The organism is Pseudomonas mendocina (assembly GCF_003008615.1).
GTDB classification, from domain to species: Bacteria; Pseudomonadota; Gammaproteobacteria; order Pseudomonadales; family Pseudomonadaceae; genus Aquipseudomonas; species Aquipseudomonas mendocina_C.
Genome location: NZ_CP027657.1, coordinates 5546910 through 5587500, shown reverse-complemented (window position 1 = coordinate 5587500; position 40591 = coordinate 5546910). Strand labels below are relative to the sequence as shown.

Here is a 40591-nt window from a genome sequence, read left to right as displayed (position 1 = left end):
GACTGGGGTGAAGTCGTAACAAGGTAGCCGTAGGGGAACCTGCGGCTGGATCACCTCCTTAATCGAAGACTTCAGCTTTCTCATAAGCTCCCACACGAATTGCTTGATTCATTGTAGAAGACGATGCTGTAACGCGACCCTGTTATAGGTCTGTAGCTCAGTTGGTTAGAGCGCACCCCTGATAAGGGTGAGGTCGGCAGTTCAAATCTGCCCAGACCTACCAATTCAGGTGCAGATGCTTACGGGGCCATAGCTCAGCTGGGAGAGCGCCTGCCTTGCACGCAGGAGGTCAGCGGTTCGATCCCGCTTGGCTCCACCACTTACAGTTTGATCGTAGCGTAAGAGTTCAGAAATGAGCATTCCTGCAGAAGCAGAAGAGTGTTGATTTCTGGTCTTTTGATCAGTCGAAACATCGTTCTTTAAAAATTTGGGTATGTGATAGAAGTGACTGATTAATTGCTTTCACTGGCAATTGATCTGGTCAAGGTAAAATTTGTAGTTCTCAAGACGCAAATTTTCGGCGAATGTCGTCTTCACGATTGAGACAGTAACCAGATTGCTTGGGGTTATATGGTCAAGTGAAGAAGCGCATACGGTGGATGCCTTGGCAGTCAGAGGCGATGAAAGACGTGGTAGCCTGCGATAAGCTCCGGTTAGGTGGCAAACAACCGTTATGACCCGGAGATCTCTGAATGGGGGAACCCAGCCAGCATAAGCTGGTTATCTTGTACTGAATCCATAGGTGCAAGAGGCGAACCAGGGGAACTGAAACATCTAAGTACCCTGAGGAATAGAAATCAACCGAGATTCCCTAAGTAGTGGCGAGCGAACGGGGACTAGCCCTTAAGTTGATTTGAGATTAGTGGAAGGTTCTGGAAAGTTCCGCCGTAGTGGGTGATAGCCCCGTACACGAAAATCTCTTATCAATGAAATCGAGTAGGACGGAGCACGAGAAACTTTGTCTGAACATGGGGGGACCATCCTCCAAGGCTAAATACTACTGACTGACCGATAGTGAACCAGTACCGTGAGGGAAAGGCGAAAAGAACCCCGGAGAGGGGAGTGAAATAGAACCTGAAACCGTATGCGTACAAGCAGTGGGAGCCTACTTTGTTGGGTGACTGCGTACCTTTTGTATAATGGGTCAGCGACTTATATTCAGTGGCGAGCTTAACCGAATAGGGGAGGCGTAGCGAAAGCGAGTCTTAATAGGGCGCTTTAGTCGCTGGGTATAGACCCGAAACCGGGCGATCTATCCATGGGCAGGTTGAAGGTTAGGTAACACTGACTGGAGGACCGAACCGACTACCGTTGAAAAGTTAGCGGATGACCTGTGGATCGGAGTGAAAGGCTAATCAAGCTCGGAGATAGCTGGTTCTCCTCGAAAGCTATTTAGGTAGCGCCTCGTGTATCACTGCTGGGGGTAGAGCACTGTTTCGGCTAGGGGGTCATCCCGACTTACCAAACCGATGCAAACTCCGAATACCAGCAAGTGTCAGCACGGGAGACACACGGCGGGTGCTAACGTCCGTCGTGAAAAGGGAAACAACCCAGACCGTCAGCTAAGGTCCCAAAGTTATGGTTAAGTGGGAAACGATGTGGGAAGGCTTAGACAGCTAGGAGGTTGGCTTAGAAGCAGCCACCCTTTAAAGAAAGCGTAATAGCTCACTAGTCGAGTCGGCCTGCGCGGAAGATGTAACGGGGCTCAAACCATACACCGAAGCTACGGGTTCATCCTTTGGATGAGCGGTAGAGGAGCGTTCTGTAAGCCTGTGAAGGTGAGTTGAGAAGCTTGCTGGAGGTATCAGAAGTGCGAATGCTGACATGAGTAACGACAATGCGAGTGAAAAACTCGCACGCCGAAAGACCAAGGTTTCCTGCGCAACGTTAATCGACGCAGGGTTAGTCGGCCCCTAAGGCGAGGCAGAAATGCGTAGTCGATGGGAAACGGGTTAATATTCCCGTACTTCTAGTTACTGCGATGGAGGGACGGAGAAGGCTAGGCCAGCACGGCGTTGGTTGTCCGTGTTTAAGGTGGTAGGCTGAGATCTTAGGTAAATCCGGGATCTTAAGGCCGAGAGCTGATGACGAGCGTTCTTTTAGAATGCGAAGTGGTTGATGCCATGCTTCCAGGAAAAGCTTCTAAGCTTCAGGTAACTAGGAACCGTACCCCAAACCGACACAGGTGGTTAGGTAGAGAATACCAAGGCGCTTGAGAGAACTCGGGTGAAGGAACTAGGCAAAATGGCACCGTAACTTCGGGAGAAGGTGCGCCGGTGAGGGTGAAGTATTTACTACGTAAGCCCATGCCGGTCGAAGATACCAGGCCGCTGCGACTGTTTATTAAAAACACAGCACTCTGCAAACACGAAAGTGGACGTATAGGGTGTGACGCCTGCCCGGTGCCGGAAGGTTAATTGATGGGGTTAGCGCAAGCGAAGCTCTTGATCGAAGCCCCGGTAAACGGCGGCCGTAACTATAACGGTCCTAAGGTAGCGAAATTCCTTGTCGGGTAAGTTCCGACCTGCACGAATGGCGTAACGATGGCGGCGCTGTCTCCACCCGAGACTCAGTGAAATTGAAATCGCTGTGAAGATGCAGTGTATCCGCGGCTAGACGGAAAGACCCCGTGAACCTTTACTATAGCTTTGCACTGGACTTTGAGCTTGCTTGTGTAGGATAGGTGGGAGGCTTTGAAGTGGGGACGCCAGTTCTCATGGAGCCATCCTTGAAATACCACCCTGGCAACCTTGAGGTTCTAACTCTGGTCCGTTATCCGGATCGAGGACAGTGTATGGTGGGTAGTTTGACTGGGGCGGTCTCCTCCCAAAGAGTAACGGAGGAGTACGAAGGTGCGCTCAGACCGGTCGGAAATCGGTCGTAGAGTATAAAGGCAAAAGCGCGCTTGACTGCGAGACAGACACGTCGAGCAGGTACGAAAGTAGGTCTTAGTGATCCGGTGGTTCTGTATGGAAGGGCCATCGCTCAACGGATAAAAGGTACTCCGGGGATAACAGGCTGATACCGCCCAAGAGTTCATATCGACGGCGGTGTTTGGCACCTCGATGTCGGCTCATCACATCCTGGGGCTGAAGCCGGTCCCAAGGGTATGGCTGTTCGCCATTTAAAGTGGTACGCGAGCTGGGTTTAGAACGTCGTGAGACAGTTCGGTCCCTATCTGCCGTGGACGTTTGAGATTTGAGAGGGGCTGACCTTAGTACGAGAGGACCGGGTTGGACGAACCTCTGGTGTTCCGGTTGTCACGCCAGTGGCATTGCCGGGTAGCTATGTTCGGAAAAGATAACCGCTGAAAGCATCTAAGCGGGAAACTTGCCTCAAGATGAGATCTCACTGGAGCCTTGAGCTCCCTAAAGGGCCGTCGAAGACTACGACGTTGATAGGTTGGGTGTGTAAGCGCTGTGAGGCGTTGAGCTAACCAATACTAATTGCCCGTGAGGCTTGACCATATAACACCCAAACAATCTGCCCTCAAAGCAGAGGGTGTCGATGGTGAAGTCGACAGAAAGCCGAAAGTTTGCAAGAACTACAAATTACGAATCACATACCCAATTCGCTGTAACGGTTAAACCCGAGACAGCAACAAATTGCTTGACGACCATAGAGCGTTGGAACCACCTGATCCCATCCCGAACTCAGTAGTGAAACGACGCATCGCCGATGGTAGTGTGGTGCTTCACCATGTGAGAGTAGGTCATCGTCAAGCTCCTATACGAAACCCCAGATCGCCTAGCGGTCTGGGGTTTCTTCTTTGTGGCACGGAAAATAGCGCTTCGCGTGGGGGGCGCTGCGCGCACCGCCAATCACGCCGACAGGCCGCTGCGCGCGGCGCACCCTACGGGGATCGTGCCGCAACGAAAAGGCCACCTGATGGTGGCCTTTGGGGTTTCTGGGGTGGGATCAATCGCCGCGGTATTCGCAACCGCTGGTGCAGGTTTCGTGGATGCGCACACGCGACAGTTCAGGCAGCAGTGGTTTGACCTGCTGCCAGATCCACTTGGCGAGCACTTCGCTGGTGGGGTTTTCCAGGCCGGGGATATCGTTCAGGTAGTTGTGGTCGAGTTGCTCGTAGATCGGTTTGAAGATCGCCTTGATCTCGGAGAAGTCACGAATCCAGCCGGTATAGGGATCGACTTCACCTTCGATGTAGATGGCGACTCGGAAGGAGTGGCCATGTAGGCGGCCGCACTTGTGGCCTTCCGGTACGTGGGGCAGGCGATGGGCCGCCTCGAAGATGAACTCTTTGAACAATTCCACTAAACAGCGCTCGCGTAATGATTCTGCCTGGATGGCGTAGAGCGGCGTAGTTTATCAGGTCTGTTCGCTGACCTGCGCATTCAGCAGTCGGCGTATCTCTTGCGTCAGATAGCGGTGAAACCCTCGATCCTGCCAGTAGGCCATATGGCTCAGAGGCGTATGGCGCTTGTACCAAGGGCCGACCGGCATGGCACGATCTTCGTGAACCACCTCTTCATAGCCTTTGATGGGGCGCAATGGGTAGCCCAACGGGTCGGCGGGGGCGTATAGATTCAGCCAGCGCGCCTGTTCACGTACTGACTCGGCCAGGCAGTGCCCTGGAAAGCGGATGGGTTGCACCGGGTCGTAGGCAAACGTAAACAAAGGGATATTGCAGCCAAAGGTGACGATGCCCGCGAGCGTTTCCAGTGCCAGGAAGGGGTCATGCGGGCAGCTGGGTGTGGCATTGAGCTTCTGTTGATCCCAGGCGAAGTTGGAGAAGATATGGCCGCCCAGCGAGTGAGTCAGCACCAATAGTGGTGTTTGTGGCCCGACCTGAGCGCGCAGCGCAGTGAGTCCATTGCGCAGGCACTGGTGCACTTCCTGATAGGTAGTGTCGTAGGCTTCGCTGACTTTACGGTAACCGGCCGCATCTCCGAGAAACAGCGTGACGATGCGACGTAGCCATCGCCAGGTAACGGGCTCATGGGCGAGTTTGGCAAGATAGGCCTCTTCGCGCTTGTCCAGCACGCTGGCCCAGTAAAGGCTCTGAAACGCGACTTCTCGCGAGTCTTCGCCCAGTTGCAGGCGCAAGCCCTGAATAAGGCTTTGCGCGAACTGGTGCTGGCCTTCGTGATCGCGGCTGTCGAGCTGATTGCCAATACCGTGGATGATTGCAACTGCAAGCTTCATCGATCCTCCCTGATCTAGGCAGATTACTGGGCGGCACTGGCCGCAATCATCAAAGCGGCTGCAGGCGTTCGGCCAAGCGGCCACTCTCGACCAATTCGAGAAATTCGTCGCCTAGCCGCACGCTTTCGGCCATGGCCTGACGCCAGTAACGCTCGCGTCCTTCGTCATTGCCCAGGTAGCGTTTGAAGTCGGTGCGATCCGGCAGCTTGCCGTGTGGCAGGCGCGCCAGGTATTCACGCGAAGGTGCGAGCAGCAGGGCATTCTGCAGGCGTGTGCGGTCACCACGACGCCAGGGCATGCTCTTGTCGAACCAGCCGGGGATCACGCGATCGGTGAAGTGTGGATAGAGCACGATGTCTTCGCCGTCATAGGGCAGGTCGAGGTGATAATCAAGCAGGCCGCCATCGCGATAGGCGCCGGGTTCCAGGCCAGGAATCTCGCGAATCGCCTCCATCACCATGGGAATCGAACCCGAAGCCAGTAGCGCGTGACGCAGGTTCTCCGCTGTCAGGGCATGAAAGTGCGAGCGAAAATCGCTGAGCTGCGCCAGCGGTGGGGCTTGCCGGGCATCGTGCAGGATCACTCGGTCGAAGTGGCGTCCTAGGCGCTGCCTGGCCAGCAGGTTATTGCCGATGACGGAGGAGAGGCCCAGGCTCAGTTTGCCGCGATGATCGTGCTGCAGCAGGCCGTGGCTCTTCACCACGACGATATGCAGGCGATAGTGCGGGTTGGTGATGATGGCGGCATCCTGATCGGCGAGTAGCTCATCGAGCATCTGTCGGCAACTGCCTGACACGTCGGCCATGCTCACGCCTTTGGCGAAGCGCTGAGAGGTGTAGAGTTCGCCAAGCCGACGGATGCCGGCGGCCGGATCTGGCAGGCAGGCACTGGCGAAACGCCAGGAACCGATGGAAGCGCCGATCAGAGCGCGTTCGCGTGGGGCGCGCAGTAGCCAGTCGCCGAACAGTGCCAAGTCCAGGCCCTGGATGCCAATGCCCTTTGGTCCGCCTGCAGCGCCAGGCAGGATGCCGACATCGGCAGGACTCAAACCGTTCTGACGAATTCGCGCCAATGCCCGAGGGCCAGCCTTGATGGTCAGGGCAGGGGACTTGATATGGATCGCGCTCATCAATGCCTCCGTTATGCAAGCTGGCGATTATAGAGGCGTGGACGAGCAGGCCAAGCAACTTCATGAGGTGAATGATGCGGCCGAATTCAGTTTGGATTAAGTGCCAGGGCCTAGAGTGACAGGCACGGATTCACTGCTGGAGAAACCCATGAAACGATTGATCAGCCTCGCGACGCTTGCCACCCTCGTCAGTGCCGCTACCATTGCCCAGGCGCGTGACCTGGGGCCGGATGAAGCCCTGCGCCTGCGTGATGCTGGAACCATCAAATCCTTCGAGCAGCTCAACGAAGCCGCCCTGGCTCAACATCCAGGGGCCCGCATCGAGGAAACTGAGCTCGAAGACGAGTACGGCCGCTACATCTACCAGATCGAACTGCGTGACGCTCAAGGCGTGCAGTGGGATCTGGAGCTGGATGCCAGCACCGGTGAAATTCTGAAGAACCACCAGGACGATTGATGAACTTGCGTAGTGCCGCTCTGCTGCTGTTGAGCCTGAGTTGCGGTTTTGCCGCCGCACCGGGCTTCGCCCGTGATCTCGATCAGGACGAGGCGCTGCGCCTGCGGCGCGAGGGTATCATCATGCCCTTCGAGCAATTGATGCAGCACATTGGCAAGGCTTACCCCGGTTCCACGCTGTTGGAAGCCGAGCTGGAGGAAGAGGATGGTGTGCTGGTCTACGAGGTGGAAATCCTGACCACCTCAGGTGTGGTGCGTGAGCTCGAGCTGGATGCCCGCGACGGCAAGATTCTGAAGGACGAGGAAGACGACTGATGCGCCTGTTGCTGGTGGAAGATCATGTACCCCTGGCCGATGAGCTGACGGCCAGTCTGAGTCGCCAAGGTTATGCCGTGGACTGGCTGGCAGATGGCCGTGACGCTGCCTATCAGGGGGCCAGCGAGCCTTATGACCTGATCATTCTCGACCTCGGCCTGCCGGGCAAACCAGGCCTGGAGGTGTTGCAGGAATGGCGCGCTGGTGGCCTGGCTACCCCGGTTCTGGTGCTGACCGCGCGTGGCTCCTGGGCCGAACGCATCGAAGGGCTCAAGGCCGGCGCTGATGATTACCTGACCAAACCCTTCCACCCGGAGGAGTTGGCTTTACGCATTCAGGCGCTGCTGCGCCGTGCGCATGGCTTGGCCAATCAGCCACAACTGGAAGCCGCTGGCCTGCAGCTGGATGAGAGCCGCCAATGCGTAACGGCGGGCGGCGAGGCCATCGACCTGACCGCCGCCGAATTTCGCTTGCTGCGTTATTTCATGCTGCACCCGGGGCAGATCCTGTCCAAGAGCCACCTGGCCGATCACCTCTACGACGGTGAGACCGAGCGTGATTCCAACGTCATCGAAGTGCACGTCAATCGCCTGCGTGGCAAGCTCGGGCGCAATGTGATCGAGACCCGCCGTGGGCAGGGCTACCGCTTTACCGGAGAGCAGGGTTGAGGTCCATTCAGCGCCGGCTCGGCCTTGGCCTTGCCGGCACGCTGCTGCTGGTTGGACTGGTTCTCGCGCAAGCCAGTCTGTGGGTTTTTGATCGTGGCCTGCGTGCCTACCTGGAAGAAGACTTGCGCGACGAAGCGCAGGGCTTGCTGGCGGCTCTGGTGCGTGGGCCGGCCGGCCTGCAGCTGGATGAACGGCGTCTCGATCCATCATTCCAACGGCAGTTTTCCGGTCATTACTTCCGTATCGACTTTTCCGACCGCAGCTGGCGTTCGCGTTCGCTATGGGATCGTGAACTGCTCAAGCCCGATGGCCTGGGCATGCAGACGGAACTGGGTGATGGCCCGCAGGGGCAACGATTGCTGATCTACCGCGCTGACTACCGCCGCTATGGTGAAAACCTGTCGATCAGCGTGGCACAGGATTACCAGCCGATCTTGCAGAGCTTCCGCCGTATGCAGTGGCTGGGGCTGGGGCTGGGTGGTGCCGCGCTGCTGCTGATCCTCGTCGCACAGCGTTATACCGTGCGCCGCGCTTTGCGACCGCTGGAGCAGGTGCGTCAGCAGATCGTGCAGTTGCAGCAAGGCCGTCGTACCGATCTGGACGCCGAAGTTCCGGAGGAGCTGGAGTCTCTGGTGGCGCAGATCAATCACTTGCTGGCTCACACCGAGGACACCTTGAAGCGTTCACGTAACGCCCTGGGCAACCTGGGACATGCGCTGAAGACGCCGCTGGCGGTGTTGATCAGCCTGTCTGGACGTGAGGAACTGGCGGCCCATCCCGCGCTGCGCGTCAGCATGCGCGAGCAACTGGAGCAGATCGAGCAGCGTCTCAGTCGCGAGCTGGGGCGCGCACGCCTGGCTGGCGAGGCGCTGCCGGGGGCACGATTCGACTGCGCGCAGGAGTTGCCAGGTTTGTTCGATACCCTGGCGATGATTCATGACCGCGGCCTGAAGCTGGAATGGCAGGCGCCCGAAGGGCTGGTGCTGCCACGTGATCGCGAAGATCTGCTGGAGCTGCTTGGCAACCTGCTGGACAACGCCTGCAAATGGGCCGAGCAGAAGGTGCAGTTGACGGTCGAGGAGAGTGCCGCAGGCTATCGTCTGTCTGTCGATGACGACGGCCCTGGCATCGATGCCGAGCGTCGTGAGGCCGTGCTCGGTCGTGGCACGCGCCTGGACGAGCAGGTGGCGGGGCACGGGCTGGGCCTCGGTATCGTGCGCGACATCATCGAGGCCTGGAATGGCCGAATCGAGTTGCAGGACAGCCCGTTGGGTGGATTGAGAGTGGTGGTGAGTTTACCGCGGCGCTGAACCGAGGCCGAGCTCATAGCATCGCGCCAGGCAATCCAGGACCGGAGGGTTACGCGGCACGCGCCTACAAGCCGTGCTCAGCGCCGCTAACCCACCCTACGGGACTATCTCTTACATGCCGTTGGCGAATGCCGGATTTTCGAAACCGATGGCGGCGCGCACCGGTTTAAGGGCGTGGGCGTAGCGCACCAGTACGTCGAGGGCGTAATCGCTGCGGTCGCGAATGCGCTCGTCGGCTTCGTCCACTGGCTGCGGTACGTTCAGCACTTTCTCTACCTGGCGCACGATCAGGTGCTCGGGCAGGTAGCACAGGCGGCAGTTCTTGTAGCTGGAAGCGCGAAGTTCGCTGATCGGGTAGGCGCCGCCGATACCGGAGGATACGCCCACCAACAAGCCGGGCTTGTGTGCCAGTTCGGCCTTGCTGGCGTAGATGAAGAAGTTCTTGATCGCCGGGCAGGCCATACCGTTCCACTCCGGCGCGATGATGATCACCGCATCGGCTGTAGCCAACTGCTGGCGGTAGAGCTCCCAGGGGCCGTTGTCTTCGGCTGGCCACAGCGGCAATGGCGCCAGGCCGAGATCGATGATGTCGCTGTGATCCTGTGTGGTGTGGCCTTGTTCGATCAGGCGCTGGCGAAGAAAGCGCGCGACCTTTCCCGATTGACTGTTGTTGCGGCTGGAGCCGGCGACCAAGGCGATATTGAGCATGCTGCTTCCCCTGAAAAATGAAGGCGCAGGCTAGGCGAACACCTACCTGCGCGGCAAGGGTGCAGCCGCCAGAAAAGCAGTTGTTTGGCGTCAGGCGCGAGGCTGCTCCGTCAATCAGTAGTTTTGGGGGGGGGGGCGCACGGCGCACCCTACTAATTGGCGTTACACGCGGAATTGATCCATCAGGCTCTGCTGGTGGTTGGCCAGGCGGTTGAGGTTCTGGCTGACCTGTGCGGACTCCTCGGCCTGGCTGCTGATGGACTCAGTAACGTCGCGAATCGAGGCGACATTGCGGTTGATCTCCTCGGCTACCGAGCTCTGCTCCTCGGCGGCGCTGGCGATCTGCAGGTTCATGTCGGTGATGGTGCTGACCGCCTGGCTGATGCGCTGTAGTGCGGCCACGGCGAGTTGCACCTGCTCGACGCTGCCCTGAGCCTGGCGATGGCTGCTGTGCATGGTGCTGACCACTTCGCGGGTGCCGCTTTGCAAGCCCTCGATCACCTGGCGGATTTCCTCGACCGAATCCTGGGTGCGTTTGGCCAGGTTGCGCACTTCGTCCGCGACCACGGCGAAACCGCGGCCGGCCTCACCAGCGCGGGCTGCTTCGATGGCGGCGTTGAGCGCCAGCAGGTTGGTCTGCTCGGCGATGGAGCGAATCACTTCGAGCACTGAACCAATCTGCTCGCTGCTGCTGGCCAGGCCTTCGACCTCCTGCATGGCCACGTTCATTTCGTTGGCCAACAGTTCGATGGTGTTGGTGGTCGTAGCGATTACCTGCAAGCCTTCACGGCTGGCCTGGTCGGCATTGCGCGCCGCTTCGGCAGCCTGCGCGGCGTTGTGTGCGACGTCTTGCGCAGTGGCGCTCATTTCCTGGAAGGCGGTGGCCACCTGATCGACTTCGCGGTATTGCTGCTGCATGCCGGCGCTGGTCTGGCTGGCGATCGCCGCCGACTGGTCGGCGGTGCCACGGGCGTCGAGCACGCTGTTCTTCACGTCGGCGATGATCGGTTGCAGCTTGTCGAGGAAACGGTTGAACCAGCCGGCCAGCTCGCCCAGCTCATCCTGTCTGGCGTACTGCAGGCGGCGTGTCAGGTCGCCTTCACCGCTGGCGATGTCCTTGAGCATGGCGGCCACGCCGAGAATGGGGCGGGTCACGCCGCGTGCGGTCAGCCACATCAGCACCAAGCCAACGATGACTGCGACCAGGCCCAGCAACAGGGCGGTGAGGCTGTCGCTGGCGCGGCGTTCGTCCAGTTGCGCGCCGAGCACGTTGGCACGTTCCAGCAGTACTGCCTGAGGTACCTCCAACAGAACCGTCCAGGGTTTGGCTTCGGGAATCGGCTTGAAGGGGCTGAGCTCGCGCAGCATCTCGCCGTGATTGAGTTCCGCGTCGGCGCCACTCTGGATCAGGCCGCGCAGTTCGCTGGCATTATCGGGAAAGGCGCGCTCGACGGGCAGGCTGAGCAGGCTGCCATCGCGGCTATGCCCGGCGAGTAAAGCACTGGGGCTGAAGATGCTGATATGACCCTGGCCGTCATACAGCTCACGATTGGCCTCCTGGCTGATCTGCTGCAGGCTGGCCAGGCTGATGTCCACGCCCATGACGCCGATGATCTTGCCATCGAGTTCCAGGGGGAAGGCGATGCTGGTCATCAGCGTTTTCTGGCCGTTGACCTCGTCGTAATAGGGTTCCAGCACGCAAGGCTGGCGGGTTTCGCGAGGGCAGGTGTACCACGCGTTGTAAGCGATGCCGTTGTCGCCGGGGGTGGTGTCGCCGAGCAATTGTTCGCTCATCACCTCGGCCTCCAGTTGGCCGACTGTAGGCTGTGCCCAGTACAGGGCGAAACGGCCAGCCTCGTTACTGCCCAGCTCCGGCTGATCGGCGAAGAGTTCGTCCTTGCCATCCAGAGCATTGGCTTCGAACACCAGGTACAGGCCGAGCAGGGAAGTGTTGGCCTCCAGGCTGCTGCGCACCTGGCGATTCAGGTCTTCACGCAGGTCGAAGGCATCGAGAAAGCGCTTTTCCGCCTGTTCGCGCAGAAACAGGATCTGCCGCGAGAAACCCTTGCCGTACTGATAGGCATCCATGAAATAGCGCTGGATGCGGATCGCCTGCAATTCGCCGCGTGCCTTCAGGCGCAACTTGGCACTTTCCTCCAGCATGCTCGAGCTGGCAGCTCGAACCAGGCCGGCGCTGTGGCTGGACTGATACTGCGATGCGCCCACCAGCAGTGTGACGATGGCCAGCAGGCAAAGGCCGGCGAGCAGGGTGATCTTCAACTGGATCGAAAGGCGGCTGAACAGCATGGTGCGTTCCTTTCTATGGCGAGCTACAGAGGGTTATCGGTTGGCTGGCGGCTTTCTTGATCAGCGCCTGATGGAGGTCAATATTATGCACATTTTTGATTGAAATTCTGCACGATGTCGTTTTTGACATCCCACTCTGCATCCGGCAGAGTACGCGGCTTTTTGTGGCTGCTACCCGCTGGCAGTAGCCCTCGGCCGCTGTGTAGTGGCGCCGCAAACCTCTCCGGTAATTGTTTGCACCGGTTCGATAGCTCTGAAGGTGGAACGCTTTTATGAACGCAGTAATAGCCGCGGTCGGTATCATGCTGGTGCTCAGTTTGTGCCGCATTCACGTGGTGGTAGCGCTGATCATCGGCGCGCTGGCCGGTGGCCTGATCGGTGGTCTGGGCATGGACGGCTCGCTGGCTGCCTTCAACAAAGGCCTGGGAGCAGGTGCCACGGTGGCGCTGTCCTACGCGTTGCTCGGTGCCTTTGCCGTGGCCATCGCCAAGTCTGGCCTGGCCCATGCCTTGGCCGACAAGGCCCTGGCTCTGGTCGGTCGTCAGCAGAGCGGGGCCGGCGCCGATGGCGTCAAGTGGCTGCTGATCTGCCTGCTGCTGGCGGTTTCGGTGGCGTCGCAGAACGTCCTGCCGATCCACATCGCCTTCATCCCGTTGCTGGTACCGCCGCTGCTCTACGTGCTGACCAAACTGCAAATCGACCGGCGCCTGATCGCCTGCGTCATCACCTTCGGTCTGATCACGCCCTACATGTTTCTGCCGGTCGGCTTCGGCAACATCTTCCTCAACAACATCCTGTTGGCCAACGTGGCCAAGGGCGGCGTGGATGTCAGCGGTGTCAACGTCACCGAAGCCATGCTGATCCCGGCACTTGGCATGTTCTTCGGCCTGCTGGTCGCGGTGTTCTTCAGCTACCGCAAGAAGCGCGTCTATGACCTGGAGAAGATCGAGCAAGCCGAGCGCGTGACGGCTCAATACAACCCCAAGACGCTTATCGTCGCTGGGGTGGCCGTGGCGGTGGCCTTCGTCGTGCAATTGTGGCTGGACTCGATGATCGTCGGCGCGCTGCTGGGTTTCGTGATCTTCACCGTGTCGGGTGTGGTGCGTTGGAAAGAGGCCGATGACCTGTTCACCGAAGGCATGAAGATGATGGCCATGATTGGTTTCATCATGATTTCCGCCCAGGGTTTCGCCGAAGTGATGACCGCCACCGGTGAAGTGAAGAGCCTGGTGGACGCCTCCGCCGAGTGGATCGGCGACAGCCGTGGCCTGGGCGTGCTGATGATGCTCCTGGTCGGTCTGCTGGTGACCATGGGCATCGGCTCTTCGTTCTCCACCGTACCGATCATTGCCGCGATCTTCGTGCCGCTGTGCGTGCAACTGGGTTTCAGCCCGCTGGCCACGGTATGCATCGTCGGCACTGCCGGCGCCATTGGCGATGCCGGTTCGCCAGCCTCCGACTCCACCCTCGGCCCAACCTCAGGCCTGAACGTCGACGGCCAGCACAATCACATCTGGGACAGCGTGGTGCCTACCTTCCTGCACTACAACCTGCCGCTGCTGGCGTTCGGCTGGGCCGCCGCTATGATCCTGTAAAGGTGTGCCTGCGCCGGCTCTGTTTTGTGGCCCGCCATCCTTGGCGGCCACCCTCCGGGCCGTCGCGAGCGACGTCAAAAACTTCTTCCGGAAGTGTTTTGCGGCGCTTGTGGTCGTTTAATTCCTTCACGGGGCTGCCGATATACCGGTAGCCCCGTTTTGTTGCGGCTCTGCTTACAAGGACAACAAGAAATGCGCCTGACATTGAAAGCCAAAGTAATACTGCTTGCGCTGGTTCCCGTGATCCTCTTCGCGCTGGTGCTAAGCGGCACGGCGGCGAGGGTGCTGCAGAGCCTGGCCGCGGACGAGGTGGCCGAGACGCGTGAACGTCTGCTGCAGGAAAAACGCAGCGAGCTGGAGCACTACATCCAGATCGCCATGGGCTCGGTAAAGGGCCTCTATGATGGTGCGGCGCAAGGTGACATGGCCAGTCGTGAACAGGCCATCGCCATCCTCTCCAAGATCAAATACGGTGCCGACGGCTACTTCTTCGGCCACGACTCCAACGTGGTGCGCCTGTTCCGTGGCGATAGCCCGGTGGATGTCGGCAAGAGCCTTGTCGACCGACGCGACTCCAATGGCGTCTACATCAACCGTGAACTGGTCAACGTGGCGAAGAACAACACCTACTTCGTCAACTACTCCTCGCCGCTGCCGGGCAACGAGTCCGTGCAGGTACCCAAGCTCGCTTACAGCTACTACCTGCCGAAGTGGGACATGGCCCTCGGCACTGCGCTGAACCTTGACGGTGTCGAAGCGCGCATCAGCGAGGTGCAGGCCGAGATCGATCGACGCATTGGCACCATCATCACCAGCATCGTGGTAGTCGCAGCGATTCTACTGCTGGTGTTCGGTGTGATCGGTGTCTGGTTGGGCAACGCCTTCCTGCGCCCGCTGCAACAGATCAAAGCCAACCTCGACGATATCGCGGCCGGTGAGGGCGACCTGACCCGCCGTCTGCCGATCACCAGTCAGGACGAGCTGGGACAACTGGCTGGCTCGTTCAACCGCTTCGTCGAGAAGGTGCATGGCCTGGTACGGCAGATCGTCGAGATGACCGGGCAGCTCACCGAGCTGGTCAGCCAGGTTTCGGAGCAGGCGCAGCGTTCCGAACAGGCCATGGCGCAACAGCGCCATGAAACCGATCAGGTGGCCACGGCGATCAACGAAATGTCGGCTGCGGCGCATGAGGTAGCCAAGAGCGCGCAGAACGCCGCCGAGGCCGCGCAGCAGACCGACCGCGAGGGGCAGGCCGCGAAGAGTGTGGTCGATGGCAGCATCCAGCGCATTCACTCGCTGGTGGATGACATCCGCAGCAGCGGCGCGTCGCTCGACAGCCTGCAACAGGACGTGCAGTCCATCGTCAGCGTGCTCGATGTGATCCGTTCCATCGCCGAGCAAACCAACCTGCTGGCGCTCAACGCTGCCATCGAGGCGGCGCGTGCTGGCGAGGCCGGACGAGGTTTTGCCGTGGTCGCCGATGAAGTGCGTGCGCTGGCCAGCCGCACCCAGCAGAGCACTCAGGAAATCCAGGGCATGATCGACCGCCTGCAGCAGGGCACGCAGCAGTCGGTAACTTCGATGCGGCGTTCCAGTGATGCCGGCGAGCTGACCAGCGAGCAGGCCAACAAGGCGGGCGAGTCGCTGGATGCCATCGCCCAGCTTATCGCCACCATCAACGCGATGAACGCACAGATCGCCAGTGCTGCCGAGGAGCAGACGGCGGTGGCCGAGGAGATCAACCGCAGCGTGCATCAGATCGCCGTTGCCGTAGACAGTGTTGCCGACGAAACCGAGCGTGGTGCGCAGACTGCCCGCAGCCTGGCGGGCCTCGGTGATCGCCTCGGGGCGCTGGTGCGTCAGTTCCGCATCTGAGTCAGAGCGGGAAGCTCCAGCGACTGAAGGCGTCGCTCAGGAGTTCGATCCAGGCGCGGACTGCCGGCGACATGCCGCGCCTGTGGGTATAGGCAAGCTGGATGTGGCCTTGCGGCACCGTCCACTCCGGCAGCAGGGCGATCAGCCGGCCATCGGCCAATTCCTCGTGGCAATGCGTGGTGGGCAGCAGGGTGATACCTACACCTGCAAGTGCTGCCGACTTGCGCATGGGGAAGTCGTCGACGGCCAGGCGTGCCTCCAGGGCGATCTCACGAAGCTCCTGGGACGCGGCGTGACAAAAACGCAGGTGGATGCGCCGGTCAGCACCGATGGCGCCCAGGGCCGGCAACTGCTGCAGATCCTCAGGTTGTTCGAGGCGTAGCCCGGCGACCAGATCCGGCCGCGCCACCACATGGGCGCGGGCCGGCAGGAGACGGCGAGTGATCAGCCCCGGTTCCTCATCATCGACGTTACGCACGCGCAGAGCGACGTCGATGGCTTCGTTCAGCAGGTCGATGCGGCGAGTGGTCTGCACGACTTCCAACTGCACCTTGGGGTAGCGTGCGAGGAACTCGTTGATCAGGCCGGGCAGCAAGGCCACGCCAGGGGGCGTGGAGAAACGTACCCGACCGCGCGGCTCGCTGGTCAGGTTGGCCACGGTCTCTTCGGCCTGTTCGGCCTCCAGCAACATGGCCTGGCAATGGCGCAGGTAACGCTCGCCGATATCGGTCAGTGCCAGTTTGCGCGTCGAGCGTTGCAGCAGGCGTGCGCCGAGACGTTGCTCCAGCTCGGCGATACGCCGTGACAGGCGCGATTTGGGAATGCCCAGTGCGCGACCGGCTGCGGCGAAACCACCGGCTTCCACCACCTTGGCGAAATAGAAAAGGTCGTTGAGGTCATGCATCTCAGTGTCCTATCAGTGGGACGAACCATCACATTTTTGCCATCTTATCGGCTATTGGCTCCATGGGTAGCATCTGCCTCCTTCGCGTCGCCACGGCGCATGCCCCTCTGGAGAGCCTAATGAAACTGCTGCACCTCGATTCCAGCATCCTGGGTGATGCGTCCGCTTCCCGTCAGCTCAGCCGTGATGTGGTCAAGGCCTGGAGCGCTGCCGAGTCCGATGTTCAAGTGACTTACCGCGATCTGGCCAGTGATGCGCTGAGCCATCTGTCCGCCGCCAGCCTGGTGGCTGCAGGCACCCCGGCCGAACTGCGTGACGCCGCGCAGAAGCACGAGGCTGAACTGGCCGAGCGTACCGTGGAAGAATTTCTCGCTGCCGATGCCATTGTCATTGGTGCGCCGATGTACAACTTCGCCATTGCGAGTCAACTGAAGGCCTGGATCGACCGCATCGCCGTCGCCGGCAAAACCTTCAAATACACCGAGAATGGCCCGGTCGGGCTGGCAGGGGGCAAGACCGTGGTCATCGCTTCCAGTGCTGGCGGCATTCACGCGGGTCAGCCCTCCGGCCAAGCGCATGAAGACTATCTGGTGCGCATCCTGAACTTCGTCGGTATCGACGATATCGAGATCGTCCGCGCTGAAGGCCTGGCCTATGGTGAAGAGCCGCGTGCCGAGGCCATGAAAGGCGCGGCGCAGCGTATCAGCGAGCTGTTCGCCAAAGCCTGAGCTGGCGCCTGAAACGAAAAAGCCCGCGAAAGCGGGCTTTTTCTTGACGCATAGGTATCAGACGATGATGCCCTGGCTGCGCAGGTAGTCGTCGTAGGTACCGCTGAAGTCGGTCACGCCGTTGTCCGACAGTTCGATGATGCGTGTGGCCAGGGAGCCGACGAACTCGCGGTCATGGCTGACGAAGATCAGTGTGCCCGGGTAGTTCTCCAGCGCCAGGTTCAGCGCCTCGATCGACTCCATATCCAGGTGGTTGGTCGGTTCGTCCATCACCAGCACGTTGGGCTTCTGCAGGATCAGCTTGCCGAACAGCATGCGGCCTTGCTCACCACCGGAGATGACCTTGACCGACTTGAGGATCTCGTCGTTGGAGAACAACATGCGCCCGAGGGTACCGCGGATCACCTGCTCGCCAGTCGTCCACTGACCCATCCAGTCGAACAGGGTCACGTCATCTTCGAAATCGTGGGCGTGATCCTGCGCGTAGTAGCCCACCTCAGCGCTCTCAGTCCATTTCACCGAGCCGGCATCCGGGGCCAGTTCGCCGACCAGGGTACGCAGCAGGGTGGTCTTGCCGATACCGTTGGGGCCGATGATCGCTACGCGCTCGCCGGCTTCTACGGTGAAGCTGAAGTTCTTGAACAGCACCTTGTCGTCGAAGGCCTTGGACACCTTCTCGATGGTCACGGCCTGACGGTGCAGTTTCTTGGTCTGCTCGAAGCGGATGAATGGGCTGACGCGGCTCGACGGCTTGACCTCGGCCAGCTGAATCTTATCGATCTGCTTGGCGCGGCTGGTGGCCTGCTTGGCTTTCGAGGCGTTGGCCGAGAAGCGGCTGACGAAGCTCTGCAGCTCGGAAATCTGTGCCTTCTTCTTGGCGTTGTCGGCCAGCAATTGCTCGCGCGACTGGGTCGCGGCCGTCATGTACTCGTCGTAGTTGCCCGGGAACAGACGCAGCTCGCCGTAATCCAGATCCGCCATGTGGGTGCAGACCGAGTTCAGAAAGTGACGGTCGTGGGAAATGATGATCATGGTGCTGTTACGCGCCGTGAGGATCGTTTCCAGCCAGCGGATGGTGTTGATGTCCAGGTGGTTGGTCGGTTCGTCGAGCAGCAGCACGTCCGGATCGGAGAACAGCGCCTGGGCCAGCAGCACGCGCAGTTTCCAGCCGGGAGCGACTTCGCTCATCGGGCCGAAATGCTGCTCCAACGGAATACCCAGACCGAGCAACAGCTCGCCAGCGCGGGACTCGGCGGTGTAGCCGTCCATCTCGGCGAACTCGCCTTCGAGCTCGCCCACCTTCATGCCGTCTTCTTCGCTCATTTCCGGCAGCGAGTAGATACGATCACGTTCGGCCTTGACCTTCCACAGCTCCTCGTGACCCATGATCACGGTGTCGATCACGTTGAATTCTTCATAGGCGAACTGATCCTGGCGCAGCTTGCCCAGACGCACGTTCGGCTCGAGCATCACCTGGCCACCGGAGGGCTCGAGATCGCCGCCAAGAATTTTCATGAAGGTCGACTTGCCGCAGCCGTTGGCGCCGATCAGACCGTAACGGTTACCGTTGTTGAACTTCACGGAAACGTTCTCGAACAGCGGCTTGGCGCCGAACTGCATGGTGATGTTAGCGGTGGAAATCAAAGGACTTACCTATCAGTAACTTGAGGTGCGCTGTTTAAAGGGGGATACCGCTTTCGAGTCTTGCAGCCCGGCCCGAACCGAGGAAGACCAACCTGCGCAAATGAGTGAACGCTACGACCCTGCCGGCAGACGAGCCGCTAAGGCTGGTGAGGCATGGGTGGGAGTGTCGGGCATCGTGACGCCGGGGCCAGGTGGTGCTCAGCGCGGTGTCGAAGCGCGCAATGGTATCACTTGGCACCTGCAACTTCAGCCATTGTGGAAGTTACAGGGCGTACCGAGCGGCGATTCGTTCGCGCAGCAGTACGTCTTATTGTTGGGTTGGTGGACTGTTCGCTGGCGCTACGAGCGGCCGGCGCTCCGGTCCACCCTACTTACTGAGGTGAAGCGGTAGTGCCGCCATTCGATGGTTCGGGCAACTCTTAGCGGCCCCTGTGCCTGCGTGCCATCGCGCCGCGTGACGTCTAATGACATTGAATTCTGCCGCACCGCGGTGGCTTGGCGTGAGTCATGTCGCATTCGATGAGCCGCAGCGTTGGAAGCGTTTAACAAGAGGGTGACTATCCGTCACCGATTCGTGATGAGTGTTATGGATTGTGAAATACAAGGAGGCAGCATGATCAAAATCTTCGAAGACGATGACCCCACTTGGAAGATACTCGTCCATGTTTTGGAACACGGGGTTGCCGGTATTGCGGGCGGGAGGATGAGCACTCGCAGCAAGTTGAGCGAGGTGAGGGAGCAGGCCCGGATAGACCGGCATGGCAATGTCGTGGCCTTGTCTACGGTTCACCATTTCTGGGGAGAGCTAGCCTTCATCTACGATGACCAGCTTTATCTCCATCAAGAAGCCAAGCAACTGGTGGTTGATGCATACGACAGCCAGCTTGCTGCGCAGGGAATCTTTCCTGACACCTATCCGGGAAATAGCTAAACAGCCCACGCCTCTGCATCGGAGAGAGGGTGATATCCTGCGCCGCTAATCGACAAGGGAGGGTGACAATGGCGTGGATGGAGAAGCTGGAAGCGTTCAACAAGAGGGTTACGATCCGTCATCGCTTGATGATCGCGGGGGCGTCGTTTCTCGGGTGGATAATCAGCATCACGATGTTCGATGCTGCCGGAGCGCCATTCTTTCTCGTCGTTGCAATGCTCATGTTGCTCAACATCATTCCGATGATGCCGGCCAAGGTATCTCGTAAAACCAGGCGGAGATGATTGCCAAGGTGCCGATCAAGTCCGCTATGGACTTGCCGGCATCTGGCCGGTCACGTGCTGGCGCTATTTCTTCTTATCCGGTCCATTTGCTCATGCTCGCCTGTCTCGCTCGGGGCTATAGCTCGCGGGGCGTTTAGCCGCGTGTTGCAGAGAGACCGAGTCATTGATGCTGACAAGACAGATGCCTAGGTTTCGCTAGAGCACGCTGCTCGGAGTCGTGCGTATGGCGCTTGACCCTGTAGTAACTACAGCCCTCATCATCTTCTGCAAGCACGGGTCGTAAACTGCGAGTCAGGTGAGAGCATGCGCCCAAACCTGAGCCGCTGCAGCAGATGGTCGGCAACGAAGTAGCCAAACAAGGACATGACGTCATGGACGTACTGGAAAATCGCATACCCCCCGTATTGGTCGCGGTTCTGTTCGGCTTGCTGATGTGGCTTGCCGCCTATCTTCTACCCGGGGTGCTGCCTATCGAGTGGCGTGTAGGCCTCGCGCTGGCGGTCTTGCTGGCGGGCGTATTCATCTGCCTGGCAGGTGTTGCTTCCTTCCGCCATGCCAGCACCACGGTCAACCCGTTGCAACCAGAAACGGCTTCGGCACTGGTCAGCTCGGGCATCTATCGTTACACGCGCAACCCCATGTACCTGGGCTTCGCGACGGTCTTGCTGGCCTGGTCGATTCTGCTGGCTTCGCCGGTTTCAGTGTTGGGCGTGCTGGGCTTCGTGCTGTTCATGAACCGCTTTCAGATCCGTTCGGAGGAACGCGCCCTGGCCAACCTTTTCGGCAACGACTTCGAACAGTACTGCCGCACGGTAAGGCGCTGGCTCTAAGTCAGGGCGTCTGGCAGCATGTCAACCCCCTAACGTTCAGCACGACCGTAGGGTGCGCCGTGCGCACCGCTGAATGGCTGGCGCCTGTGCGAGAGCAAACTGCAAACGCACAGGTGCCACGCCGATTGCCTACAGCTTGAACTCCGTGCGCTTTGCCCTGTGATCGCCACCCAAGGGGGAGCACAGACGCTGGTGGATACGGCTGAGAAAGCCCAGCTCGAAGGCATGCCGCTGCGCACCCGGCGGGTACAGCTGGCGCTCCAGCAGCAGATTGGCCCACAGCCAGCCGCTGTTGGCGTCGTCCAGCCAGGCCTGCGCGGTTTGCACGCCGTGGCCAAAGCTCGCCTGGCAATCTGCGCTCCAACCGAAGTCGGCAGCCGGTTGCCCGTCATGAACAGGCAAGTGAGTGAGGTACCGCTGCAACTCAATCATGGGCAGCCCTCCCGGATACCTGAGCGATGGCCCGGCGGTAAAGCACGATCAACTCGCTCAGCAGCGCATTGGTGCTATTGGCCAACTCCGGCTCTGGCATGCGCCGCAACAGCTTGGCCAGCAACGCTGCCCGATACTCGGCTGCTGCCTGCAACGGGCACTCGTCCGCGACAAAGCTCTGCAACGGATTGCGTGGTGAAGGGAAGGGGATAACGACGGATTCAGACTTGGTCATGCAGCACCTCCAAAACGGAAGTCGACACAACAGCCAGCAGCCCAGGGCGGAGCCCTTGGGTAAAAGGGGGATAGTGCATTCTCCATATGCTCCTTCGTGGATTTAAGGAGCCGCGTTCCATTCGCTACCACACGATATGGAGGCGGACCGTGCAAGGGTGGTAGACCGACCCACGAAGGACGCCGGCCAGGCCGAAGCCTGCCTCACACGGCCCGCCATAAATGCGCGAGAAAACAGCAGGCACAAAAAAAGCGCCTGCTCTCGACTATGGCGCTACCGCGCCTTCGTGTGAATCGGGCTACCACACCCGGTCACGGGATTGACCGTGACAGGGCGGACTCTAGCGTGGGAGAGGGCGCAGGGCAAGGTGTGGAACGGCAGCTATCGGCCAAAAGCAGACACTTCAGCACTACTTGGTTTCGACCGCAGGAGAGATACCCTGGCACGAGAACAGCAGGAATGGTCATTGCTCGTCGCTTAGGTCAACTCATCTGGGCACTTAGGTCATTGAGACACTGATAGCTCATGCTTAGTCTTCAGCGACCACTATTTCTGCAAGGAGCTATGCCATGAAAGCAATCGATGCATGGGCACAACCTGCTAATGGTTGCCTGCGCGAGAAGATGCCTGAAGTTGCACGCCTGTTTGAGAAATCAGGAAGTGGTCATTTGCTTGACCAAGCAATGAGCCCATCCGAAACCGTGGCGCACATGGATGAAGCTGGCGTAGAAAAACTAATGCTGGCGGCTTGGTGCCGCCCGGAAGGTTGGGTGACCAGTAACGATCAGATCGCTGATTACACCCGTGCATACCCGGATCGCTTTATTGGCGTAGCTACCGTCGACCTAAGCAAGCCCGTTGCAGCGGTACGTGAACTTGAGCGGGCGGTATTGGAGCTGGGCTGCAAGGCGCTTCGCATCGTTCCATGGCTGTGGAAACTGGCCCCCAACCACCGTCTTTATTACCCACTTTATGTAAAGTGTATTGAGCTGGACATTCCATTCTGCACTCAGGTCGGACACACCGGTCCATTGATGCCGTCGGAAACGGGTCGCCCAGTTCCATATTTAGATGAGGTCGCGTTGGACTTCCCTGAGTTACGCATAGTTGCTGGGCACATAGGTCACCCTTGGACTGATGAGATGATTGGCTTGGCCTGGAAGCACGACAACGTTTTTATCGACACATCAGCCTATCTGCCGCGCTACTACCCTGCACAATTGCTGCAATTCCTACAAAGCTACGGCAGCCAAAAGGTATTGTTCGGAAGCAATTTCCCTCAGCTCTCCCTGTCGCGCTGCATGAAGCAGGTTCAGGAGCTAGGGTTGAGCCCTGAAGTCGAAGCACAATTCCTTTATGAAAATGCACGACGCATTTTCAAGCTTCCATAAGTCGACAATAAGGCGGTTACTGTTCGACTGGCTTTTTAAGGGCTGATAGCACTGCCGTTCAGCCCTTGTTCTCAGCAGCAAATGTCCGCTTGTGGCCGATAGCAGCCACTCACGAAAGCCCTCCACCTGATCTGAAGACAGCGCCCCGTGCAGCCATTAAGCTTCGCCTCCCAATCGAGCGTTGACAGGGCGGCGTATGTACATCGGTGAAGTGGCCAGGTTGTCGGGGTGTACGCCCAAAGCCATTCGTTTGTACGAGCAGATGGGCTTGATCAGCCCACAGCGTCTCGGCAGTTACCGACGCTACACACCCTATCACCTGACCCTACTGCAGATGATTCGCACGGCTCAGGCGGTGGGGTTCAAGTTGGGGGAGATGAGCGAGTTGCTGGCCGCCAAGCGGCATGACGCGCCATTTCCCCTGGCGCTCGCCAATCAGGGCATCGAAGCCAAGCGCCAGGAACTGCAAGCCCAGATACAGGCCTTGCAGCTTCAGGAACAGCGCCTGACCGAGTTGCAGGCGCAGATAAACCGGCAGTTCGCGCCCGCGGTCAGCGGGTCAGCAGATACTCGAACGCCTGCCTGAGGGCTTCCTGTGGCGGTCGCGGTCGGTAGCCCAGCTCGTCGACGGCCTTGTCGATGCAATAACGCTGGCGCACACCATGGAACATGCGCACCTGGCTGGGCAGCAATTCGGCTGGCTGGCCAGTGAGGCGTGCACGCCACATTTGCAGCATGGCGACTGACAGCAGCAAGACCTTGGGCGCACGCGCAGGCAGACGCTGCCCAGGGCGGAGCGTATCGAGGGCGGCGATCACCTCGCCCAAAGACGAAGACTCGCGGTTGGCGAGTATGTAGCGCTGGCCAGGGCGACCTCGTTCGGCGGCTTGGATCAGGCCATCGGCGATATCCCGCACATCGACGAAATTGAAATGGAAGTCCGGATCCAGCACCAGCCTACGGGCCAGCACGGTAGCGAGAAAGCCCATGGTGTCGGTCAGGCGTTCGGCATGGGGGCCGATGATTGCCGAGGGCAATACCGTGACCATCGAGATGCCGTATGACTGCGCTTCCTCCCAGGCGGCGCGCTCGGAGAGAATTTTCGAGAGGTAGTAGGGATTCTGCTGCTCGTCATTCCAGACCGTTTCATCCAGATACTGACCGTCGTGACCCACCGCTGCGACGGAGCTGACATAGACGACGCGGCGCACGCCGGCTTCGGCGGCGGCGCGCAGGATATTGCGCGTGCCCTGTACGTTGGGCTCGATGATTTCAGACTGCGGGTTCTGCGCCCAATGCTTGAACACGGCTGCGACCTGGTACAGCACATCGACCCCTTGCAGCGATTGGCGCAGGGAGTCGATGTCCTGCAGCTCCGTGCGTACCACTTCACAGCCAAGCCCTTGCAAGGCGGAGCTGTGTGCGGGGTCACGAACGCCGGCACGTACTGGCTGGTCACGGGCGAGCAACTGCCGAACCAGGTTGTTGCCAAGGTGCCCGTTGGCACCGGTGACCATCGATAACGCAGTCATCAGCTATCCAGCTCCGATCTGAAAGGGAGCCGGCAGCATGCAGGTTGCCCCTAGGGGCAGAGTCAAGCGCGAAGGTCGAGCGTGTGTGCCGATACCGCTTCAAGGTCGCGTTGCTACATGCCGCTACAGGCGCCAGCCCCTTCGAACGCGCTGGCGATGAGGTAACGGATAGTCATCGATGGTCAGGAGCTATGGCCTGAAGCCAGGGGCACGTTGGCCCTTGTCAAACAACTGTTGCCGCCAGTAATCCTGAACCGGGATCAGCGCGGTGGGGATTTCATCGGTGCTACGCGGGAGGGCCTTGGCCGCGCGGCGGTAGGCGAGGTCGGCGCCGATATCGATGGTCTTCGCGTAGTTTTCACGGGTGAGGACGATCCCGCGGGTGTGCCATTCAACTTCCGCCAAGGCAATGTGAGCGTTCGCGACATCGATGGCTTGCTTGACCAAGGTGCTGGAGCCATTGAGCGCCTGCTCCAGATAGTCGACTTGTTTGGCGTTCAGGTCATCGGTGTCGAGCAGGGCGATCCGGCCTTCGGCATTGACGCTGAAGCCAAAGGACTTGTTGGCGAGGTCTGGGCGATGCTGGTTGATGCGTTCGATGAGGCTGTTGTAGGTCTGTTCCAGCGCCTTGGTGCTCAGGTTCACTTCGTGGGTCGCGCTATCGACGGCCTGAAGATGCTCCCTGATTTCGCGGGCTGCTCTGGCTTGGGGAGTTTCGTTGATCCATGCCATGAATTCCGCCTGCTCATCCTCGCTGAGTGCGTTTGGCGTCTCGATTTTCTGGCTCTGCGAGATGACCAGCTTGTCGGTATCAGTCTGCTGGCTGCGGATGGCTTGCGCTTGTTGTTCGAGCTTCAGCGTGTCGAGCGCTTCTTCGCTGATGCGCACGTTGCTGGTTTCGACCGTTAACTCTTCGTTCGTGACTTCGTCTATTTCGGTGGTCGTTTCCACGGCGATTTCGGTCGCGCGCAGCACGTTGTTCGACGCAGGATCGTTCACGGTGAATGAGCTGAAACGGGGGGCGCTTATCATGTAGCGGATCGTCCTCTGATCGTTTGGCCGTCGTTGGGCGGTATCTGGTCATCGGCGCGGCGCGCATTCTTCAACCAGGCCTTGTCCCAGCTATAACGGCACCGGTCGGGCGAGCTTTAATCGCTCAGACCGAAATGCCCCCGCCAAGGCGTCCTACCTCGGTCTGTCCCCCAACACCGTCGCCCGATGCATCACCCGCCGTTGCGGGCGGTAGTCGTCGACGGCGTAGTGCTGGGTGATGCGGTTGTCCCAGAAGGCCACGTCGTTTTCCTGCCAGCGCCAGCGGATGGTGAATTCCGGGCGGGTGGCGTGGGCGAAGAGAAAGCGCAGCAGGGCGTCGCTTTCGGCCGCTTCCAGTTCGTTGATGCGGTTGGTGAAGCCGTCGTTGACGAACAGGCCCTTGCGCCCGGTAACCGGGTGGGTGCGGATCACCGGGTGCACCACGGGCGGGTGGGTGCGTTGCACCTCGTGGTAGTGCGCCAGGGCTTCGGGCGTATTGCCGAAGCGCTCCAGCGGAAAGGAGCGGGTGAAGTTGTGGGTGGCGGTGAGGCCGTCGAGCAATTGCTTCAGCGGCTGCGACAGGGCGTCATAGGCAGCGCTGCTGCTGGCCCACAGGGTATCGCCGCCATAGGGCGGCAACTGCTTGGCGGCGAGTACCGCGCCAAGGGCCGGGGTTTCCAGAAAGCTCACGTCGGTGTGCCAGATGGCGTTGTCGCGCACGTCGGTCACGGCGGTGTCGAGCACGAGAATTTCAGGCTGCTCGGGCACCTTGGGGTAGAGCGGGTGAATGTGCAGGTCGCCGAACTGGGCGGCGAAGGCGGCCTGCTGTTGTGGCTCGATGGGCTGATCACGGAAGAACAGCACCTGGTATTGCAGCAGGGCGTCTTCGACTTGCTGGCGCAGGCTGGCGGTGAGGGGCTGGCGCAGGTCGATACCGCTGACCTGGGCGCCGAGTGCCGGGCTGAGCGGGGTGATGTGCAGGGCCATGCTCGATGTTCCTCGCTCAATGCGCCTGGCCGTGCCATGGCACCAGTTTGCGTTGCAGGGCGCGCAGGCCCAGTTCCAGGGCGAAGGCGATCAGGGCGATGACGAGGATGCCGAGGATCACCACGTCGGTGACCAGGAATTGCGCCGCCGATTGCACCATGAAGCCCAGGCCTTCGGTGGCGGCGATCAGCTCGGCGGCGACCAGCGTCGACCAGCCCACGCCAAGGCCGATGCGGATGCCGGTGAGGATGTCCGGCAGTGCGCTGGGCAGGATTACATGGCGCACCAGTTGCGCCGGTGTGGCGCCGAGCGATTGCGCGGCGCGCAGTTTGGTCGGGTCGACGTTGCGCACACCGGTGGCGGTGGCGATGGCCACCGGGGCGAAGATCGCCAGGTAGATCAGCAGTACCTTGGACAGCTCGCCGATTCCGCACCAGATGACGATCAGCGGCAGGTAGGCCAGCGGTGGGATCGGTCGGTAGAACTCGATCAACGGGTCGAAGATGCCGCGCGCGATGCGGTGGCGGCCGATGGCGATGCCCAGCGGTACGGCGGTGAGCACAGCGGCCAGCAGGCCTAGGCCGATGCGCCCGAGGCTGGCGCCCAGGTGCTGCCACAGGCTGGCGTTCATGTAGCCTTCGCCGAGCAGTTGCCAGCCGCGGGCGAGCACGGCTTGCGGGCTGGGTAGGAACAGGGGCTCGATCAGCCCGGCAGTGGTTACCGCCCACCATAGCCAGAGCAGGCTGGCGATGCTCAGGCTGCTGATGGTCAGCAGGCTCAATTCTCGGCGCGGTTTCACCGTGCGCTGTTCTTCGGGCGTCTTGGCGTAGAGGTATTCGTAGCTGCTCATGCGCGGCTCCCTTGCCGTTGGGCAAAGACCTGGGCGAGCACGTGCTCGCGGGTTTCGATGAAGGCGCGGTCGGACTTGATCGCGCGGGCGCTTTCGCCAGCGGCGTAGCGGCGGCCGAAGTCCAGCCGCAGGTGCTCGACGATGCGCCCGGGGTTGGGGGCCAGCAGTACCAGGTCGGTGGCGAGGAACACGGCTTCCTCGATGTCGTGGGTGATCAGGAACACCGGTTTGTGTGTGCGCTGCCAGACCTGCAGTAACAGCTCCTGCATCTGCTCGCGGGTGAAGGCGTCGAGGGCGCCGAAGGGTTCGTCCATCAGCAGCAAGCGCGGGTCGGCGGTGAGTGCGCGGGCCAGGCCGACGCGTTGTTTCTGCCCGCCGGAGAGTTCCCAGATATGGCGCTGCTCGAAGCCGGCTAGGTCGACCAGGGCGAGCAGTTCGCGCGCCTTGGCTTCGCGCTCGGCACGGCCCACGCCGGCCAGCTGCAGGCCGAAGGCGACGTTCTCCAGCACGTTCTGCCAGGGCAGCAGAGCGTCGTCCTGGAACACCACACCACGCTCGGCGCTGGGGCCGGCGACGGACTTGCCATCGAGGCGAATGCGCCCGGCGCTGGGCGCGACGAAGCCGGCGATCAGGTTGAGCAGGGTGGTCTTGCCGCTGCCGGAGGGGCCGAGGGCGACCAGCAGTTGCTCGGGGCCAAGGTTGAAGGACAGGTCGCTCAACACCGCGTTGGCGGCGCCCGGGTACTGTGCGCTGATGTGCTCCAGTTCGAGTAGGGCCATGTTCAGGTTCTCTTCAAGGCGAGTACTGGGTTGGGGGAATGTCTGAGAAAGCGCCTCACCGTCACTCCCGCGCAGGCGGGAGTCTCGGTAGTGCGGTGCATCTGGTTTCCCGCCTGCGCGGGAATGACACTTACTTTCAGAGCATCCTCAGGGTTTGATGTACTGGCTGCTGACGTAGGGCGAGTAGTCCGGCAGCACGCGATCGGCCTTGCCCTGTTCCTTGAGGAAGGCGGCGGTGGCGGCGATGTCGCCAGCGGTGCGCTCGCCGAGCAGTGCCAGTTGTTGCTGACGATCCGGGAAGGCGGAGCCGGCCAGCAGTTCGGGTACGTCCTCGGGGTTGGAACCGGTCAGCGCGGCGATCTTGCGCACCGGTTCGGAGTCGGCTGTCCACTGGTCTTTCTCCGCCGCATAGCGGGCGAAGCTGTCGAGGGTGACCTTGGCGAACTGCTCCAGCACTTCGGGGTGTTTTTCGGCGAAATCCTTGCGCGCGACCCAGACCTCGAAGGTCGGTGCGCCCCAGGTGCCGACTTCGGCGGCGTCGGTGAGCACCTTGCCGGTTTTCTTGATCTCGCCCAGTGCCGGCGACCAGACGAAGGCACCGTCGATGTTGCCGCGTTGCCAGGCGGCGTTGATCTCGGCCGGGTTGAGGTTGACGATGCGCACCTTGGCCGGATCGACCTGCCAGTGCTTGAGGGCACCGAGCAGGCTGTAGTGCGAAGTGGACACGAACGGCGTGGCGAGGGTCTTGCCGGTGAGGTCGGCGGGTTTCTCGATACCGCTGCCATTGCGTACTACCAGTGCCTCGGCGGCATTGATCTGCGCGGCGACGACGAAGGTGACGATGGGCAGGTTACGGCTGGCGGCGGCTGCCAGTGGACTGGAGCCGAGGTTGCCGATCTGTACGTCGCCGGAGGCGATGGCGGTGACCACTTCGGCGCCGCTGTTGAAGCGGCGCCAGTCGATCTTCTGGCCAATGGCGCGTTCGTAATCGCCGTCGGCCTGGGCAACCTTGGTCGGATCGATGCCGGTCTGGTAGGCGATGGTCAGGTCGGCAGCCTGGCTGAACGAGGCGAACGCAGCAGCGGCCACGGCTGCGAACAGGCGATGGATACGGGGCATGGAATGGACTCCGGGCAAAAGGAGACCGGGCGGCCTGGCCGCCCGGAAAACGTGGCTTAGTTAGTGATGTACTGGTTGCTGACGTAGGGCGCGTAGTCCGGCAGTACCTTGTCCACCTTGCCTTGCTCCTTGAGGAAGCCCGCCGTGGCGCTGACGGCCTGGGTGGTTGGCGCACCGAGGGCGGTGACCTGGTCGGCGGCCAGCGGGAAGACGTTGCCCTGCAACAGCAGCGGGATGTCCTCGGCCTTGGCGCCGGAGAGTTTCACCACCTTGGCGATGTTGTCCGGGTTGGCCAGCCAGGCTTGCGGATCCTTGCGGTAGTTGGCGTAGGCATCGAGGGTGACCTTGGCGAAGGCCCGCACGATCTCCGGATGCTTCTCGGCGAAGTCCTTGCGCACGATCCAGGCATCGAAGGTCGGTGCGCCCAGCTCGCTGAGTTCGCCGGAGGTGATCAGCACCTTGCCGGTTTCCTTGGCCACACCCAGCGCCGGATCCCACACGTAGGTGGCGTCGATGTCGCCACGCTGCCAGGCCGCGGTGATCGCCGGTGGCGCCAGGTTGAGGATCTGCACCTTGCTCGGATCGATGTTCCAGTGCTTGAGCGCGGCCAGCAGGCTGTAGTGGCCGGTGGACACGAACGGCACGGCGACCTTCTTGCCGATCAGGTCGGCCGGTTTGTCGATTCCGCTGCCATTGCGTACGACCAGTGCCTCGGCGGCGCCGATCTGCGCGGCGATGAGGAAGGTCTGTACCGGCAGTTGACGTGTAGCTGCCGCTGCCAGCGGACTGGAGCCGACGTAGCCGATCTGCACATCGCCCGAGGCAACGGCGGTGATCACTTCCGCGCCGCCGTCGAACTTGCGCCAGTCGATCTTGGCCTGGGTGGCTTTTTCATAAGCACCATCGGCCTGCGCGACCTTGGCCGGGTCGACGGTGGTCTGGTAGGCAACGGTGAAATCGGCGGCCTGGGCGACCAGGGTCACGCTCGACAGGGTCAGTGCGGCCAGTACGCGGCGCACGAAGGGAAACGGGGTCATGGTGGTGCTCCTCGAAGGCGAGCTGGCCCTTCTGACGAGGATGCCGAGCCGCGGGACGTTGTTCAGGTGTTGTCAGGGTGTCCGGCGATCCGGTGGAGCAAGACTATCTATGCCAAATGGAATAGATAAATACTTTTTTAGAATATTTTTATATTTTTCGGATCGGGCACGAATGCCCGTCAGCCGCCGGCTGCTCTGCCTTGTCGCGCCATTGGCAAGGCCTCATGGCGCTGCCGTTCAAGCCACCTGGGCGGACTTCGAGTGATCCAGTGTCAACAACAGGTCGATCATCGCCTTGGCCGCAGGGGACAAGCGAAAACCCGTACGGGTCACGATGCCACAGCGGGCGCTGAGGCTATCGAGGTTGTTTGGCAGGTTGCGCAGGTGCAGTTGCACCAGAGCACCGCTGGCCAACTCGTCCGCCACGGCTTCATGGGTCGCCATGCCGATGGCATCGCTGCGTTTGACCAACTGCACCAGCAGGGGAATCTGTTCGCACTCCAGATGAATGCTGATATCGACCTTGCCGCTGAGGTTGGCCAACACCTTGCGCGCTTCGCTCGGGATACGGCTGGCCGCCAGGGGGAAGTCGAAGAGGTCATTGGTCGACAGGCTTTCCTTGCCCAGCAAGGGGTGCTCGGGGCGGCAGAAGAACAGGCCGGCGCGAGGGCGTAGCGGTTGTGTCTGAACACCAGGGTCGGCTTCGCCGTGGCGGATGTCAGCGATGAAGAATTCGATCTCGCCACGGTTCAGGCTGCGACTCAGTTGTTCCCAGTTGTCCACTTCGAAGCGCGTGCGAATGCGGGGGTAACGCTGCATGAACGCCAACAATGCATCGGGCAGCAGGCTGGTGACCAATGCCGGGCCACAACCGAAATGCAGGTCGCCGGCATCCAGCTTGCTCATCTGGGTGATTTCACTGGTCAGGTTGCTGGCACCGCGAATCAACGCCAGGGCATGTTGCAGTGCGATCTGTCCCTCTGGGGTGGGGCGTAGATCCTTGCTCGCACGGTCGATCAGCACGCAGCCAAGCTCCTGCTCCAGGCCCTGGATGCTGCGGCTGAACGCCGGTTGAGTGATGCCCATCGCCTCGGCTGCGCGAACGAAGCTGCGGTGTTCGTTGAGTGCGACAAGGTAGCGGAGCTGACGCAAATCCATGTGGGTTCCGGCGTTGGCAGGTCGGTAGAGGCGGACGAGTCGCCACAGTTGCGCCGGTTTTAATGGTCAGTTTTTATTCCGTCAATCTATTGATTTGGATATGAATATTCCTTTTTGGAATTTGCTGGCGTGCCCGCTTTGACCGTTCAGGCAGAGAGAGCGCCGCTGATTCTGTCATGACGCGCTTCTTTGCCAGTGGGATGGATACGCGCAATGCCTTTCTCGCATTTTTTCAATGCCTTTCAGTAATTGGTTTTAAAAATACCTTTTAAATCAATAGCTTGTGATTTTATATTCTTTTTGGAAATTAATATCTTATTAAAAATTACTTTATGGGATAAGGAGCCGAATCAATCATCGCCGCAGCTCTACGGCGGGCCTGGCAATCGCAGGTGTCGTCAGAGATCAGCAGTCCATACAGCAAACAGGAGTCTTGCCCATGGGCAATGTCCTCAAAGCCGACAACCTTTCCGAGGTGCTCTGGCGCGATACACGCAAGCCAGGCGAACTACGTGATCTGGGTGTCAGCGTACGCCAGGCTTTGGGCCTGCAGCGCCTGGCGCCGCAAGCCGGCAAGCCGGTGCTGGGCCGCCGCGAAGCGATTCTGCTCGGCGTGTTCGCCCTGACCCTGCATGTCGCAGCCATTTCCTGGCTGGCCAGCCGGCCCGAGCCGGTACTGCCGGAAGTGCCGGTGCAGATTCCACCGATGACCATCGAATTCACCAGCGCTGCACCGCCTGTGCTCGAGCCACCGCCCCCGGAAGTGATTCCCGAGCCGGAACCCGTGGTCGAGCCGCCACCGCCGGTGGTCGAGGAGCTGGCGGTGAAGCCGCCGCCCAAGCCCAAGCCCAAGCCCAAACCGCAGCCGTCCAAGCAGGAGGCCAAGCCCGAACCGAAATCGGTCGAGGCGCCACCACCGCCGCCGGCACCCGCTCCCGTGGCAGAAGCACCGCCCGCACCACCGGTCGAAATTCCACCGTCGGCCAGCGCCGGTTACCTGAAGAACCCGGCGCCCGAGTACCCCTCGCTGGCGCAACGGCGAGGCTGGGAAGGCACCGTGCTGCTGCGCGTACACGTGTTGGCCAATGGCAAGCCGAGCGACATCCAGATTCAACGCAGCAGTGGCCGCGACGTGCTCGACGAGTCCGCCATCCGCGCAGTCAAGCGCTGGAGCTTCGTGCCGGCCAAGCGTGGCGACGAAGCTATCGCGGGCTGGGTGTCGGTACCGCTGGAATTCCGTTTGAACTGAGGCTGGCGAAGACGCCGGCCGACCTGAATTATCCGAGGAACGCATCATGAACCTGCTTGTAGATTCTCCCTTTCAATCGGTCGAACACGCGGTCATCTGGCTGCTGATCGGCTTCTCCGTGATCACCTGGGGGCTGGCGCTGATCAAGGGCATCCAGTTCGCCCGCCAGCGCCATCAGGATCGCAAGTTCCAGAAGGGCTTCTGGAGTGCCACCAGCCTCGACAGCGCCGCCGAGCAGAGCGCTGGGCAGAACGGCGCGGTCGCCCGTGTGGCCCAGGCTGGTTTCGCTGCGATTCAGGTGCAAGGTGGCCAACCGACCGATCTGGCACAGTCGATCAATCACCAGGATCGCCTCGAGCGTTCGCTGCGTCAGCAGATTCAGCGCGAGCGTCGTTCGCTGGAAGCCGGCCTGGCGGTGGTCGCTTCAATCGGCTCCACCTCGCCCTTCATCGGCCTGTTCGGCACCGTGTGGGGCATCATGGAAGCCCTCAAGGGCATCAGCGCGGCAGGTAACGCCAGCCTGGAAACCGTGGCGGGCCCTATCGGTGCCGCACTGGTCGCCACCGGTGTGGGCATCGCCGTCGCCGTGCCGGCGGTGCTGGTCTACAACTACTTCCTGCGCCGCCTGAAGCTCACCGCCGCCGATCTCGACGACTTCGCCCATGACTTCTACAGCCTGGCGCAGAAGAGTGCATTCAAGGTCATCGTCAGCCCGCGTGCTGGCAAGGGCGCCCCTGTGACCGGCAACGCCGGCGTCGCGAAGGAGGCGGTCTGACATGGCCTTCTCGACCCAGGACAGCGACGAGGTTCTTTCCGAAATCAACGTCACGCCGCTGGTGGACGTCATGCTGGTGCTGCTGGTGGTGTTCATCGTCACCGCGCCGCTGTTGACCAACTCGATCCCGATCAACCTGCCGAAGACCGAGGCCGTGGCGCCGCTGGAGCAAAAAGACCCGCTGGTGGTGAGCATCGATGGCGAGGGCAAGCTCTTCATCAACAAGGACGAGATCCAGGCGGATCTACTGGAGAGCAGTCTGATCCAGGCCAAGCAGGAGGCCGAGGTCGTTCACGAGGAGCTGCGCGTGCAATTGCAGGCTGACGATGGCGTGAACTACGGCGAGGTGGCACGGGCGATGGCGGCCATCGAGCGCGCCGGTATCACCAAGCTGGCAGTCATCACTGCCCGCTGAGTTTATGGGGCCGTACTTCCGGGCAGGGAGTGCGGCTCTTTTTTGCGCGAACACTGGCGGCGGCGAGCCACCTTGAAACGGTGCGGTAACTCGACGTCTGCCTTGATCTTCATGAGGCGCCTGCAATGGGTGTTTCGATAGTTTGCTTTATATTCTACTCGGCCGATTCCGGTTAATTCGATATTGCCAATAAGATAACTCGCCTCGGATAAGTATTCGGGGTGATGAACTAATCGTGTCTTTATGGGGTAATACTTAGGCAGAGTTATCCGCACAAGTAAGGTGCGCTGTGCGCACCGACTACCGAAGCCTAAGGCGCTGCGCACGGCGCACTACTGTCAGCCCAGATTTAGGGTGGGTCTGAAATAGTCGTCATTCCCGCGAATGCGGTAATCCAGAACACCCGCAACACATGGAGTGTCACCTTCGCAGGACTGACGGGGAGGGGCTTTCAGCGTTTCCTTAGTGGGCATGCTGGATACGGCAGAGCTGCGCAATTTTCTCGCCATTATTTGCTTTTAATATATATCTATATCTGCCTGTGGTAGTTGGCTGCTTGATGGTGTCCGTATCTGTACATCGGTTCAGCAGATTGTTCGTCGGTTACGGTATTGAAGTGTTCTTCGTTGACGCTAACTTGTTATCCGTTATTGATTTTTAGTTGTGGCACGGACGCTGCTGAGTGCTGCCTGGTATCTCCGATAGATACCTGCCTTGCACAACGTTCAATTAAGGGGAATAACACGTGAAACGTCATATCGGGGGAGTGTCCGACATCTTGCCGCAGGGAGGAGGCAAAACTGCACTATGGGCGCTGGGGGCGGCGCTGGCTTGCCTGGGTGGCGGCGCCCAGGCGGCTGAGGACGGTAGCGATGCACGTCTGGCCACGGTGGTGGTCGAGGGCAGCAAAGCCAGTGAGGTAGAGAAAGCCAGGGTCGAACTGGAGAAGGTCGCGGGTGCGGCGCGTGTCGTCGATAACCAGGAGGTGGAGCGGGGCAGGGCGCAGAACGCCGAAGACGTACTGGCGCTGCAGCCCGGCGTTTTCGCCCAGGCCACCAGCGGTACCGGGGCGAACAAGATTTCCATCCGTGGTTCGGGCCTCAATACCTTCTACCAGGGCTACGTCATGGGCATCAAATTCCTCTATGACGGTCTGCCCATCACCGGGCCGGGCGGTACCCAGGAAGACCTGCTGAACATGGCGGCCGTCGACCGTACCGAGGTGCTCTATGGCGCCAACGCCTTCTCCCATACCGCGCTCTCACTGGGTGGCGCGATCAATTTCATCACTCATACCGGCCGCACATCGCCGGGCGCCTATGCGCGTCTGGACTTCGGGCCATTCGGCTATCGCAAGCAGCAACTCAGCTATGGCGGAGTGTCCGGCGATACCGACTATTACATCTCCGTGCTGCACAACGAGCGTGACGGTTATCAGGACGACACACCGAACAAGGGCAGGGACTTCATCGCCAATTTTGGCCATACCTTCAATCCCAAGCTCGATACCCGCCTGACTATTCGCTATCGCGAGGAGAAGCTGCTCAATGGCAGTACGCTGACCAAGGCGCAGATCAAGGATGACCCGACCCACAACCGCCTGTTGTCGGATCGGCGCAAGGACGGCACGACCCTGATCGGCAGCAAGACCACCTACCGTTTCGATGACGACTCGCGTCTGGAAATTGGCCTGGGCGTCAACGACTATCCGTTGCTCAACGGTTGGCGCTACGCGGCAACGGCGCAGGACTGGCGCTCGACCGACGTCAATACCCTGTTGCGCTACCTGCGCACCGATGACCGTCTGTTCGGTCTGCCCAGCGATACCACGCTGACCTTCAGCGATACCCGCCTGGTGCGTGGTGACGTCAAGGGTTATCGCCGCAGCGACTGGCAGAAAGTGCGCTACACCGATTACAGCGGCTCGCGTGATACCGTATTCGCCCTCGGCAACGAGCTGCACCTGGACGACCAGTACACGCTGTCGACCGGCCTGTCGCTGATCAACATCGACCGTACCGCGCGCATCAAATATTCGAACACGGCCAATACCAGCACCTTCCCGGACAACGTCAGCTACAACGAATGGCACGTGGCGCCACGCATCGGCCTGAGCTACCAGCTCAACCCATCGGTGCAACTGTTCGGTAACGTCAGCCGTTCCATCGACCCGCCCGTTACCTGGCAACACGGCAGTACTGCCAATGCCTATTTGCGTCCGCTCGATCCGCAGAAGGGCACCACGGTAGAGTTTGGCGTGCGCGGCTCGGTCGGGATCTTCGACGGCAGTCTGTCGATCTATCGTTCCTGGATAACCGATGAGCTGCTGACCGTGATCATCACGCCGGCGACTCAGACCACTGACGCGGTTACGGCCAATGCCAATGCCAGCGATACCATCCACCAAGGTATCGAGGCCGGTCTGGATACGCGTCTGTGGGAAAGCGCGCGGGGCGATCAGGTGATCTTGCGTCAGGCCTACACCTTCAACGATTTCTTCTACCGCGACGATGATGCGTTCGGCAGCAACGAGTTGCCCAGCTTGCCACGCCATTACTACCAGGCCGAGCTGCAGTATCGCCATCCGGCCGGGTTCTACGCGGGCGTCAACCTGCGCACGGCATCGAGCTACTACGTCGACTACGCCAACACGCTCAAGGCGCCGTCCTACACCCTGTGGGGCGCCAAGGTCGGCTACGACGATCCGGGCGAGCGCTGGAGCGTCTACCTCGACGCCCGCAACCTGACCGACGAGCACTACGTCACCGCGGCGAACACCGCCTACGACCTCAGGGGCGTGGACTCGCCGAACTTCTATGTCGGCGACGGTTTCGGCGTGTATGCCGGGATTTCCTATCGCTTCCACTGACCCGTGACGACGCTCCATGCGGAGCGTCGTCGACCGTGGGCGGCTCTGATTGCCCACGGTTGATGGAGAGAACCCCATGCTGAAAATTGCTGTAGCGACACGTCGGCTGCTCGCCCTGGCGGTACTGACGATCCTGACCGGTTGTGGCGACGCGCCTGATGAGCAGACCAGCGATGCGGCGCCAGAGCAGGCGTTCATCTACCCGGCCAGCGACTATTTCGAACAGACGCCGGGCAAGCCCGGTGGCACGCTCAAGGTCTCGGTCGCGCTGGATACCGGATCGCTCGACCTGCACGCCATTTCCCATACCAATGCCCAGTGGCTGGGCAGGCTGATCTACGACAACCTGGTGTACCTGGATGATCAGGGGCGCATCACGCCCTGGCTGGCCAAGGCCTGGGAGGTGTCCGAGGACGGCAAGACCTACACCTTCCACCTGCGCGATGATGTGACCTTCAGCGATGGCGCGAAATTCAACGCCGAAGCGGTGCGCATCAACCTCGAACACATGCGCGACCCCGCGACCAAGTCGCCCCTCGCAGCGGCTTACATCGCACCGTACATCGACGGCGAAGTGGTGGATGAATACACCTTTCGCGCCAACCTGCGCGAGCCCTATACGCCGTTCCTCAACGTGCTGGCGCAGTCCTGGTTGTCCATGCAGTCGCCGAAAGCCATCGTGGAGAATCCCAAGGCACTGGCCGAGGCGCCGGTGGGTTCGGGATCTTTCGTGGTCGAGCGCTACACCCGCCAGCAGGGCATTCGCCTGGTGCGCCGTGACGATTACGCCTGGGCGCCGGATTTTCTGCGGCATCAGGGGCCGGCCTATCTCGAACGCATCGAGCTGGATTTCGTTCCCGAAGCGCTGATCCGCTACAGCTCGCTGGCGGCAGGGCAGTATGACTTCACCACCGATGCGCCGACGCAGAATGCCGCGGCGATCCGTGCCGATGATCGGCTGCGCTTCGACAGTCGCATCCGTCAGGGCAACCCCAATCGTGGCATCACCTTCAACACCGAAAAGTTTCCCTTCGACGACGTGCGCGTGCGCAAGGCCTTCGCCCTGGCGGTAGATCGCGAGGGCATAGTGCGTATCAGCGGTTTTGGCGAGTTCAAAGCCAAGAGCGATTACCTGGCCGCCAATACCCGATATTACGACCCGGCGTTTCAGGCAGCCCTGCAGTTCGACCCGGACACGGCCAATCGCTTGCTCGACGAGGCCGGCTGGGGCGAGCGCGATGCACAGGGCTACCGGGTACGTGATGGTGTGCGCCTGAGTGCCGAGGTGCTGGCAGCCGAGGGTTTGTATCCGCTGACCGATCTGGTGGCGATCCAGGCCGACGTGAAGAAAGTCGGTTTCGAGCTGCGCATCGACCAGTTGCCGCCGCTGCATATCCTCGACCGGCGCGCCGCCAACGACTACCAGGCAACCGGCGCCGGGGTGTGGCACACCAACACTCCGGACGGCCTTTACATCCTCTATCACAGCAACGAGATCATTTCGTCGCGGCGTATCGGCCAGAACACGGCACGGTTGCGCGATGCCAGGCTCGATGAGCTGCTCACCGAGGGTCGAAGTTCCCAAGATGAAGCGCGTAGTCGGCAGCTATACAGCGAGGCGCAGCAGCGCCTGACCGAGCTGGTGCCAGCCGTGCCGCTGTACGAGAACTACAGCCTGACCGCCCATGGCCCACGGGTGCGCGGTGTGGTCTACGACACCTCCCACAACACACCGGTGTTCACCAGCGTCTGGCTTGAGTGAGTGGTGCGCGCTGGGGGACAGTTTTCCCGGTACGCATAGCACCCCGTGCGGGGCTGTGTAGGGCGTGAGCATCAACGGCTTTGGGTAGGGTGCGCGGCGCGTACCTGAGCTATTGCGGAGTCGGTGGTGCGGCAGCTGCTTCGGTGCGCATGGCGCACCCTACGGGTTCTGCGTAGGGCATGGGTGTCAACGGCTTTGGGTAGGGTGCGCCGCGCGCACCTGGGTTATCGCAGAGTCGGTGGTGTGACGGCTGCTTCGGTGCGCATGGCGCACCCTACGGGAGTCCACGCGGTCTGCGTGCAATACGCGTCTCTGGCGATGATTCTTAAACACTTCCTTCCTCTATTCGAAATGAACTGCCGGTAACACGGTGGTTCATTAACGGTCGTTATTCGCCTGCACATGCAGTTGTTCTTGTCGAGTTTTAAAGGCACTGCCAGTGCAAAGTTTAAAGACGAACAAGCATATAACCGAAATCACTGTTCGTGGCGAAACAGTGGTTCAGCAGAATGCCATGAGGCGGTAGCTTTCGAGTGTTCTTTTGTTTTTATAAGTTATTGTTTTTGAGTGATTTTATTTTTTGGAACGGCCCTTGCTAAATAGCTGTTGTAGAGCGCTAGAAAGATAACAAGAAGCTCGCAAATTAATCTGTCTGATCACAGGAGTAGCAGCGTGCGCGGGTTATCTTTAGAGGGGAGTAGCGGGGCTTTTGCGGGTGGCATCAAGCCACTGTGGAAGGCGGTAAGTATCGGCACATTGCTGATGTGCGGGGCCAACTTGGCTTTGGCTGCGGAGGTGGCGTCCAATGCCGATACCCGGCTGGAAACCGTGGTGGTGAAAGGGGAGAAGAAAAGCGAAGCGCAGCAGGCCGAAGCCAGGCTGGAGGAGGTGGCCGGCAGCACCAGCGTGGTGGACAACTCCGAAGTGGAGAAGGGCCGCGCATCTACCCTGGAGGACGTGCTTGCATTCCAGCCGGGGGTGATCGCCCAATCGGCTGGTGGTAACGATGCGATCAAGATTTCCATCCGTGGCTCGGGCGCCAACGCCTCGCCTGGTTACTTCCGTGAAGGGGTCAAGTTCCTTTTCGACGGCCTGGCGCTGACCGGCCCAGGCGGCACCCCCTACGAGCTGCTGGAAACCTCCGGCGTGAACTACACCGAAGTGCTGCGCGGCGCCAATGCCTATGACTACACCGCGCTGTCGCTCGGCGGCGCGATCAACATGGTCACCCACACGGGCTATACCTCGCCGGGTAACTACGCGCGCTTCGAGGCGGGCAGCTTCGGCTGGCGCAAGCAGCAACTGAGTACCGGTGGCGTGGAGGGTAATGCCGATTACTACATCAGCCTGAGCAACTCCGAACGTGACGGCTACCAGGACTACACCTTCACCAAGGCCAAGGGCGTGGTATCCAATTTCGGCTACCGCTTCAGTCCCAAGCTCGATACGCGCCTGATCGTGCGCTATCGCGAGCAGTACCACGAGAACTCCAGCACCCTGACACGCGGTCAGCTCAAGGATGATTCGACCCAGCCCAACCCGGCCACCGTGGCGCAGCGCGGTGATTCGACCAAGAACGGTTCGATCTGGGTCGGCAGCAAGACCACCTACGCCTTCGATGACGACTCCAAACTGGAGTTGGGGCTGGTCTACCACAACTACAGCCAGATCCTCGGCAAGAAGAGCCCGGCAACGCCCAACCACTGGCAATGGCGCGACCTGAACACCTCGCTGCGTTACCTGCGCAGCGACCAGTGGTTCGGTCACCAGAGCAATACCACCTTCGCCTTCAGCAATACCCTGCATGATCGCGCCGAGGTCAAGACCTACAGCGGCACCACGCGGGCACTGCTCAAGGACACCCGCTACAGCGGTTCCTTCGACACCGTGTTCTCGGTCGGCAACGACCTGGAGCTGACCGAGCGACTGTGGCTGACCAGCGGCCTGTCACTGGTCAACATCGTGCGCGACGTCGATGTGGAGTTCTCCGACCGGGCCAACGTCAGCCCCTTCCCGCAGCACTACAAGTACGACAACTGGAGCCTCGCGCCACGCCTGGGCCTGCGTTACTACCTGACCCCGGACATCCAGCTGTTCACCAACGTCAGCCGCTCCATCG

35 protein-coding genes, 2 tRNA genes and 3 rRNA genes (2 of these 40 only partly in view) are annotated in these 40591 nt (G+C 60.6%); 23 read left to right on the top strand and 17 right to left on the bottom strand.

What is annotated here, in order from left to right:
- From C7A17_RS25945 to rrf, 5 genes are all read left to right on the top strand, one after another.
- Positions 1-61 (top strand): 16S ribosomal RNA (locus C7A17_RS25945) (it extends 1476 nt beyond the left edge of the window).
- Between the two features lie 85 nt (positions 62-146).
- A tRNA-Ile gene (locus tag C7A17_RS25940) sits at positions 147-223 on the top strand.
- A gap of 20 nt (positions 224-243) precedes the next feature.
- Positions 244-319: transfer RNA gene (locus tag C7A17_RS25935), tRNA-Ala, on the top strand.
- A 253-nt stretch (positions 320-572) separates the two neighbouring features.
- Positions 573-3467, top strand: a 23S ribosomal RNA gene (locus tag C7A17_RS25930).
- A gap of 141 nt (positions 3468-3608) precedes the next feature.
- Positions 3609-3724: ribosomal RNA gene (gene rrf, locus C7A17_RS25925) — 5S ribosomal RNA — on the top strand.
- The 16S, 23S and 5S rRNA genes sit together here with 2 tRNA genes alongside, the layout of an rRNA operon.
- Before the next feature lie 194 nt (positions 3725-3918).
- Here rrf and queD read toward each other — a convergent pair.
- Genes queD through C7A17_RS25910 form a run of 3 tightly spaced genes read right to left on the bottom strand, consistent with a single transcriptional unit; the run spans position 3919 to position 6295 of the window.
- The gene (gene queD, locus C7A17_RS25920) at positions 3919-4275 is read right to left on the bottom strand and encodes a 6-carboxytetrahydropterin synthase QueD (RefSeq protein ID WP_003461315.1); all 357 of its coding nucleotides are present in this window, start codon (positions 4273-4275) and stop codon (positions 3919-3921) included.
- 54 nt (positions 4276-4329) lie between these two features.
- Entirely contained in the window at positions 4330-5166 is an 837-nt protein-coding gene (locus C7A17_RS25915) for a hypothetical protein (protein WP_106742309.1), read from the bottom strand.
- 49 nt (positions 5167-5215) lie between these two features.
- The gene (locus C7A17_RS25910; protein WP_106742306.1) at positions 5216-6295 is read right to left on the bottom strand and encodes a patatin-like phospholipase family protein; all 1080 of its coding nucleotides are present in this window, start codon (positions 6293-6295) and stop codon (positions 5216-5218) included.
- A 148-nt stretch (positions 6296-6443) separates the two neighbouring features.
- On the opposite strand from C7A17_RS25910, the gene C7A17_RS25905 reads away from it, so the two are divergent.
- The 4 genes from C7A17_RS25905 to C7A17_RS25890 are packed head-to-tail and all read left to right on the top strand — an operon-like array spanning position 6444 to position 9044.
- Complete coding sequence (locus tag C7A17_RS25905; RefSeq protein ID WP_106742303.1) at positions 6444-6752, top strand: PepSY domain-containing protein; 309 nt, start codon at positions 6444-6446, stop codon at positions 6750-6752.
- Positions 6752-7066, top strand: a complete 315-nt coding sequence (locus C7A17_RS25900) for a PepSY domain-containing protein (RefSeq protein WP_106742300.1) — start codon at positions 6752-6754, stop codon at positions 7064-7066. The genes C7A17_RS25905 and C7A17_RS25900 overlap by 1 nt, the downstream gene beginning before the upstream one ends.
- Positions 7066-7734: a response regulator transcription factor gene (locus tag C7A17_RS25895; RefSeq protein WP_106742298.1), complete on the top strand. Its 669-nt coding sequence runs from the start codon at positions 7066-7068 to the stop codon at positions 7732-7734. Before C7A17_RS25900 ends, C7A17_RS25895 begins: the two co-directional genes overlap by 1 nt.
- Positions 7731-9044, top strand: a complete 1314-nt coding sequence (locus tag C7A17_RS25890) for an ATP-binding protein (protein WP_106742295.1) — start codon at positions 7731-7733, stop codon at positions 9042-9044. The genes C7A17_RS25895 and C7A17_RS25890 overlap by 4 nt, the downstream gene beginning before the upstream one ends.
- Before the next feature lie 111 nt (positions 9045-9155).
- Here the strand turns inward: C7A17_RS25890 and C7A17_RS25885 are convergent, their stop codons facing one another.
- A complete protein-coding gene (locus C7A17_RS25885) occupies positions 9156-9752 on the bottom strand; it encodes an NADPH-dependent FMN reductase (RefSeq protein WP_106742292.1) in 597 nt (198 codons plus the stop codon).
- Positions 9753-9914: 162 nt separating this feature from the next.
- Positions 9915-12059, bottom strand: a complete 2145-nt coding sequence (locus tag C7A17_RS25880) for a methyl-accepting chemotaxis protein (protein ID WP_106742289.1) — start codon at positions 12057-12059, stop codon at positions 9915-9917.
- 272 nt (positions 12060-12331) lie between these two features.
- On the opposite strand from C7A17_RS25880, the gene C7A17_RS25875 reads away from it, so the two are divergent.
- Positions 12332-13654, top strand: coding sequence for a Na+/H+ antiporter family protein (locus C7A17_RS25875; protein ID WP_106742286.1), 1323 nt, complete (start codon positions 12332-12334; stop codon positions 13652-13654).
- A gap of 192 nt (positions 13655-13846) precedes the next feature.
- Positions 13847-15529, top strand: a complete 1683-nt coding sequence (locus tag C7A17_RS25870) for a methyl-accepting chemotaxis protein (protein ID WP_106742284.1) — start codon at positions 13847-13849, stop codon at positions 15527-15529.
- A 1-nt stretch (position 15530) separates the two neighbouring features.
- Here the strand turns inward: C7A17_RS25870 and C7A17_RS25865 are convergent, their stop codons facing one another.
- Positions 15531-16433: a LysR substrate-binding domain-containing protein gene (locus C7A17_RS25865; protein WP_106742281.1), complete on the bottom strand. Its 903-nt coding sequence runs from the start codon at positions 16431-16433 to the stop codon at positions 15531-15533.
- Positions 16434-16552: 119 nt separating this feature from the next.
- Here C7A17_RS25865 and C7A17_RS25860 point away from each other — a divergent pair, with 119 nt between their 5' ends.
- Entirely contained in the window at positions 16553-17161 is a 609-nt protein-coding gene (locus C7A17_RS25860; protein ID WP_106742279.1) for an FMN-dependent NADH-azoreductase, read from the top strand.
- A 57-nt stretch (positions 17162-17218) separates the two neighbouring features.
- Here the strand turns inward: C7A17_RS25860 and C7A17_RS25855 are convergent, their stop codons facing one another.
- Positions 17219-18805, bottom strand: a complete 1587-nt coding sequence (locus C7A17_RS25855; RefSeq protein ID WP_106742276.1) for an ABC-F family ATPase — start codon at positions 18803-18805, stop codon at positions 17219-17221.
- A gap of 613 nt (positions 18806-19418) precedes the next feature.
- Here C7A17_RS25855 and C7A17_RS25850 point away from each other — a divergent pair.
- The 3 genes from C7A17_RS25850 (at position 19419) to C7A17_RS25840 (ending at position 20850) form a co-directional block, all read left to right on the top strand.
- Positions 19419-19736 (top strand): hypothetical protein, encoded by a 318-nt coding sequence (locus C7A17_RS25850; RefSeq protein ID WP_106742273.1) that lies wholly within the window; start codon positions 19419-19421, stop codon positions 19734-19736.
- Between the two features lie 68 nt (positions 19737-19804).
- Entirely contained in the window at positions 19805-20020 is a 216-nt protein-coding gene (locus tag C7A17_RS25845) for a hypothetical protein (RefSeq protein WP_106742271.1), read from the top strand.
- A gap of 371 nt (positions 20021-20391) precedes the next feature.
- Positions 20392-20850, top strand: coding sequence for a methyltransferase family protein (locus C7A17_RS25840; protein WP_106743192.1), 459 nt, complete (start codon positions 20392-20394; stop codon positions 20848-20850).
- A 129-nt stretch (positions 20851-20979) separates the two neighbouring features.
- On the opposite strand, the gene C7A17_RS25835 is transcribed toward C7A17_RS25840, so the two are convergent.
- The gene (locus tag C7A17_RS25835; protein ID WP_106742269.1) at positions 20980-21282 is read right to left on the bottom strand and encodes a LasR-specific antiactivator QslA; all 303 of its coding nucleotides are present in this window, start codon (positions 21280-21282) and stop codon (positions 20980-20982) included.
- Positions 21275-21517, bottom strand: a complete 243-nt coding sequence (locus tag C7A17_RS25830) for a hypothetical protein (RefSeq protein ID WP_106742266.1) — start codon at positions 21515-21517, stop codon at positions 21275-21277. The genes C7A17_RS25835 and C7A17_RS25830 overlap by 8 nt, the downstream gene beginning before the upstream one ends.
- 569 nt (positions 21518-22086) lie before the next feature.
- Here C7A17_RS25830 and C7A17_RS25825 point away from each other — a divergent pair.
- Together C7A17_RS25825 and C7A17_RS25820 are read left to right on the top strand one after the other, a co-directional pair.
- Positions 22087-22908, top strand: coding sequence for an amidohydrolase family protein (locus C7A17_RS25825; RefSeq protein ID WP_106742264.1), 822 nt, complete (start codon positions 22087-22089; stop codon positions 22906-22908).
- 196 nt (positions 22909-23104) lie between these two features.
- Complete coding sequence (locus C7A17_RS25820; RefSeq protein ID WP_106742261.1) at positions 23105-23494, top strand: MerR family transcriptional regulator; 390 nt, start codon at positions 23105-23107, stop codon at positions 23492-23494.
- On the opposite strand, the gene C7A17_RS25815 is transcribed toward C7A17_RS25820, so the two are convergent.
- The 8 genes from C7A17_RS25815 to C7A17_RS25780 form a co-directional block, all read right to left on the bottom strand.
- Complete coding sequence (locus C7A17_RS25815; protein ID WP_106742259.1) at positions 23460-24425, bottom strand: NAD-dependent epimerase/dehydratase family protein; 966 nt, start codon at positions 24423-24425, stop codon at positions 23460-23462. The genes C7A17_RS25820 and C7A17_RS25815 overlap by 35 nt on opposite strands.
- A 204-nt stretch (positions 24426-24629) precedes the next feature.
- Positions 24630-25472, bottom strand: coding sequence for a hypothetical protein (locus tag C7A17_RS25810; RefSeq protein WP_106742257.1), 843 nt, complete (start codon positions 25470-25472; stop codon positions 24630-24632).
- Between the two features lie 153 nt (positions 25473-25625).
- Entirely contained in the window at positions 25626-26459 is an 834-nt protein-coding gene (tauD, locus tag C7A17_RS25805) for a taurine dioxygenase (protein ID WP_106742255.1), read from the bottom strand.
- 16 nt (positions 26460-26475) lie between these two features.
- Positions 26476-27309, bottom strand: coding sequence for a taurine ABC transporter permease TauC (tauC, locus tag C7A17_RS25800; RefSeq protein ID WP_106742252.1), 834 nt, complete (start codon positions 27307-27309; stop codon positions 26476-26478).
- Positions 27306-28088 carry a taurine ABC transporter ATP-binding subunit gene (gene tauB / locus C7A17_RS25795; protein WP_106742250.1) on the bottom strand — a complete coding sequence of 261 codons (783 nt, stop codon included), beginning with the start codon at positions 28086-28088 and terminating at the stop codon, positions 27306-27308. The genes tauC and tauB overlap by 4 nt, the downstream gene beginning before the upstream one ends.
- A 147-nt stretch (positions 28089-28235) precedes the next feature.
- Positions 28236-29207, bottom strand: a complete 972-nt coding sequence (gene tauA, locus C7A17_RS25790) for a taurine ABC transporter substrate-binding protein (RefSeq protein ID WP_106742247.1) — start codon at positions 29205-29207, stop codon at positions 28236-28238.
- A gap of 56 nt (positions 29208-29263) precedes the next feature.
- On the bottom strand, positions 29264-30244 hold the full coding sequence (gene tauA, locus C7A17_RS25785; protein WP_106742244.1) for a taurine ABC transporter substrate-binding protein: 981 nt from the start codon (positions 30242-30244) through the stop codon (positions 29264-29266).
- 237 nt (positions 30245-30481) lie between these two features.
- Positions 30482-31402 carry a LysR family transcriptional regulator gene (locus C7A17_RS25780; protein ID WP_106742241.1) on the bottom strand — a complete coding sequence of 307 codons (921 nt, stop codon included), beginning with the start codon at positions 31400-31402 and terminating at the stop codon, positions 30482-30484.
- A 439-nt stretch (positions 31403-31841) separates the two neighbouring features.
- On the opposite strand from C7A17_RS25780, the gene C7A17_RS25775 reads away from it, so the two are divergent.
- The 6 genes from C7A17_RS25775 to C7A17_RS25750 all read left to right on the top strand — a co-directional run.
- Positions 31842-32651, top strand: coding sequence for an energy transducer TonB (locus tag C7A17_RS25775; protein WP_106742238.1), 810 nt, complete (start codon positions 31842-31844; stop codon positions 32649-32651).
- Between the two features lie 46 nt (positions 32652-32697).
- Positions 32698-33426: a MotA/TolQ/ExbB proton channel family protein gene (locus tag C7A17_RS25770; RefSeq protein WP_106742235.1), complete on the top strand. Its 729-nt coding sequence runs from the start codon at positions 32698-32700 to the stop codon at positions 33424-33426.
- A gap of 1 nt (position 33427) precedes the next feature.
- The gene (locus C7A17_RS25765; protein ID WP_106742232.1) at positions 33428-33841 is read left to right on the top strand and encodes an ExbD/TolR family protein; all 414 of its coding nucleotides are present in this window, start codon (positions 33428-33430) and stop codon (positions 33839-33841) included.
- Positions 33842-34586: 745 nt separating this feature from the next.
- Positions 34587-36710: a TonB-dependent receptor family protein gene (locus C7A17_RS25760; RefSeq protein WP_234035861.1), complete on the top strand. Its 2124-nt coding sequence runs from the start codon at positions 34587-34589 to the stop codon at positions 36708-36710.
- A 76-nt stretch (positions 36711-36786) separates the two neighbouring features.
- Positions 36787-38472 carry an ABC transporter substrate-binding protein gene (locus tag C7A17_RS25755; protein ID WP_106742230.1) on the top strand — a complete coding sequence of 562 codons (1686 nt, stop codon included), beginning with the start codon at positions 36787-36789 and terminating at the stop codon, positions 38470-38472.
- A gap of 762 nt (positions 38473-39234) precedes the next feature.
- Positions 39235-40591, top strand: partial view of a TonB-dependent receptor family protein gene (locus tag C7A17_RS25750; protein ID WP_106742227.1) — the 5' portion only. 704 nt of this gene lie beyond the right edge of the window; the window shows 1357 of its 2061 coding nt (coding positions 1-1357); it begins with the start codon at positions 39235-39237; its stop codon lies off the right edge, out of view.

Excerpts from the sequence above, each read along its gene's own strand:
- C7A17_RS25860 (WP_106742279.1), top strand. The coding sequence starts at position 16,553 with ATGAAACTGCTGCACCTCGATTCCAGCATCCTGGGTGATGCGTCCGCT.
- C7A17_RS25845 (WP_106742271.1), top strand. The coding sequence starts at position 19,805 with ATGGCGTGGATGGAGAAGCTGGAAGCGTTCAACAAGAGGGTTACGATC.
- C7A17_RS25900 (WP_106742300.1), top strand. The coding sequence starts at position 6,752 with ATGAACTTGCGTAGTGCCGCTCTGCTGCTGTTGAGCCTGAGTTGCGGT.
- C7A17_RS25770 (WP_106742235.1), top strand. The coding sequence starts at position 32,698 with ATGAACCTGCTTGTAGATTCTCCCTTTCAATCGGTCGAACACGCGGTC.
- C7A17_RS25875 (WP_106742286.1), top strand. The coding sequence starts at position 12,332 with ATGAACGCAGTAATAGCCGCGGTCGGTATCATGCTGGTGCTCAGTTTG.
- C7A17_RS25840 (WP_106743192.1), top strand. The coding sequence starts at position 20,392 with ATGGACGTACTGGAAAATCGCATACCCCCCGTATTGGTCGCGGTTCTG.
- tauA (WP_106742244.1), bottom strand. The coding sequence starts at position 30,244 with ATGACCCCGTTTCCCTTCGTGCGCCGCGTACTGGCCGCACTGACCCTG.
- C7A17_RS25895 (WP_106742298.1), top strand. The coding sequence starts at position 7,066 with ATGCGCCTGTTGCTGGTGGAAGATCATGTACCCCTGGCCGATGAGCTG.
- C7A17_RS25755 (WP_106742230.1), top strand. The coding sequence starts at position 36,787 with ATGCTGAAAATTGCTGTAGCGACACGTCGGCTGCTCGCCCTGGCGGTA.
- C7A17_RS25780 (WP_106742241.1), bottom strand. The coding sequence starts at position 31,402 with ATGGATTTGCGTCAGCTCCGCTACCTTGTCGCACTCAACGAACACCGC.
- C7A17_RS25905 (WP_106742303.1), top strand. The coding sequence starts at position 6,444 with ATGAAACGATTGATCAGCCTCGCGACGCTTGCCACCCTCGTCAGTGCC.
- C7A17_RS25885 (WP_106742292.1), bottom strand. The coding sequence starts at position 9,752 with ATGCTCAATATCGCCTTGGTCGCCGGCTCCAGCCGCAACAACAGTCAA.
- C7A17_RS25815 (WP_106742259.1), bottom strand. The coding sequence starts at position 24,425 with ATGGTCACCGGTGCCAACGGGCACCTTGGCAACAACCTGGTTCGGCAG.
- tauD (WP_106742255.1), bottom strand. The coding sequence starts at position 26,459 with ATGGCCCTGCACATCACCCCGCTCAGCCCGGCACTCGGCGCCCAGGTC.
- C7A17_RS25870 (WP_106742284.1), top strand. The coding sequence starts at position 13,847 with ATGCGCCTGACATTGAAAGCCAAAGTAATACTGCTTGCGCTGGTTCCC.
- C7A17_RS25910 (WP_106742306.1), bottom strand. The coding sequence starts at position 6,295 with ATGAGCGCGATCCATATCAAGTCCCCTGCCCTGACCATCAAGGCTGGC.
- tauB (WP_106742250.1), bottom strand. The coding sequence starts at position 28,088 with ATGGCCCTACTCGAACTGGAGCACATCAGCGCACAGTACCCGGGCGCC.
- C7A17_RS25810 (WP_106742257.1), bottom strand. The coding sequence starts at position 25,472 with ATGATAAGCGCCCCCCGTTTCAGCTCATTCACCGTGAACGATCCTGCG.
- C7A17_RS25820 (WP_106742261.1), top strand. The coding sequence starts at position 23,105 with ATGTACATCGGTGAAGTGGCCAGGTTGTCGGGGTGTACGCCCAAAGCC.
- tauC (WP_106742252.1), bottom strand. The coding sequence starts at position 27,309 with ATGAGCAGCTACGAATACCTCTACGCCAAGACGCCCGAAGAACAGCGC.
- C7A17_RS25765 (WP_106742232.1), top strand. The coding sequence starts at position 33,428 with ATGGCCTTCTCGACCCAGGACAGCGACGAGGTTCTTTCCGAAATCAAC.
- C7A17_RS25825 (WP_106742264.1), top strand. The coding sequence starts at position 22,087 with ATGAAAGCAATCGATGCATGGGCACAACCTGCTAATGGTTGCCTGCGC.
- C7A17_RS25850 (WP_106742273.1), top strand. The coding sequence starts at position 19,419 with ATGATCAAAATCTTCGAAGACGATGACCCCACTTGGAAGATACTCGTC.
- C7A17_RS25880 (WP_106742289.1), bottom strand. The coding sequence starts at position 12,059 with ATGCTGTTCAGCCGCCTTTCGATCCAGTTGAAGATCACCCTGCTCGCC.
- C7A17_RS25865 (WP_106742281.1), bottom strand. The coding sequence starts at position 16,433 with ATGCATGACCTCAACGACCTTTTCTATTTCGCCAAGGTGGTGGAAGCC.
- C7A17_RS25830 (WP_106742266.1), bottom strand. The coding sequence starts at position 21,517 with ATGACCAAGTCTGAATCCGTCGTTATCCCCTTCCCTTCACCACGCAAT.
- C7A17_RS25835 (WP_106742269.1), bottom strand. The coding sequence starts at position 21,282 with ATGATTGAGTTGCAGCGGTACCTCACTCACTTGCCTGTTCATGACGGG.
- C7A17_RS25775 (WP_106742238.1), top strand. The coding sequence starts at position 31,842 with ATGGGCAATGTCCTCAAAGCCGACAACCTTTCCGAGGTGCTCTGGCGC.
- C7A17_RS25915 (WP_106742309.1), bottom strand. The coding sequence starts at position 5,166 with ATGAAGCTTGCAGTTGCAATCATCCACGGTATTGGCAATCAGCTCGAC.
- tauA (WP_106742247.1), bottom strand. The coding sequence starts at position 29,207 with ATGCCCCGTATCCATCGCCTGTTCGCAGCCGTGGCCGCTGCTGCGTTC.